General features: G+C 62.4%; 50 protein-coding genes and 1 pseudogene (2 of these 51 cut by a window edge). 29 read left to right on the top strand and 22 right to left on the bottom strand.

The features are described from left to right. From AC19YR_RS04400 to AC19YR_RS04335, 14 genes are all read left to right on the top strand, one after another. Positions 1–295 carry part of the coding region annotated (locus AC19YR_RS04400) for a hypothetical protein (RefSeq protein ID WP_500597335.1) on the top strand (this coding region is incomplete at its 5' end). Its footprint begins 43 nt before the window's first position, so 295 of the 338 annotated nt are shown. After that, entirely contained in the window at positions 292–1,401 is a 1,110-nt protein-coding gene (locus tag AC19YR_RS04395; RefSeq protein ID WP_500597333.1) for a hypothetical protein, read from the top strand. The genes AC19YR_RS04400 and AC19YR_RS04395, both read left to right, overlap by 4 nt. A gap of 367 nt (positions 1,402–1,768) precedes the next feature. Beyond that, complete coding sequence (gene hutU / locus AC19YR_RS04390) at positions 1,769–3,454, top strand: urocanate hydratase (protein WP_095108861.1); 1,686 nt, start codon at positions 1,769–1,771, stop codon at positions 3,452–3,454. A gap of 301 nt (positions 3,455–3,755) precedes the next feature. Then, positions 3,756–5,288: a histidine ammonia-lyase gene (gene hutH / locus AC19YR_RS04385; RefSeq protein ID WP_500597331.1), complete on the top strand. Its 1,533-nt coding sequence runs from the start codon at positions 3,756–3,758 to the stop codon at positions 5,286–5,288. Positions 5,289–5,460: 172 nt separating this feature from the next. After that, complete coding sequence (locus tag AC19YR_RS04380) at positions 5,461–6,870, top strand: amino acid permease (protein WP_095108863.1); 1,410 nt, start codon at positions 5,461–5,463, stop codon at positions 6,868–6,870. A 15-nt stretch (positions 6,871–6,885) separates the two neighbouring features. Continuing rightward, positions 6,886–8,091 carry an imidazolonepropionase gene (gene hutI / locus AC19YR_RS04375; RefSeq protein WP_095108864.1) on the top strand — a complete coding sequence of 402 codons (1,206 nt, stop codon included), beginning with the start codon at positions 6,886–6,888 and terminating at the stop codon, positions 8,089–8,091. Positions 8,092–8,100: 9 nt separating this feature from the next. Continuing rightward, positions 8,101–8,901 carry an N-formylglutamate deformylase gene (gene hutG, locus AC19YR_RS04370; RefSeq protein WP_500597328.1) on the top strand — a complete coding sequence of 267 codons (801 nt, stop codon included), beginning with the start codon at positions 8,101–8,103 and terminating at the stop codon, positions 8,899–8,901. 248 nt (positions 8,902–9,149) lie between these two features. Next, positions 9,150–10,121 (top strand): prolyl aminopeptidase, encoded by a 972-nt coding sequence (pip, locus tag AC19YR_RS04365; RefSeq protein WP_095108866.1) that lies wholly within the window; start codon positions 9,150–9,152, stop codon positions 10,119–10,121. Beyond that, positions 10,118–10,555 (top strand): D-aminoacyl-tRNA deacylase, encoded by a 438-nt coding sequence (gene dtd, locus AC19YR_RS04360; protein WP_500597326.1) that lies wholly within the window; start codon positions 10,118–10,120, stop codon positions 10,553–10,555. Before pip ends, dtd begins: the two co-directional genes overlap by 4 nt. 321 nt (positions 10,556–10,876) lie before the next feature. Continuing rightward, positions 10,877–12,604, top strand: a complete 1,728-nt coding sequence (locus AC19YR_RS04355; RefSeq protein ID WP_500597324.1) for a glucan biosynthesis protein G — start codon at positions 10,877–10,879, stop codon at positions 12,602–12,604. Further along, complete coding sequence (gene mdoH, locus AC19YR_RS04350; protein WP_500597322.1) at positions 12,597–15,167, top strand: glucans biosynthesis glucosyltransferase MdoH; 2,571 nt, start codon at positions 12,597–12,599, stop codon at positions 15,165–15,167. The genes AC19YR_RS04355 and mdoH overlap by 8 nt, the downstream gene beginning before the upstream one ends. 257 nt (positions 15,168–15,424) lie before the next feature. After that, positions 15,425–16,222, top strand: a complete 798-nt coding sequence (locus AC19YR_RS04345) for a transporter substrate-binding domain-containing protein (protein WP_095109003.1) — start codon at positions 15,425–15,427, stop codon at positions 16,220–16,222. Positions 16,223–16,370: 148 nt separating this feature from the next. Continuing rightward, entirely contained in the window at positions 16,371–17,330 is a 960-nt protein-coding gene (locus tag AC19YR_RS04340) for an amino acid ABC transporter permease (RefSeq protein WP_095108870.1), read from the top strand. Beyond that, positions 17,323–18,057: an amino acid ABC transporter ATP-binding protein gene (locus AC19YR_RS04335; protein ID WP_095108871.1), complete on the top strand. Its 735-nt coding sequence runs from the start codon at positions 17,323–17,325 to the stop codon at positions 18,055–18,057. Before AC19YR_RS04340 ends, AC19YR_RS04335 begins: the two co-directional genes overlap by 8 nt. Positions 18,058–18,090: 33 nt before the next feature. Here the strand turns inward: AC19YR_RS04335 and AC19YR_RS04330 are convergent, their stop codons facing one another. From AC19YR_RS04330 to ubiE, 11 genes are all read right to left on the bottom strand, one after another. Then, on the bottom strand, positions 18,091–19,998 hold the full coding sequence (locus AC19YR_RS04330) for a methyl-accepting chemotaxis protein (RefSeq protein ID WP_095108872.1): 1,908 nt from the start codon (positions 19,996–19,998) through the stop codon (positions 18,091–18,093). A gap of 340 nt (positions 19,999–20,338) precedes the next feature. Beyond that, positions 20,339–22,255 carry a methyl-accepting chemotaxis protein gene (locus AC19YR_RS04325; protein ID WP_500597320.1) on the bottom strand — a complete coding sequence of 639 codons (1,917 nt, stop codon included), beginning with the start codon at positions 22,253–22,255 and terminating at the stop codon, positions 20,339–20,341. 124 nt (positions 22,256–22,379) lie between these two features. Continuing rightward, on the bottom strand, positions 22,380–23,087 hold the full coding sequence (locus AC19YR_RS04320) for a 16S rRNA (uracil(1498)-N(3))-methyltransferase (RefSeq protein ID WP_500597318.1): 708 nt from the start codon (positions 23,085–23,087) through the stop codon (positions 22,380–22,382). After that, complete coding sequence (gene tatC, locus AC19YR_RS04315; RefSeq protein ID WP_095108875.1) at positions 23,084–23,884, bottom strand: twin-arginine translocase subunit TatC; 801 nt, start codon at positions 23,882–23,884, stop codon at positions 23,084–23,086. The genes AC19YR_RS04320 and tatC overlap by 4 nt, the downstream gene beginning before the upstream one ends. After that, positions 23,881–24,273 (bottom strand): Sec-independent protein translocase protein TatB, encoded by a 393-nt coding sequence (gene tatB / locus AC19YR_RS04310; RefSeq protein ID WP_095108876.1) that lies wholly within the window; start codon positions 24,271–24,273, stop codon positions 23,881–23,883. Before tatB ends, tatC begins: the two co-directional genes overlap by 4 nt. 11 nt (positions 24,274–24,284) lie before the next feature. Then, on the bottom strand, positions 24,285–24,560 hold the full coding sequence (locus tag AC19YR_RS04305; RefSeq protein WP_095108877.1) for a twin-arginine translocase TatA/TatE family subunit: 276 nt from the start codon (positions 24,558–24,560) through the stop codon (positions 24,285–24,287). 27 nt (positions 24,561–24,587) lie between these two features. Beyond that, entirely contained in the window at positions 24,588–24,920 is a 333-nt protein-coding gene (locus AC19YR_RS04300; protein ID WP_095108878.1) for a phosphoribosyl-ATP diphosphatase, read from the bottom strand. Then, a complete protein-coding gene (gene hisI, locus AC19YR_RS04295; RefSeq protein ID WP_095108879.1) occupies positions 24,913–25,311 on the bottom strand; it encodes a phosphoribosyl-AMP cyclohydrolase in 399 nt (132 codons plus the stop codon). Before hisI ends, AC19YR_RS04300 begins: the two co-directional genes overlap by 8 nt. 141 nt (positions 25,312–25,452) lie before the next feature. Further along, the gene (gene ubiB / locus AC19YR_RS04290; protein WP_095108880.1) at positions 25,453–27,057 is read right to left on the bottom strand and encodes a ubiquinone biosynthesis regulatory protein kinase UbiB; all 1,605 of its coding nucleotides are present in this window, start codon (positions 27,055–27,057) and stop codon (positions 25,453–25,455) included. Then, a complete protein-coding gene (locus AC19YR_RS04285) occupies positions 27,054–27,677 on the bottom strand; it encodes a ubiquinone biosynthesis accessory factor UbiJ (protein ID WP_095108881.1) in 624 nt (207 codons plus the stop codon). The genes ubiB and AC19YR_RS04285 overlap by 4 nt, the downstream gene beginning before the upstream one ends. After that, positions 27,677–28,447 (bottom strand): bifunctional demethylmenaquinone methyltransferase/2-methoxy-6-polyprenyl-1,4-benzoquinol methylase UbiE, encoded by a 771-nt coding sequence (gene ubiE / locus AC19YR_RS04280; RefSeq protein WP_095108882.1) that lies wholly within the window; start codon positions 28,445–28,447, stop codon positions 27,677–27,679. Before ubiE ends, AC19YR_RS04285 begins: the two co-directional genes overlap by 1 nt. A gap of 150 nt (positions 28,448–28,597) precedes the next feature. Here ubiE and AC19YR_RS04275 point away from each other — a divergent pair, with 150 nt between their 5' ends. From AC19YR_RS04275 to AC19YR_RS04265, 3 genes are all read left to right on the top strand, one after another. Then, positions 28,598–28,873, top strand: coding sequence for a polyhydroxyalkanoic acid system family protein (locus AC19YR_RS04275; RefSeq protein WP_095108883.1), 276 nt, complete (start codon positions 28,598–28,600; stop codon positions 28,871–28,873). A gap of 155 nt (positions 28,874–29,028) precedes the next feature. Then, the gene (locus tag AC19YR_RS04270; RefSeq protein WP_500597315.1) at positions 29,029–29,451 is read left to right on the top strand and encodes a phasin family protein; all 423 of its coding nucleotides are present in this window, start codon (positions 29,029–29,031) and stop codon (positions 29,449–29,451) included. A 10-nt stretch (positions 29,452–29,461) separates the two neighbouring features. Then, on the top strand, positions 29,462–30,253 hold the full coding sequence (locus AC19YR_RS04265; protein WP_500597314.1) for a phasin family protein: 792 nt from the start codon (positions 29,462–29,464) through the stop codon (positions 30,251–30,253). A 69-nt stretch (positions 30,254–30,322) separates the two neighbouring features. Here the strand turns inward: AC19YR_RS04265 and AC19YR_RS04260 are convergent, their stop codons facing one another. The 10 genes from AC19YR_RS04260 to AC19YR_RS04215 all read right to left on the bottom strand — a co-directional run bounded on the left by AC19YR_RS04260 (position 30,323) and on the right by AC19YR_RS04215 (position 43,073). Next, the gene (locus tag AC19YR_RS04260) at positions 30,323–30,943 is read right to left on the bottom strand and encodes a TetR/AcrR family transcriptional regulator (protein WP_095108886.1); all 621 of its coding nucleotides are present in this window, start codon (positions 30,941–30,943) and stop codon (positions 30,323–30,325) included. A 24-nt stretch (positions 30,944–30,967) separates the two neighbouring features. Next, entirely contained in the window at positions 30,968–32,650 is a 1,683-nt protein-coding gene (gene phaC / locus AC19YR_RS04255; protein WP_500597312.1) for a class II poly(R)-hydroxyalkanoic acid synthase, read from the bottom strand. A gap of 86 nt (positions 32,651–32,736) precedes the next feature. Next, positions 32,737–33,594 (bottom strand): poly(3-hydroxyalkanoate) depolymerase, encoded by an 858-nt coding sequence (phaZ, locus tag AC19YR_RS04250; RefSeq protein ID WP_095108888.1) that lies wholly within the window; start codon positions 33,592–33,594, stop codon positions 32,737–32,739. An 81-nt stretch (positions 33,595–33,675) separates the two neighbouring features. Next, a complete protein-coding gene (gene phaC, locus AC19YR_RS04245; RefSeq protein ID WP_500597311.1) occupies positions 33,676–35,355 on the bottom strand; it encodes a class II poly(R)-hydroxyalkanoic acid synthase in 1,680 nt (559 codons plus the stop codon). 258 nt (positions 35,356–35,613) lie between these two features. Then, positions 35,614–35,991: a gamma-butyrobetaine hydroxylase family protein gene (locus AC19YR_RS04240; RefSeq protein WP_095108890.1), complete on the bottom strand. Its 378-nt coding sequence runs from the start codon at positions 35,989–35,991 to the stop codon at positions 35,614–35,616. Between the two features lie 94 nt (positions 35,992–36,085). Next, positions 36,086–37,423, bottom strand: coding sequence for an ATP-dependent protease ATPase subunit HslU (gene hslU, locus AC19YR_RS04235; RefSeq protein ID WP_500597310.1), 1,338 nt, complete (start codon positions 37,421–37,423; stop codon positions 36,086–36,088). A gap of 40 nt (positions 37,424–37,463) precedes the next feature. Continuing rightward, the gene (gene hslV / locus AC19YR_RS04230; RefSeq protein WP_500597308.1) at positions 37,464–37,994 is read right to left on the bottom strand and encodes an ATP-dependent protease subunit HslV; all 531 of its coding nucleotides are present in this window, start codon (positions 37,992–37,994) and stop codon (positions 37,464–37,466) included. A 225-nt stretch (positions 37,995–38,219) separates the two neighbouring features. Beyond that, entirely contained in the window at positions 38,220–38,918 is a 699-nt protein-coding gene (locus tag AC19YR_RS04225) for an SPOR domain-containing protein (RefSeq protein ID WP_095108893.1), read from the bottom strand. Position 38,919: 1 nt separating this feature from the next. Beyond that, entirely contained in the window at positions 38,920–40,656 is a 1,737-nt protein-coding gene (argS, locus tag AC19YR_RS04220) for an arginine--tRNA ligase (RefSeq protein WP_500597306.1), read from the bottom strand. A gap of 197 nt (positions 40,657–40,853) precedes the next feature. Next, a complete protein-coding gene (locus AC19YR_RS04215; protein WP_500597304.1) occupies positions 40,854–43,073 on the bottom strand; it encodes a primosomal protein N' in 2,220 nt (739 codons plus the stop codon). A gap of 210 nt (positions 43,074–43,283) precedes the next feature. Here AC19YR_RS04215 and rpmE point away from each other — a divergent pair, with 210 nt between their 5' ends. From rpmE to AC19YR_RS04200, 3 genes are all read left to right on the top strand, one after another. Then, positions 43,284–43,502 (top strand): 50S ribosomal protein L31, encoded by a 219-nt coding sequence (gene rpmE / locus AC19YR_RS04210; RefSeq protein ID WP_010213765.1) that lies wholly within the window; start codon positions 43,284–43,286, stop codon positions 43,500–43,502. Positions 43,503–43,576: 74 nt separating this feature from the next. Beyond that, on the top strand, positions 43,577–44,326 hold the full coding sequence (locus AC19YR_RS04205; protein ID WP_500597302.1) for a thermonuclease family protein: 750 nt from the start codon (positions 43,577–43,579) through the stop codon (positions 44,324–44,326). A 182-nt stretch (positions 44,327–44,508) separates the two neighbouring features. Then, positions 44,509–45,777 (top strand): malic enzyme-like NAD(P)-binding protein, encoded by a 1,269-nt coding sequence (locus tag AC19YR_RS04200; RefSeq protein ID WP_095108897.1) that lies wholly within the window; start codon positions 44,509–44,511, stop codon positions 45,775–45,777. A gap of 144 nt (positions 45,778–45,921) precedes the next feature. On the opposite strand, the gene AC19YR_RS04195 is transcribed toward AC19YR_RS04200, so the two are convergent. After that, on the bottom strand, positions 45,922–48,351 hold the full coding sequence (locus AC19YR_RS04195) for a penicillin-binding protein 1A (protein WP_500597338.1): 2,430 nt from the start codon (positions 48,349–48,351) through the stop codon (positions 45,922–45,924). A 213-nt stretch (positions 48,352–48,564) separates the two neighbouring features. Between AC19YR_RS04195 and pilM the strand changes: the two genes are divergently transcribed. The 9 genes and pseudogenes from pilM to gltB all read left to right on the top strand — a co-directional run. Beyond that, on the top strand, positions 48,565–49,539 hold the full coding sequence (pilM, locus tag AC19YR_RS04190) for a type IV pilus assembly protein PilM (RefSeq protein WP_500597300.1): 975 nt from the start codon (positions 48,565–48,567) through the stop codon (positions 49,537–49,539). Then, on the top strand, positions 49,539–50,099 hold the full coding sequence (locus AC19YR_RS04185; RefSeq protein WP_500597298.1) for a PilN domain-containing protein: 561 nt from the start codon (positions 49,539–49,541) through the stop codon (positions 50,097–50,099). The genes pilM and AC19YR_RS04185 overlap by 1 nt, the downstream gene beginning before the upstream one ends. Further along, complete coding sequence (locus tag AC19YR_RS04180; protein WP_095108901.1) at positions 50,096–50,695, top strand: type IV pilus inner membrane component PilO; 600 nt, start codon at positions 50,096–50,098, stop codon at positions 50,693–50,695. Before AC19YR_RS04185 ends, AC19YR_RS04180 begins: the two co-directional genes overlap by 4 nt. After that, complete coding sequence (locus tag AC19YR_RS04175; RefSeq protein ID WP_500597296.1) at positions 50,692–51,207, top strand: pilus assembly protein PilP; 516 nt, start codon at positions 50,692–50,694, stop codon at positions 51,205–51,207. The genes AC19YR_RS04180 and AC19YR_RS04175 overlap by 4 nt, the downstream gene beginning before the upstream one ends. 113 nt (positions 51,208–51,320) lie before the next feature. Continuing rightward, positions 51,321–52,559: pseudogene (locus AC19YR_RS04170) on the top strand (type IV pilus secretin PilQ); the annotation flags it as partial. Between the two features lie 4 nt (positions 52,560–52,563). Next, positions 52,564–53,082: a shikimate kinase AroK gene (gene aroK, locus AC19YR_RS04165; RefSeq protein WP_095109004.1), complete on the top strand. Its 519-nt coding sequence runs from the start codon at positions 52,564–52,566 to the stop codon at positions 53,080–53,082. Between the two features lie 148 nt (positions 53,083–53,230). Beyond that, positions 53,231–54,331: a 3-dehydroquinate synthase gene (gene aroB / locus AC19YR_RS04160; protein ID WP_095108904.1), complete on the top strand. Its 1,101-nt coding sequence runs from the start codon at positions 53,231–53,233 to the stop codon at positions 54,329–54,331. Positions 54,332–54,341: 10 nt separating this feature from the next. Then, positions 54,342–55,916 carry an SPOR domain-containing protein gene (locus AC19YR_RS04155; protein WP_095108905.1) on the top strand — a complete coding sequence of 525 codons (1,575 nt, stop codon included), beginning with the start codon at positions 54,342–54,344 and terminating at the stop codon, positions 55,914–55,916. Between the two features lie 350 nt (positions 55,917–56,266). After that, positions 56,267–57,671: the 5' portion of a glutamate synthase large subunit gene (gltB, locus tag AC19YR_RS04150; protein ID WP_500597293.1), read on the top strand. Its footprint extends 3,041 nt past the window's final position; only the first 1,405 of its 4,446 coding nucleotides appear in the window; the start codon lies at positions 56,267–56,269; the stop codon falls past the right edge of the window.

The raw sequence follows: 57,671 nt of genomic DNA, 5'->3' as shown, positions 1-57,671 counted from the left end.
GCCGTGGAATGAGTGTCCAAGTCAGCGTGGAGTCGCTGTCCAAGTGTTCGTGGAATGGGTGTCCAAGTGCGCGTGGAATCCCCAACCTGCCCCGGACATGAACTACGAGCGTTACAAGAACCTTTCGGCAGAAGAGCAGGAGTTCTATGAGTGCCTGCGCGAAAAAATCAATCACCCCGCCATCAGCGGCCCCTTTGATACCGCCTGGGGCATGACCGACTTTGATGCCCAACTTAATAACGTGCGCCTCGGCCTGCCCAACTTGCCCGGCCAAGTAACGGAGTTTAAAAAATGAATCCGCTTTATCCGATGACCCCGACTTATCACCTGTCGCTTTGGCAAAAACGCCAAGCGGCGATGCTCTATTACTACTCGTCGCAAAGTTACCTGGACGCGTTGTTGCCGAAGATCGAAGAGTTGATCGTTATGGCCGAGATGCTTTTAGAACGCCGTTCGATTCTCGACCCCCTGATGGTCAGCGAACGCTGGGGCGTGCGCGATACCGCAGCCAACTGGAGCACCGGCGGTTTTCCAGCCTTGATTGCCTACAGGCAAAGCACGATGTGGCATATGGCCAAGCGCGTCGACCAGTGCTACGGCATCACGGGAACCAATCAATGCGCCCATATGCTGGGCGAGTTCTCGATGCAATGGGCCACCGCAGAACAGGAGAAAGCGTTTCGCGAGCGGGCCAACGAGGTGTTTTCCTACGGTTTTATGATTGACGGAGTTATGAAACGCAACTGGAGCGATTTAACTTTCTGGATTATTTGGCAGGAACTCAAAGAACAATTTCCTCGTTTGCCGAAATTCAAAGTGCATATGGATATTGAAGGTAAAACCGGGGAAGTTCCGCCACGTACCGGTGTTTATGTCTCTCAGGATGATCCTCTGGGTGCCCTGCAATTTGCCTGGACCGGAGGCGGCGAAGGTATGTGGAAAACGCTGGAAGAATGCAAAACATTCAATGATATAGGCCTGGACGCCTTGAAAACTTTGGGGCGCGCAGGCTTGTGGGGCGATGAAAACGGACTTGCAAGGTTCATTGAGCAATCGCCCTATAAAGGCGTCTTTAAAGAGTCGTACTTCTACGCTCGTACCCGAGTACAAGCTCACTCTTTCACCGAACGCCCCTGCAAGTGGTACTTCGTCGAACTTCTCGAAGGCGAGTTTGAAGACAGCGACCCCGACGCCATGGCCGACGCGCCGGGCAGCGAGCCGCAGCACCCGCCGCGCAAAGCCAGCGGCGAGCCGTGCCCCCACGCCGGTTGGTGGTTCAGCCCCGCCCGTGAAGGTTCGCGGCAGTATTTCCGTGATGGCGCAATTTTTCCCAAGCTGGAAGGCGACTACGGCTACACCTTCTGGCTCTGGAGCCCGGACCAGTCCAGGCCAACACTTTGATCGTTCACCGCCATTGCGTTTACCTGCTACCTCGCCCTTCTCGGTTGTTACTGAACGCCCCATTCGGGGGCGTTTCCTTGCTTCGGTAACAACGTGTTCGTCGTTGTTGATTTCTCTTGTCGTGCTCTGAATTTCTCAGACTCCCTTGATCTACGGGCTCTACAACCCTGCCCAGAACTTTTCTGAAGCTCGGATTTGCAAGTTGGCCGCATGATTGCATATGCTTGTATGTACAAGTAAAGACGTATGCGTATGAGTCGCGCCGACTCAACCATCGTCCCCTGATTCGCCGTTGTGCAGTGGTTGCGCACTGGCTTGCTCGCCCGCCGCCCGGGTTGGTTTGGATTGATTGCTGAGGAGTTTTTTCGTGTCTGACAATAGCCAAAAGCCTACGAAGTACCGTGACGTTGAAATCCGCGCCGCCCGCGGCAACACGCTGACCGCCAAGAGCTGGTTGACCGAAGCGCCGCTGCGCATGCTGATGAACAACCTCGACCCGCAAGTGGCCGAGAACCCCAAGGAACTGGTGGTGTACGGTGGCATTGGCCGCGCGGCGCGCAACTGGGAGTGCTACGACAAAATCGTCGAGAGCCTGACCAACCTTAACGACGACGAAACCCTGCTGGTGCAATCGGGTAAACCGGTCGGCGTGTTCAAAACCCACAGCAATGCCCCGCGCGTGTTGATCGCCAACTCCAACCTGGTGCCGCACTGGGCGAGCTGGGAGCACTTCAACGAACTCGACGCCAAGGGCCTGGCCATGTACGGCCAGATGACCGCCGGCAGCTGGATCTACATCGGCAGCCAGGGGATCGTCCAGGGCACCTACGAAACCTTCGTCGAGGCCGGTCGCCAGCATTACGACGCCAACCTCAAGGGCCGTTGGGTGCTGACCGCAGGCCTGGGCGGCATGGGGGGCGCGCAGCCGTTGGCCGCAACCCTGGCCGGCGCGTGCTCGCTGAACATCGAGTGCCAGCAGGTGAGCATCGATTTCCGCCTCAGCAGCCGTTACGTCGATGAGCAAGCCAGCGACCTCGACGACGCCCTGGCGCGCATCGCCAAGTACACCAAGGAAGGCAAGGCCATCTCCATCGCGCTGCTGGGCAACGCCGCCGAGATCCTGCCGGAACTGGTCAAGCGCGGCGTGCGCCCGGACATGGTCACTGACCAGACCAGCGCCCACGACCCGCTCAATGGCTACCTGCCTGCCGGTTGGACCTGGGACGAATACCGCGCCCGCGCCAAGACCGAGCCGGCTGCCGTGGTCAAGGCCGCCAAGCAGTCCATGGCCGTCCACGTCAAGGCGATGCTGGATTTCCAGAAAATGGGCGTGCCGACCTTCGACTACGGCAACAACATCCGCCAGATGGCCCAGGAAGAGGGTGTGGAGAATGCCTTCGACTTCCCCGGTTTCGTTCCGGCCTACATCCGCCCACTGTTCTGCCGTGGCATCGGCCCGTTCCGCTGGGCGGCGCTGTCGGGTGACCCGCAAGACATCTACAAAACCGACGCCAAGGTCAAGGAGCTGATCCCGGACGATGCCCACCTGCACAACTGGCTGGACATGGCCCGCGAGCGCATCGCCTTCCAGGGCCTGCCGGCGCGGATCTGCTGGGTGGGCCTGGGCCAGCGCGCCAAGTTGGGCCTGGCGTTCAACGAAATGGTGCGCAGCGGTGAGCTGTCGGCGCCGATCGTGATCGGCCGCGACCACCTGGACTCCGGCTCCGTAGCCAGCCCGAACCGCGAAACCGAATCGATGCAGGACGGTTCCGACGCCGTGTCCGACTGGCCGCTGCTCAACGCCCTGCTCAACACCGCCAGCGGCGCGACCTGGGTCTCACTGCACCACGGCGGCGGCGTCGGCATGGGCTTCTCCCAGCATTCGGGCATGGTCATCGTGTGTGATGGCACCGACGAAGCGGCCGAGCGGATCGCGCGCGTGCTGCACAACGACCCGGCCACAGGCGTGATGCGCCACGCGGATGCGGGCTATCAGATCGCCATCGATTGCGCCAAGGAACAGGGCCTGAACCTGCCGATGATTACTGGCTAAAGGCCGCGCTTTATTTGCCCGCCAGGCTGGCGTGCCGGAAACTGCACGCCATTGTTTATCGCGGGCGCTGCCTCAAGCCCCACCGCATCGTTGTCGTAGGTAGAAAACGGGTTTGCGTAGCGGCCCTAAAAAGCGAAGGAGCGCTACGCACTCCAGTGCGGGCGAGCCTGCTTCCTACACGCGAGCAGGGCCAGGCAGGCCGGGTTCCCACAGGAACCGGGCGAGATTTCAGAACAATCCACAGCCGGCGAGCCGTTGCGTGCCACGGGCTGTTAATAAAACTCTCAAAAGGAGCACGAATGTGACTGCGCTAAACCTTATCCCAGGCCAGCTGACCCTTGCCCAACTGCGTGCCGTTTACCAGAACCCGATCACCCTGAGCCTGGATGACAGCGCCTCGCAACAGATCGAAGCCAGCGTGGCCTGTGTGGAGCAGATCCTGGCCGAGAACCGCACCGCGTACGGCATCAACACCGGTTTCGGCCTGCTGGCCTCGACCCGCATCGCCAGCGAAGACCTGGAAAACCTGCAGCGCTCCCTGGTGCTATCCCACGCCGCCGGTGTGGGCGAGCCGATCAGCGACGCCCTGGTGCGCCTGATTATGGTGCTCAAGGTCAACAGCCTGAGCCGTGGTTTCTCCGGCATCCGTCGCTTGGTTATCGATGCGCTGATCGCCCTTATCAATGCCGAGGTTTACCCGCACATCCCGCTCAAAGGTTCGGTGGGCGCTTCCGGCGACCTCGCGCCTTTGGCCCATATGTCCCTGGTGCTGCTGGGCGAAGGCAAGGCCCGCTACAAAGGACAATGGCTGAGCGCGACCGAGGCGCTGAAAGTCGCCGGCCTGACGCCGCTGACCCTGGCCGCCAAAGAAGGCCTGGCGCTGCTCAACGGCACCCAGGTGTCTACGGCTTATGCCCTGCGCGGTTTGTTCGAGGGCGAAGACCTGTTCGCCGGCGCCCTGGCCCTGGGTGGCCTGACCGTTGAGGCGGTGCTGGGTTCGCGCTCGCCGTTCGACGCACGCATCCACGCCGCCCGTGGCCAGAAAGGCCAGATCGACGCCGCTGTCGCGTACCGCGACCTGCTGGGCGAGCGCAGCGAAGTGTCCGATTCGCACCACAACTGCGACAAGGTCCAGGACCCGTACTCCCTGCGTTGCCAGCCGCAAGTCATGGGCGCCTGCCTGACCCAGTTCCGCCAGGCCGCCGAGGTGCTGAGCATCGAAGCCAACGCCGTGTCGGATAACCCGCTAGTATTCGCCGCCGAAGGCGACGTGATTTCCGGTGGCAACTTCCACGCTGAACCGGTGGCCATGGCCGCTGACAACATGGCCCTGGCCATCGCCGAAATCGGCTCCCTGAGCGAGCGCCGCATCTCGTTGATGATGGACAAGCACATGTCCCAGTTGCCGCCGTTCCTGGTGGCCAACGGTGGGGTGAACTCCGGTTTCATGATCGCCCAAGTGACTGCCGCAGCCCTGGCCAGCGAAAACAAGGCCTTGGCTCACCCGCACTCGGTGGACAGCCTGCCCACTTCCGCCAACCAGGAAGACCACGTCTCCATGGCCCCGGCCGCGGGTAAGCGTTTGTGGGAAATGGCTGAGAACACCCGTGGCGTGCTCGCCGTGGAATGGCTCGCTGCCGTCCAGGGCCTGGACCTGCGCGATGGCCTGAAAACCTCCAGCAAACTGGAGCAAGCGCGCACCCTCCTGCGCAGCAAAGTCCCGTTCTATGAGAAAGACCGCTTCTTCGCCCCGGACATCAACGCCGCGAGCGAACTGCTGGCCTCCCGTTGCCTGAACGAACTGGTCCTGGCCAAGTTGCTGCCGAGCCTCTGACACCCAGGTGTAGCAAGCGGGCTTGCCCGCGCTCGGCAGCGTAGCGGCCGTCAATAGTCGCTCAAGCCACTATTTGAAGTGGCTGCTACGCACCCCAGCGCGGGCAAGCCCGCTTGCTACCGGTTCAGTCAGCCCATTGGTTTTCTCTGACAAAAACAATTAAGGACGAGAAATGCAACAGCAAGCATCCGGTTTGAAACGCGGGCTATCGGCCCGCCACATTCGCTTCATGGCACTGGGGTCGGCCATCGGCACCGGGCTGTTCTACGGCTCCGCCTCGGCCATCCAAATGGCCGGCCCGGCGGTATTGCTGGCGTACCTGATCGGTGGCGCGGCGGTGTTTATGGTCATGCGCGCCCTCGGTGAGATGGCAGTGCACAACCCGGTGGCCGGTTCGTTCGGCAAGTACGCCAGCACCTACCTGGGGCCGATGGCGGGCTTCATCCTGGGTTGGACCTACGCTTTCGAGATGATTATTGTCTGCCTCGCCGACGTCACCGCGTTCGGCATTTATATGGGCTTCTGGTTTCCCGAAGTGGCGCGCTGGGTCTGGGTGCTGGGCATCGTGTTCCTGATCGGCGGCCTGAACCTGTGCAACGTCAAGGTCTTCGGCGAGATGGAGTTCTGGCTGTCGCTGCTCAAGGTGGCGGCCATCGTTGCGATGATCCTCGGTGGTTTCGGCATCATGCTGTTTGGCATCAACTCGGCCAACGCCGAACACGCCACCGGGGTGAGCAACCTGTGGGCCCACGGCGGCTTCATGCCTAACGGCATCGGTGGCTTGATTGCGTCGTTCGCGGTGGTGATGTTCGCCTTCGGCGGCATCGAGATCATCGGCATCACCGCCGGCGAAGCCAAGGACCCGCAACGGGTGCTGCCCAAGGCGATCAACGCCGTACCGCTGCGCATCCTGCTGTTCTACGTGTTGACCCTGTTCGTGCTGATGGCCATTTACCCGTGGCCGCAAATCGGCAGCCAGGGCAGCCCCTTCGTGCAGATCTTCGATCACCTGGGCATCAGCTCGGCGGCGACCATCCTCAACATCGTGGTGATTTCGGCGGCGGTGTCGGCCATCAACAGCGACATCTTTGGCGCGGGCCGCATGATGTACGGCCTGGCGGAGCAGGGCCATGCGCCCAAGTGCTTCTCCAAGCTGTCGCGCCAGGGTGTGCCGTGGATGACCGTGGTGGTGATGGGCGCAGCGCTGCTGGGCGGCGTTGTGCTCAACTACCTGATCCCGGAAAACGTGTTCCTGGTCATAGCTTCGATCGCGACCTTCGCCACCGTGTGGGTGTGGCTGATGATCCTGCTGACCCAAGTGGCCATGCGCCGCTCCATGAGCCGCGAAGAAGTCGCGCAGCTGCAATTCCCCGTACCGTTCTGGCCTTACGCGCCGGCGGCGGCGATTGTGTTCATGCTGTTCGTCTTCGGCGTGCTGGGCTACTTCCCGGACACCCAGGCTGCCTTGCTGGTAGGCGCGGTGTGGATCGTGCTGCTGGTGATCGCCTATAAGGTGTGGGTCAAACCGGTGACCGGGCAACCGGCCCTGGTCAGCCCCGACCCGGCCCTGTCCCATCGATAAGTTATGGAGGCTGTAATGAAGACTCTTTGGCAGCATTGCCACGTCGCAACCATGGCCCAGGGTACTTACTCGATCATCGAGGATGCCGCCATCGTGACGTCCGGCGCGCACATCGAGTGGATCGGCCCGCGTGGCGCGCTGCCGGCGGGGCATTACCCCCATGTCGAAGACCTCGCGGGGGCCTGGGTTACGCCGGGCCTGATCGACTGCCACACCCACGCGGTGTTCGGCGGCAACCGCAGCGGTGAGTTCGAACAACGCCTGCAAGGTGTGAGCTACGCTGAGATCGCCGCCCAGGGCGGCGGCATCGCCAGCACCGTGCGCGCTACCCGGGCTGCCAGCGAAGACGAACTCTTCGCCAGCGCCCGCAAACGCCTGCACAGCCTGCTGCGCGACGGCGTGACCACGGTGGAAATCAAGTCCGGCTACGGCCTGGACCTGGCCAACGAGCGCAAGATTTTGCGGGTGATCCGCCGCCTCGGCGAGCAGTTGCCAGCCACGGTGCGCAGCACCTGCCTGGCGGCCCACGCCTTGGCGCCCGAATACGCCGGGCGCGCCGACGCCTACATCGAGCATATCTGCGCCGAAATGCTCCCGGCCCTGGCGGCTGAAGGCCTGGTGGATGCGGTGGATGCGTTCTGCGAGTACCTGGCGTTCTCTCCAGCCCAGGTCGAGCGGGTGTTTATCGCCGCGCAAAAACTCGGCTTGCCGGTGAAGCTGCACGCCGAGCAACTGTCGTCGCTGCACGGTTCGAGCCTGGCGGCGCGCTATCAGGCGCTGTCGGCCGATCACTTGGAGTTCATGACCGAAGCCGACGCGGCGGCCATGGCCACGTCCGGCACGGTGGCGGTGTTGCTGCCCGGGGCGTTCTACTTTCTGCGCGAAACCCAGTTGCCGCCCATGGATGCCCTGCGCAAGCACGGCGTGAAAATCGCCATTGCCAGCGACCTCAACCCCGGTACATCGCCGGCGTTGTCGTTGCGCCTGATGCTGAACATGGCCTGCACCTGTTTTCGCATGACCCCGGAAGAGGCCCTGGCCGGCGCTACCCTGCACGCGGCCAAGGCCCTGGGCCTGGAGCACAGCCACGGCTCATTGGAAGTGGGCAAGGTGGCAGATTTCGTGGCCTGGCAAATCGATCGGCCGGCCGACCTGGCGTATTGGCTGGGCGGTGACCTGGAAAAACGCGTCGTGCGCCACGGCGCCGATGTCACGTTGTAGGAGAGGGCAGTGGATAAGGTTCTGAACTTCAAACAAGGCCGGGTGCCGCTGCTAATTAGCATGCCCCACGCAGGCGTGCGCCTGACCCCGGCGGTCGAGGCCGGCCTGGTGCCGGCGGCGCAAAGCCTGCCCGATACCGACTGGCACATTCCGCAACTCTACGAGTTTGCCGCCGAACTGGGCGCCAGCACCCTGGCCGCCGAGTATTCGCGTTTTGTCATCGACCTCAACCGGCCCGACGACGACAAGCCTTTATATGTCGGCGCCACCACCGGGTTGTACCCGGCGACGCTGTTTGACGGCCAGGCGTTGTTCCGCCCGGGGCTGGAGCCCAGCGCCGAGGAGCGTGCCACCTACCTGGCGCAGATCTGGGCGCCGTACCACCGCACCCTGGCGCAGGAACTGGCCCGGCTCAAGGCTGAATTTGGCTACGCGCTGTTGTTCGATGCCCACTCGATCCGCTCGGTGATCGGCCATCTGTTCGACGGTAAGTTGCCGGATTTCAACCTCGGCACCTTCAACGGCGCCAGTTGCGACCCACAGTTGGCGGGCAGGCTGGAGGCCATCTGCGCCGGGCACCCGGCCTATAGCCATGTGCTCAACGGGCGCTTCAAGGGCGGGCACATCACCCGCCACTACGGCAACCCGGCCGAGCATATCCACGCCGTGCAACTGGAGCTGGGCCAGTGCACTTATATGGAAGAGTTCGAGCCGTTCCGCTACCGCCCAGACCTCGCCGCGCCCACCCAAGTGGTGCTCAAGGAACTGCTGCAAGGGCTGCTGGAATGGGGGCAAAGGCGCTACGCCTGAGTGGCGCGGCCATCGTGGGCAGGCTCGCTCTCACCCCCAGTGAGTGGTGCTTGAAACTTAGGTGAAAACCTGTGGGAGTACGCCTGCTTGCGATCGGTTTTTTCAACCAGTACACAGGCGCGCTGACGTGGCACACGCCCGCTGCCACAGGTCAGGGCATGCTCATTACGCGATTCGGGTTTATGATGCCCCACGGCAGATTAATGGAAGTCCCCCCCGGGCGGACCCGACCCCTCACGGAGCGCGCAATGCAGACTTTGTACCCGCAGATCAAACCCTACGCCCGGCACGATCTGGCCGTCGATGACATCCACACCCTGTACGTCGACGAAAGCGGCTCGCCACAAGGTTTGCCGGTGGTGTTCATCCACGGTGGCCCGGGTTCCGGGTGCGACGCGCAAAGCCGCTGCTATTTCGACCCCAACCTGTACCGCATCGTCACCTTCGACCAGCGCGGTTGCGGGCGCTCCACGCCCCACGCGAGCGTGGAAAACAACACCACCTGGGATCTGGTCGCCGACCTTGAGCGCATCCGCGAGCACCTGGGCATTGAAAAATGGGTGCTGTTCGGCGGTTCCTGGGGCTCGACCCTGTCCCTGGCCTACGCCCAGACCCACCCGGACCGTGTACTGGGGCTGATCGTGCGTGGGATTTTCCTGGCTCGCGAGCAGGACATCGAGTGGTTCTACCAGGTGGGCGCAAGCCGTCTGTTCCCCGACTACTGGCAGGATTACATCGCCCCTATCCCGCTGGACGAACGCGACGACCTGCTAGGCGCTTTCCACAAGCGCCTCACCGGCAACGACCAGATCGCCCAGATGCACGCCGCCAAGGCGTGGTCGCTGTGGGAGGGCCGCTGCGCCACGTTGCGCCCCAACCCGCTGGTGGTCGACCGCTTCAGCGAGGCGCAGCGTGCCTTGTCGATTGCCCGCATCGAATGCCACTACTTCACCAACAACACGTTCCTTGAGCCCAACCAACTGATCCGCGACATGCACAAGATCGCCCACTTGCCCGGGGTGATCGTGCACGGGCGCTACGACGTCATCTGCCCGCTGGACAATGCCTGGGAACTGCACCAGAACTGGCCCAATAGCGAGTTGCAGATTATTCGCGATGCCGGCCACGCCGCCTCCGAGCCGGGTATCACCGATGCCCTGGTACGGGCGGCCGATCAAATGGCCCGGCGCCTGCTCGACCTGGCGCCCGAAGAAGCATGAAGGGCCTGTTGCAGCGCGTACGCGGTGCGCGGGTGGAAGTGGCGGGGGAGGTGGTCGGCGCCATCGACCAAGGGCTGTTGGTATTGGTGGCCATCGAGCCCCAGGACACCCGCGCCAGCGCCGACAAACTGCTGCACAAGTTGCTCAATTACCGGGTGTTCAGCGATGCCGACGGCAAGATGAACTTGTCCCTGGCCCAGGTGGAGGGCGGCTTGTTGTTGGTGTCGCAGTTCACCCTGGCCGCCGACACCCACAGCGGCCTGCGCCCGAGCTTTTCCACCGCCGCGCCGCCGGCACTGGGTGAGGAACTCTTTGGTTATTTATTGAGCAAAGCGCAGCAGGTGCATGGCAATGTGGCATCAGGTAGATTTGGTGCCGATATGCAGGTGCATTTGGTCAATGACGGCCCTGTGACCTTTCTCCTACAGGCCTGAAAGCGCTTGAAACATGTTTTTACGGCTGTTTCGGCCCGAAAGCGGGGGGTTTACCCATAAATACTTTGTTACCCCTGATGCGTTGTCACGCGGCCTACTAGATAATCGCGCGCTACGGGGATCAGCGTTCGTTGGTCCATTTTGATTTAGGTAGAGACTTGTCCGGAACCGCGTGGGGAATCATTTGCCCCCCGCGGAGTCCGAACAATGCTCGCCAACTTGGCAAAAGTGGCATGCGGGGTCGGATTTTTCATACAGCCGACCGCGACGGCACTTTATCTGGCCGTTGGTTTTTTGATCTGTTTTCGGCGAGGGTTGCTCGTGATTGTTAGTCCCTGTAATGCACCAAAGTTGTCTGCCAAACGGTTTCGTAACGCACTGGCGGCGGGTTCTGCCCTGCTTTGCCTGCTCAGCGCCGGTCAAATATGGGCATTCAACCTGGATGATGTAGCGGCCAAGGCCAAAGAGTTGGCGGCACAAAAGTACGAAGCCCCGCGCAGCAATCTGCCGAACGAATTTCGTGAAATGAAGTTCGCGGACTATCAGAAAATTCGCTTCCGTACCGAAAAAGCCGAATGGGCCGATCAGAAAACCCCGTTCAAGCTGTCCTTCTATCACCAGGGCATGCACTTCGATACGCCGGTGAAAATCAACGAAGTGACGGCCAATACCGTCGAACCGATCAAATATGATCCGACTCGCTTCGACTTCGGCGACGTCAAGTTCGACCCCAAAGCCACCGAACAACTGGGTTACGCGGGTTTCCGCGTGCTGTACCCGATCAACAAGGCGGACAAGCAAGACGAGATCATGACCATGCTGGGCGCGAGCTACTTCCGCGTCGTGGGCAAGGATCAGATCTACGGCCTCTCGGCCCGTGGCCTGGCCATCGATACCGCGTTGCCGTCCGGTGAAGAATTCCCCCGTTTCACCGAGTTCTGGATCGAACGCCCGAAAACCGGCGACAAGCACCTGGTGATCTTCGCCTTGCTGGATTCGCCGCGTGCCACGGGTGCCTATCGCCTGATCCTGCGCCCGGGCAGCGACACGGTCGTTGACGTCAAGTCGCGCATGTACCTGCGTGACAAAGTCAGCAAACTGGGCATCGCCCCGCTGACCAGCATGTACCTGTTCGGCGCCAACCAGCCGTCGAAAGTACTCAACTATCGCCGCGAACTGCATGACTCCAGCGGTCTGTCGATCCATGCCGGCAACGGCGAGTGGATCTGGCGCCCACTGAACAACCCTAAACACCTGTCGGTGAGCAACTTCTCTGTGGAAAACCCGCGCGGTTTCGGCCTGTTGCAACGCGGTCGCCACTTCAGCCACTACGAAGACCTCGACGACAACTACGAAAAACGCCCAAGTGCCTGGATCGAGCCGGAAGGTGACTGGGGCAAAGGCACCGTGGACTTGGTGGAAATCCCTACCGCCGACGAGACCAACGACAACATCGTTGCGTTCTGGAGCCCGGAAAAAATGCCCGAGCCAGGCCAGCCGCTGGATGTCAGCTACCGCCTGCACTGGACCATGGACGAAGCCGCCCTGCATTCGGATGACAGCGCCTGGGTCATGCAGACCCTGCGTTCCACCGGTGACGTGAAGCAGTCCAACCTGATCCGCCAACCCGACGGCAGCGTGGCCTACCTGGTGGACTTCCAGGGCCCGTCCTTGGCCAAGTTGCTGCCGGACGCCACCGTGCGTAGCCAGGTCAGCGTCGGCGACAACGCCGAAGTCGTCGAAAACAGCGTGCGCTACAACCCTTACACCAAGGGCTGGCGCCTGACCCTGCGCCTGAAGATCAAGGACGCGGGCAAGGCTACTGAAATGCGTGCCGCCCTGGTGCGTGACATGGTGGTCGCCGAGCCGGTGCAAGACACCGCGCACGTCATCAAGGCTGACAAGGTCGCGGCCAAGCAAAGCGAAAAAACCGCGAAGAAGGACCCGCAGCCGGAAACGGCACCTGCGGCCACCGCCACCCCGGAGCCGGTCAAGACTGAACAAGTGCTGACCGAGACCTGGAGCTACCAGTTGCCAGCCGATGAGTAACCCTCAAGCCCGGCCAGAGACTCTGTTCGAGTACCTGGCGCACCTACCGCTGAGTGACGAGCAACGCGCCGAATTGGCGGGTTGCCGGTCGTTCAGCGAGCTGCACGAACGTCTCTCGTCCGCGTCTTTCGACGCCCCCGCCGAGGCCGCCCAGGCTTCGGTGGGCAGCCGTTTGCTGCTCAACAGCGCCGAAGAGCTGGAAGAGGCCGAGATGCTGGCCCTCGATTCGGCAGGCCGGGTGTGCCTCAAGGCCACGCCGCCGATCCGCCGCACCAAAGTGGTGCCGGAGCCGTGGCGCACCAATATCCTCGTGCGTGGCTGGCGGCGCCTGACCGGGCGCAGCAACCCGCCGTTGCCGCCCAAGGACGAGCGCGTCCTGCCGGCGGCGCGCTGGCGCACTGTCGGTTCGATCCGTCGCTACATTTTGTTGGTGTTGATGCTGGGCCAGACCATCGTCGCGGGCTGGTATATGAAAGGCATCATGCCTTACCAGGGCTGGTCCTTCGTTGACCTTGAAGAAGTCCTGCACCAACCGCTGATGCAAACCGCCACCCAAGTGCTGCCCTATGCCTTGCAAACCAGCATCCTGATTCTGTTCGGGATTCTGTTCTGCTGGGTGTCGGCCGGTTTCTGGACGGCGCTGATGGGCTTCCTCGAGTTGCTCACCGGCCACGACAAATACCGCATCTCCGGGGCCAGCGCCGGCAACGAGGCGATCCCGGCCAATGCGCGCACCGCGTTGGTGATGCCGATCTGCAATGAAGACGTGCCCCGGGTATTCGCTGGCCTGCGCGCCACCTTCGAGTCGGTGGCCGCCACGGGCGATCTGGACCGCTTCGACTTCTTCGTGCTCAGCGACAGTAACGACAGCGACATCTGTGTGGCCGAGCAACAGGCCTGGCTGGACGTCTGCCGCGAAGCCAAGGGCTTTGGCAAGATTTTCTACCGTCGCCGTCGCCGTCGGGTTAAGCGCAAAAGCGGTAACCTCGACGACTTCTGCCGTCGCTGGGGCGGCGACTACAAGTACATGGTGGTGCTCGACGCCGACAGCGTGATGAGCGGCGAATGCTTGACCAGCCTGGTGCGCCTGATGGAAGCCACGCCGGACGCTGGGATCATCCAGACCGCGCCCCGTGCCTCTGGCATGGACACTCTCTATGCGCGCATGCAGCAGTTCGCCACCCGCGTATATGGCCCGTTGTTCACCGCCGGCCTGCACTTCTGGCAGTTGGGCGAATCCCACTACTGGGGCCACAACGCCATTATCCGGATGAAGCCGTTCATCGAGCATTGCGCCCTGGCGCCATTGCCGGGCAAAGGCGCGTTCGCCGGGGCGATCCTGTCCCACGACTTCGTTGAAGCCGCGCTGATGCGCCGTGCCGGTTGGGGCGTGTGGATCGCCTACGACTTGCCCGGCAGTTATGAAGAACTGCCGCCCAACCTGTTGGACGAACTCAAGCGTGACCGTCGCTGGTGCCACGGTAACCTGATGAACTTCCGCCTGTTTTTGGTCAAGGGCATGCACCCGGTGCACCGCGCGGTGTTCCTGACGGGGGTGATGTCTTACCTGTCGGCGCCGTTGTGGTTCTTCTTCCTCGTGCTGTCCACCGCGCTGCTGGCGGTCAACACGCTGATGGAGCCGCAGTACTTCCTGGAGCCGCGCCAGCTCTATCCGCTGTGGCCGCAATGGCACCCGGACAAAGCCATCGCGCTGTTCTCCACCACCATCGTGCTGCTGTTCCTGCCCAAGTTGCTGAGCATCATCCTGATCTGGGCCAAGGGTGCGAAAGAGTTCGGCGGCAAGTTCAAGGTGACCCTGTCGATGCTGCTGGAGATGCTGTTCTCCATGCTGCTGGCGCCGGTGCGCATGATCTTCCACACCCGTTTCGTGCTGGCCGCGTTCCTGGGCTGGGCCGCAACCTGGAACTCGCCGCAGCGTGACGACGATTCCACGCCGTGGAGCGAAGCGGTCAAGCGCCACGGCCCGCAAACCCTGCTCGGGTTCTTCTGGGCGCTGTTGGTGATCTGGCTCAACCCAAGCTTCCTCTGGTGGCTGGTGCCGATCGTCGGTTCGCTGATGCTGTCGATCCCGGTATCGGTGATTTCCAGCCGTGTGGGCCTGGGCCTCAAGTCCCGCGACGAAAGCCTGTTCCTTATTCCCGAGGAATACGCCCCGCCCCAGGCCTTGCTCGCCACCGACCAGTACACCCATGAAAACCGCTGGCACGCCCTCAAGGACGGTTTCATCCGTGCCGTGGTCGACCCGCAGCAGAACGCCCTGGCTTGTGCCCTGGCCACGTCCCGTCACGGGCAGGCCGAGCCGATAGAGGCGCTGCGCACCGAACGGGTGAGCCATGCCCTGAAAGTCGGCCCGCAAGGGCTGGCCAACAACGAACGCCTGGCGCTGCTCAGCGACCCGGTCGCCCTGGCCCGTTTGCATGAGCAGGTCTGGAGCGAAGGGCACGAAGCCTGGCTCAGTGCCTGGCGGCAGTCGATCAAGGCTGACCCCCATGCGCCGTTGCTGCCGCTCAAACCGGCCATCACCCAGGCGTTGCCCGCCTGACCTGAACCCCGCGACCTGAACCTCGCGGGGTTTTTGTTTGTGGGGCGACGGGTTTCACGGCTCTATGTTGGGATACGTCCTACGGCTATTTGTGCTTCAAGCAACAACAATTGCCGCCCAGACCTTTGTGCCGTCGGGGGAGTGGGTTAGCATCGCTCCCCGTATGGGTGTCACAAAACTATGTATCTGCCGGTTTCCCACAAGGAAACCCAAGGCGCACTCGCCTCAAACAATAAAATGGCTTAGGGGACTTGATGATGAAGAAGTATCTTTCGATGCTGCTGCTCGGCGTCACGGCACTGGTTTCGGTCAACGCGGCGCAGGCTGGCGCCATCGACGACGCGGTCAAGCGCGGCACGCTGAAGGTGGGCATGGACCCGACCTACATGCCGTTCCAGATGACCAACAAACGCGGCGAGATCATCGGCTTTGAAGTGGACCTGCTCAAGGCCATGACCAAGGCCATGGGCGTCAAGCTGGAAACCGTTTCCACCGGCTACGACGGCATCATCCCGGCCCTTCTGACCGACAAGTTCGACATGATCGGCAGCGGCATGACCCTGACCCAGGAACGCAACCTGCGCCTGAACTTCAGCGAACCCTTCATCGTGGTCGGCCAGACGTTGCTGATCCGCAAGGAGCTGGAAGGCACCATCAAGTCCTACAAAGACCTGAACAGCGCTGACTACCGCATCACCTCCAAGCTCGGTACCACTGGCGAAATGGTCGCCAAGAAGCTGATCTCCAAAGCCAAATACCACGGCTACGACAACGAGCAGGAAGCTGTGCTCGACGTGGTCAACGGCAAGGCTGATGCCTTCATCTACGACGCGCCGTACAACGTGGTCGCGGTGAACAAGGTCGGCAACGGCAAACTGGTGTTCCTCGACAAGCCGTTCACCTTCGAGCCCCTGGCCTTCGGCCTGAAGAAAGGTGACTACGACAGCCTGAACTTCATCAACAACTTCCTGCACCAGATCCGTGAAGACGGCACTTACGATCGCATCCATGACAAGTGGTTCAAAGACACCGCTTGGCTCAAAGACATGGAGTAAGGCTATGCAGGGCGGTGGGGTGTCAACGGCAACCCGCTGCCCTTGTCGCGAGCAGGCTCGCTCCCACAATTGACCTACTCGGTCCGGTGTGGGAGCGAGCCTGCTCGCGATAGAGGCCTCCCAGGCGACATACATTTCGGATCCTGCAATGAAACAAAAAAAAGCCCAATGGCCCTGGCACGTTTTGACCGTGCTGGTGCTGATCGGCCTGGCTGGCGCGTTGTATTACGCCACCTCGCTGATGTCATACGAATGGCGATGGAACCGCGTTCCCCAGTATTTCGCCTACCACGCTGAAGAATCCCAACGAGCGGCAGAGATTTCCACCGTCAGCGAAGTGGTGCGCAACGGCGGCAAGGCGCAAGTGACCCTGCGCAACGACGCGGGGGCCGAGCAGCACGTGACGGTCGACGACAACAGCCTGCAAGTGGCCCGCGGCGATGACGTGGCCGAAGGCGACGTGATCGGCGTAACCCGGCACTGGGCGGCCGGCCCGCTGCTGTGGGGCTTGTGGACCACGCTCTGGCTGTCGGTGGTGTCCGGCGTGCTGGGCCTGGTGATCGGCCTGGCCACGGGCCTGTGCCGGTTGTCGAAAAACCCGACCCTGCGCGACCTGTCCATCGTCTACATCGAGTTGGTGCGCGGCACGCCGCTGCTGGTGCAGATCTTCATCTTCTACTTCTTCATCGGCACGGTGCTCAACCTGTCCCGGGAGATTGCGGGCATCGCTGCGCTGTCGCTGTTTACCGGCGCCTATGTGGCGGAAATCATCCGCGCCGGGGTGCAGTCCATCACCCGTGGCCAGGACGAGGCGGCCCGTTCTCTGGGCCTGAGTGCTGGCCAGTCGATGCGCCATGTGGTGCTGCCGCAAGCCTTCAAGCGAGTGCTGCCACCGCTGGCCGGGCAGTTCATCAGCCTGGTCAAGGACACCTCGCTGGTGTCGGTCATCGCCATCACCGAACTGCTCAAGAGCGGGCGCGAGGTCATCACCACGTCCTTCTCGCCGTTCGAGATCCTGTTCTGCGTGGCGGGCCTGTACCTGTTGATTAACCTGCCGCTGTCGAAAATCGCCAGCCGGCTTGAGCGGAGGCTCGCGCAAAGTGATTGAAGTCCGCGATCTGGTAAAAGTCTTCGACACCCGCGGCCAAGTCGTGCGCGCCGTAGACCACGTCACCACCCAAGTGGCGAAGGGCGAAGTGCTGGTGGTGATCGGCCCGTCGGGTTCGGGCAAGTCCACCTTCCTGCGCTGCCTCAATGGCCTGGAAGAGTTCGACGCCGGCTCGGTCAGCATCGATGGCCTGCAACTGGCCGACCCCAAGACCGACGTCAACGCCTACCGCCGCGAAGTCGGCATGGTGTTCCAGCATTTCAACCTGTTCCCCCACATGACCGTGCTGGAAAACCTGTGCCTGGCACAGAAAGTCGTGCGCAAGCGCGGCAAGGCCGAGCGTGAGGCCAAGGCGCGGGCGCTGCTGGAGAAGGTCGGTATCGGGCAAAAGGCCAACGAGTTTCCCTCGCGCCTGTCCGGCGGCCAGCAGCAGCGGGTGGCCATCGCCCGGGCGTTGGCCATGGACCCTAAGGTCATGCTGTTCGACGAACCCACCTCGGCGCTCGACCCGGAAATGGTCGGCGAAGTACTTGATGTAATGAAAACCCTGGCCCTGGAAGGCATGACCATGGTCTGCGTCACCCACGAAATGGGCTTTGCCCGGGAAGTGGCAGACCGGGTGCTGTTTTTCGACCACGGCAAGTTGCTCGAAGATGCCCCTCCGGCGGAGTTCTTCGCCGCCCCCAAAGACCCTCGCGCCCAAGCGTTTTTGCGTCAGGTCCTGTAAAGGCGGGCCGGGGCCTTTGGCCCCGGTTCGGCTTCATACCTTGAACTTCTCCACCAATCGCTGCAAATGCGTACCCAAACGCGCCAGTTCGATACTGGACGCTGCGGTCTCTTCGCTGGCCGCCGAAGTTTGCTCGCACACTTCGCGCACATTCATCACATTACGGTTGATCTCTTCGGCCACGCTGCTTTGTTCTTCGGCGGCGGCGGCGATCTGTGGGTTCATTTCCTGGATGCTGGCCACGGTGCGGGTAATGTGGTTCAGCGCTTCCCCTGCACGGCGGGCCAGTTCGACACTGCTGTGGGTCAGGCTCTGGCTGTTGGCCATGATGCTGGCGACCTGTTGGGTGCCGTTTTGCAGGCTTAGGATCAGTTGTTCGATTTCTTCGGCCGATTGCTGGGTGCGCTGCGCGAGGCTGCGCACTTCGTCGGCGACCACCGCGAAACCGCGCCCGGCCTCCCCCGCGCGGGCTGCCTCGATGGCTGCATTGAGGGCCAGCAGGTTGGTTTGCTGCGAGACCGACTTGATGACGTCCAGCACGCTGCCGATGCGGCCGCTTTCCTGCTGTAACTGCTCCATGGCCTGCCCGGAATGGCTGACCTCGCTGGCCAGGTGCTCGATCTGGGCGATGGCTTCGCCGACCACGCGATCGCCCTGGCCAGCATGCTGGTCGGCTTCCACAGCGGCCCGGGAGGCTTGCTCGGCATGTAGAGCCACCTCGCGAGCCGTGGCGACCATCTGAGTCATGGCCGTGGCCACTAATTCGGTTTCTTCCTTCTGGCTGTTGACCCCCGCACTGGTTTGTTCGGTGACCGCCGACAGTTGCTCGGCGGCGCTGGCAATCTGGATCGCGCCTTCGCCGATATCGCCAATCAGGCTGCGCAGGTTCAGCGTCATGTTGTGCATGCTGCGCTGCAGGCGCCCCAATTCGTCGCGGCGCCGGGTGTCGAGGTCCTGGCGCAGATCGCCCTGGGCGATGCGGTTGGCCGCTTGCAGGGTTTGGTGCAGGGCCACGGTGATCCGCGCGGAGATCAGCCACGCGGCGAACATGCCGATCAGGATCGCGACGGCGGTGACCGCGGCCAGCAAGGTGTTGGCGTAATCAGCCTGGTTAGCGGCCTTGCGCAATTGATCCCGGCTCAGATCGCCACTCTCGCTGAGCAGGGCGTCGAGTTGCTGGGCCATTTTTTCATGGGTCGTTTCAGTGCCCAGTTGCGCATCCTTCATGAGGCTGATCTGGGTGCGGTAATCGAGCAGCGCAGCTTTGAGGGGGGCCATGTGGGCGGGCAACGCCTGCAACTGCGCTTCGGCGCGTTCCACGGCAGCGAGGCCGTTGATAACGGTATCGGCGTAGCTTTGCAGGGACGTGGCGATCCAGGCTGGGCTCAGCACATGGTCTTCGACTTGGGCCATAGCCTGGCGCAGTTGCTCTACGGGTTTGAGGGCTTGCTGGTCGTCCTGGTTGGGCAGGTCGCTGGCGAACCGGGCGACGGCTTCGCTGGTGCGCTTGGCGCTAAGTTTGAGTTGGTTGCGGGCTGTTTCGCGTTGCTCGATGGCCGGCGCCAGTTCTCCCAGGCGATTCCTGAAGTTGCCGACATACCCGGCGCTGACTTGGATTTGCCTGAGGTTGACCGGGTCTTTGAGGCGCAGCGCGATACTGTCCAGTTGCTGGTCGATCTTCGCTAGATGGCGGCTGATGGCCTCCAGGTTCTTGGGGGAACTGGAGTCCTGGTAAATGATGTGGGCGTTGCGCAGGTCTTTGCTGCTCAGGCCTAACTGGGCCAGCTCGGTCAGGGTCTGCGAACGAAAGAGCACCGTGCCCAGGGCGCTCCAACCCGTGAGGGCGATGGCCAGGGTCAGGAGCAGGATCAGGCCGAAGCCCAGGGCAAGTTTGAGGGGGACATTGATGTTGTCCACGGCGCGGGTCAGCCAACGAAACATGATGAACCTCCGACGATTCAAGAAGGGCATGGCGCTGCGGCTGACGGGTGTCAGGAGAGGAGCGCATGTCCTTGTTGATCGGCGTCAGCCCTGTAAGCCTCGACCTGAAAATTGCGTAAGAAATTTCAGAAAAAAGCCCTCCGGGCAGAGGGCTTTGGGGGAGGTTTTTTGTGGGTGGCAACGGTCTTACCCCTACCACTCGGTACCGCCACTCAGGGCCGCCATCGGGAGCAGGAAAATGAAAATCCCACCCACACCACAGTTCACCTGTGGGAGCGGGCCTGCCCGCGATGACGGCAGCCCATGCAGAGCCAACCCTGGCTGATGTACCTACGGGGTATCAGACCTTAAACCGCCCCACCAGGCTTTGCAGGTGCACGCCCAGGCGCGCCAGTTCGGCGCTGGAGGCGGCGGTTTCTTCGCTGGCGGCCGAGGTTTGTTCGGACACATCGCGCACGTTGAGCACGCTGCGGTTGATCTCTTCGGCCACGGCGCTTTGCTGCTCGGCAGCGGCGGCGATCTGCTGGTTCATCGCCTGGATCGCCGAGACGGTGCGCGTGATGTTGTCCAGCGAGCCCCCGGCGCGGCGGGTCAGTTCCACGCTGCTGTCGGTGAGGGTGCGGCTGTTGTCCATGATGGTCGCCACCTGCTGGGTGCCGCTTTGCAGGCCGACGATCAGCTCTTCGATTTCCTCGGTGGATTTTTGCGTGCGCTGGGCCAGGCTGCGCACTTCATCGGCGACCACCGCAAAACCACGGCCCGCCTCGCCGGCGCGCGCCGCTTCGATGGCCGCGTTGAGGGCCAGCAGGTTGGTCTGTTGCGCCACCGATTTGATGACGTCCAGCACGCTGCCGATCTTGTCACTCTCGCGTTGCAGATGGCTCATGGCCTCGGTGGAGTTGCCCACCTCGGTGGCCAGGCGTTCGATCTGGGCGATGGCCTCGCCAACGACCTTGTCGCCTTCGCGGGCCTGCTGGTCGGCGGCCACGGCGGCTTCGGAGGCTTCCTCGGCGTTGCGCGCCACTTCCTGCACGGTGGCGGCCATTTCGTGCATGGCGGTGGCCACTTGGTCGGTTTCGACTTTCTGGCTGTTGACCCCGGCGCTGGTCTGCTCGGTCACGGCCGACAGTTCTTCGGCGGCGCTGGCGATTTGCGTCACGCCGTCGCTGATGCCACCGATCAACTCACGCAGGCTCACGGTCATGCGCTGCATGGCCTGTTGCAGTTGGCCGAGTTCGTCGCGGCGCTGCACATCCAGGTCGTGGCTGAGATCGCCAGAGGCCACGCGCTCGACCACTTTGAGGGTCTGCTGCAGGGGCGTGACGATCTGCCGGGTGATGCTCCACGCGGCGAACAGGCCGAAGGCCAGCGCCAGCACGGTGGCTAGCATCAGGGTGCTTTTCGCGCTGGCCGCTTCGCTGTCGCGCTTGGCGGTTTGCGAGACGGTCAGTTGGTTGCTCAGGTCCATCAGGCGCGTGCCCTGGTCGGCCATGTGCTTGAGGGCCGCGACGTTGGCTTCCTGGGCCTGGGCGAACTGGGTGACGGCCACCCGGTAGCCCTTGAGTGCCTCGCTGGCCTGTTGCAGGTGGGCGATGTGCTGCTCGGGCAGCGCGGCGGGCAGGCCGGTGAGGTAGGCCAGGGCGTTGTCGACGGCCTCGAGTGCCGGTTGCAGGGCCTCGGCCTTGGTGCTGAAGGTGTAGCCGCGCACTTGGAAGCGCGCTTGCTGGATCAGCTTGCTCAACTCGATGACGCTGTTGAACTGCGCCACGCTTTCGCCTTGCAGCAGGGATTTTTCCACCTGCGCCACGCTGGCCATCGCCGCATTAGCGGTGGCGATGAGCTGGGCGCGGTTGGCTTCCCGGTTCTGGTTGGCCTCGGCCAAATTGACGAAACCGCGCTTGTACTCGGCCACGGCGGCCTGTTGCTGGCCGATCAGCGTGACGTCTTCGGGGTGGGTGATGTAGGTGCGGGCCTGTTGCAGGCTGGCATCGAGTTTATTCAACAGGTCGCTGACCGCCTCGGTGCCTTGTTCGCCGTGGTGCAGTTCGTAGGTCAGGCGCGCGGCACGCAGGTCTTTGGTCAGTTCATTGAGGCTGGAAATAAAGCCCAGTTTGTCGCCGCGTTCGATCACATGGCCCAGGCCGATCCAACCGGTCAGGGTAATCAGCAGGGTGAGGAGCAGCACCAGGCCGAAGCCGATGCTGAGTTTCAGATTGACACTCACATTTCCCAAGCTATGGGCTAACCACCGGTACATGCTGTAACTCCCTGAAAAGACAACTGGTTCTATAAGGGATTTATCGGCCGTCGCTGTGGGTTCTGTAGGATTTGGATGTAAGACCTTTGTCTGTAACTGGAGCGGCCGCTTGCTACAGGAGCGTTTAGAACAACCGTGAGAGCAGCGCCGTGACGGCGGTTTCGACCCGCAGGATACGCTCGCCCAGTTGCACCGGTTGCAGGCCGGCCTTGGCCAGCAGGTCGATTTCGTAGGGGATCCAGCCACCCTCGGGGCCGATGGCCAGGGTCACCGGTTCGTCGAGGCCGCGCGGGCACGGCGGGTAAGGGCCGGGGTGGCCGACCAGGCCCAGGGTATCGGCGGCCAGGGCGGGCAAGCGGTCTTCGACGAAGGGCTTGAAGCGCTTCTCGATGATGATCTCGGGCAGCACTGTGTCTCGCGCTTGTTCCAGGCCCAGGATCAATTGCTCGCGCACGGCGGCAGGTTCCAGGAACGGGGTTTGCCAGAAGCTTTTTTCCACCCGGTAGCTGTTGACCAGCACCACCCGCGGCACGCCCATGGCGGCGACGGTTTGCAGCACGCGGCGGAGCATTTTCGGCCGGGGCAGGGCCAGCAGCAGGGTCAGCGGCAGCTTGGCCGGCGGCGGTTGGTCGAGGCTGATCTGCAACTCGGCTTCATGGCTGTCCAGGCGCAGCAATTGCGCCGAACCCATCAAGCCGCCAATGCGCCCGACCCGCAAGCTGTCGCCGACGGCGGCGCGGTGTACTTCCTGCATATGGGTCAGGCGCCGCCCGCCCAGCACGGCGCGGTCCGGCGCGATGAAGTCGGCCTCTTCGAGCAGCAGCAGGTTCACGCTTGGGTCGCTGGCGGCTGGTCTTGGGGTTCACTGTCCGAAGGCGGGTCGTCGGGGTGCTCGCCGCGCTTGCTGACCAGGCTGCCAAAGAGGATGCCGATCTCGAACAGCAACCACATGGGGATCGCCAGCAGGGTCTGGGAGAAGATGTCCGGCGGGGTGAGGATCATGCCCACCACGAAGCAGCCGATGATGACGTAGGGGCGGATCTTCTTCAGGTACTTGACGTCCACCACGCCAATCCACACCAGCAGCACCACGGCGACGGGGATCTCGAACGCCACGCCAAAGGCGAAGAACAGCGTCATCACGAAATCGAGGTAGCTGGTGATGTCGGTCATCATCTCGACGCCCGCCGGGGTGGCGGCGGCGAAGAATTTGAAGATCAGCGGGAACACCAGGAAGTAGGCGAACGCCATGCCGGTGTAGAACAGCAGGATGCTCGACACCAGCAGCGGCACGGCAATGCGTTTTTCGTGCTTGTACAGGCCCGGCGCGATGAAGCCCCAGATCTGGTGCAGGATCACCGGGATCGCGAGGAACAGCGACACCATCATCGTCAGCTTCAGCGGCGTGAGGAACGGCGACGAGACGTCCGTGGCGATCATCGTCGCGCCGACAGGCAGGTAATCGCGCAGCGGCGTGGAGACGAAGGTGTAGATCTGCTGGGTGAAGGCAAACAGCCCGGCGAAGATCACGAAAATCGCCGCGACACAGCGCAGCAGGCGGGTTCGCAGCTCGGTGAGGTGCGAGACCAGCGGCATGTGCTGGTCGTGTTCCGGTTTATCAGCGCTCATGGGGCTCGCGGCGGCAAAGTGGGCTCGGAAGCGGCGGTGGTAGCCGCCACGGATTCTGTCGGGGTAACAACCGCAGCAGGCTCGACGCTAGGCGCGGCGGGCGGTTCCTGTACCGGCGGGGTGAACGTGCCGGGGTTTTTCTGCTGCGGGTTGAGGATATTGCGGGCCTCTTGCTCCAACGACAGGATGTGCTCGTTGTGCAATTGCCGGCGAATCTCGTCGGCGCCGATTTCCCGTTCAACTTCATTCTTGATTGCGTTGAAGCTGCGTTTCAGGCGCCCGACCCACAGGCCTGCGGTGCGCGCAGCACCCGGCAGGCGCTCGGGGCCCAGCACCAGCAGGGCGACGAGGCCGACGAGCAGCAGTTCAGAGAAGCTGATACCGAACATTTATTGGGTGCTCACAAGTCTTTGCGGATCGGCTCTTCGACTTTTTGCGCCTGCACGTCGATCGTGTGCGGCTGGCTCAGTGGCGAAGCCTGGGGCTGCACCGGCGGCACGGGTTGCGCCGTGGATGCGTTGGGTTCGGCCGGTTTTTCGTCGTCGTTCATGGCTTTGCGAAAGCCCTTGATCGATTCGCCGACATCGGTGCCCAGGTTTTTCAGTTTCTTGGTACCGAACACCAGCACCACGACAACCAGAATGACGACCCAGTGTTTCCAGTCAAAAATGCCCATGTTGCGTTTCCTCTCTAGAAGTTGAATTCAGGTGGACGGGCGCGAGGCTTTCTCGGTATGCCCGCTGGTGCCAATGCGTCGTTCCAGTTCATCGAGCACGGCCTGCGGGTGCTGCCCCAGTTGGGCGAGCATGACCAGGCTGTGGAACCAGAGGTCAGCAGTTTCGTAGATGACATCGCTGCAGTCACCGCTGATGGCGGCATCCTTGGCGGCGATGATCGTCTCGACCGATTCTTCGCCGACTTTTTCCAAAATCTTGTTCAGGCCCTTGTGGTACAGGCTGGCGACGTAGGAACTGTCGGCGCTGGCGCCTTTGCGCTCTTCGAGCACCTGGGCCAGGCGGGTCAGGGTGTCAGTCATGTTTGTGGTCCGAATAAATGGCGTGCGGGTCTTTGAGTACTGGGTCGACGGTTGCCCAGGCACCGTTTTCAAAGACACGATAGAAGCAGCTCTGGCGGCCGGTGTGGCAGGCGATACCGCCAACCTGCTCGACTTTCAGGATGATGACGTCGGCGTCGCAGTCCAGGCGCAGTTCATGCAAATGCTGCACGTGGCCGGACTCTTCGCCCTTGCGCCACAGCTTGCCACGCGAACGTGACCAATAAATGGCGCGGTTCTCGGCGGCGGTCAATTGCAGCGCTTGGCGGTTCATCCACGCCATCATCAGCACGCGCCCGGTCTTGTGATCCTGGGCGATTGCTGGCACCAGGCCATCGGCGTCCCATTTGATCTCGTCCAGCCAGTTATTCATTTTCAGTTCCTGAAAAAGAGGCGAGCTTGAAGCTTCAAGCTGCAAGTAAAAGCTTACTAACCTAGGTCACGCCGCCGATTCGCTTGCAGCTTGCAACTTGTAACTAATTCGCTTCAGTGTGCCAGCCGATACCCCGGCTGGCTATCGGCGCACGACCAGATACAAGCCCACGGCCACCATCACGCCGGCCGGCCAGTGGCCTGCTTCACCGAGCGGGCCGCCCGCCGCCAGCACCGCGCCACCTGCCAGGTGCGCGGCGCCCAGCAGGCGCAGGAACCAGTCGTCCTTGCGCCGGTGCCAGGGCGGCGCGGGGTCCGCGGCGTGGGGTTGGGACATGCGTTCCAGCAGGTCGCGGGTCATGTTGGCCAGGTGCGGCAATTGCTCGACCTGGCTTTGCAGGTTGCCCAGTAGGGTCTTGGGGCTGACGCGTTCTCGCATCCAGCGTTCCAGGAACGGCTGGGCGGTGTTCCACAGGTCCAGGTCCGGGTAGAGCTGGCGGCCCAGGCCTTCGATGTTGAGCAGGGTCTTTTGCAGCAGCACCAATTGTGGCTGCACTTCCATATTGAAGCGCCGAGCGGTCTGGAACAGGCGCATCAGCACTTGGCCGAAGGAGATGTCCTTGAGCGGCTTTTCGAAGATCGGCTCGCACACGGTGCGGATCGCCGCCTCGAACTCATTGAGCTTGGTCTCGGCCGGCACCCAGCCCGAATCGATGTGCAGTTGCGCCACGCGGCGGTAGTCGCGCTTGAAGAAAGCGAACAGGTTGCGGGCCAGGTAGTCCTGGTCCTGGGGCGTCAGGCTGCCGACGATGCCGCAGTCGATGGCGATGTACTGCGGGCTCCAGGGGTTCACGGTGCTGACGAAAATATTGCCCGGGTGCATGTCGGCGTGGAAGAAACTGTCGCGGAACACTTGGGTGAAGAAAATCTCTACGCCGCGTTCGGCCAGGGCCTTCATGTCGGTGCGCTGGTCGGCCAGGGTCGCCAGGTCGGTGACCTGAATGCCATAGATGCGCTCCATCACCAGCACTTTGGGGCGGCACCAGTCCCAATAAACCTGCGGCACGTACAGCAGCGGCGAGCCCTCGAAGTTGCGCTTGAGCTGGCTGGCGTTGGCCGCCTCGCGCAGCAGGTCGAGTTCGTCGTAGATGGTTTTTTCGTAGTCCTGCACCACGTCCACCGGGTGCAGCAGGCGGGCGTCGGCGGAGAGTTTTTCGGCGGCGCGGGCGAGGATGAACAGCCACGCCAGGTCCTGGGCGATGATCGGCTTGAGGCCCGGGCGAATGACCTTGACCACTACTTCTTCACCGCTTTTGAGCTGCGCGGCGTGGACTTGCGCCACCGACGCGGAGGCCAGTGGTTCGATGTCGAAACGGCTGAAGACGTCGCTGATCTTCTGCCCCAGTTGCGCTTCGATCAGATCGACCGCCACTTGCGAGTCGAACGGCGGCACGCGGTCTTGCAGGCGCATCAGTTCGTCGGCGATGTCTTCGGGCAGCAAGTCGCGGCGTGTGGAGAGGATCTGCCCGAACTTGATGAAGATCGGCCCCAGATCCTGCAACGCCAGGCGCAGGCGCGCGCCACGGCTCAGGTCCAGGGGCTTGCGCGGGAACCAGCGCCACGGCAAGGCATAGCGCAGGGCCAGCAGGAACCAGGGCAATGGGAGGTCGAACAGCAGGTCATCGAGACGGTAGCGGATCACGACGCGCTGGATGCGCAACAAACGGCGGACGGCAAGCAGCTTCATGCGTTATCGCTTGAATCAAGGGATCGGGAAAGGCGCTCGACACGCGCCTCAAGGCGTTCCAGATCGAGTTTGATCCGGTCCAGTTCGCTAAATCGGGCTTCGGCTTCGCGCAGGCCTACAAGGGCACGCGCTTCTTCACTCAGGTACTCGCCCAGGTTCTGGTTCAGGCTGGCGAACCCCTGGCTGTACCAACGGCTGCGGCTGCGCAAATGGCCGCCGATCAACTGCGTGGCGACGGGGCCAAGCCAGCGCGAGAGCTCGTACTCCCAGTCCAGCTCCAGGTCTTGCAGCACGGCGGCCAGGTCCAGCAGCACCGCGCTGTCGCCGTCGAGTTCGACGTCGGGGCCGTGCAGGATCGCGGTCTTGTCCTTGCTCAGGGCCAGGCTCAGCAGGCTCGACGCGGGGGCGCGCAAGGTGCAATCGGCGTCGGCGGCCCAGTTCGCGGCCAGCATCAGGCCTTCATCACTGGGCAGGATGAACAACTGCAAGGCCGGGCTGCGGCAGTCGACGGCGATCACCTTGCCGTTCAAATGACCCAGGCGCGGCAGAGCCGTGCTGTCGAGGCGCAGGACGCGGTTGAGGCCGTGTTCGACCCCCGCCAGCAGGCCGCTGAGCAACATCAGGGCTTGATGCCGCGGTGTAGGGCGACGATGCCCGAGGTCATGTTGTGGTAAGTCACGCGGTCGAAACCGGCCTCGACCATCATCGACTTCAGGGTTTCTTGGTTGGGGTGCATGCGGATCGATTCGGCCAGGTAGCGATAACTTTCCGGGTCGTTGAGGATCAGCTTGCCCACCATCGGCATGAACGCGAAGGAGTAAGCGTCATAGACCTTGGACATCAGCGCGTTGGTGGGCTTGGAGAATTCGAGCACCAGCAGGCGACCGCCCGGCTTGAGCACCCGCAGCATGGAGCGCAGGGCGTCTTCCTTGCGGGTCACGTTGCGCAGGCCGAAGGCGATGGTCACGCAATCGAAGTGGTTGTCGGGGAACGGCAGCTTTTCAGCGTCGGCCTGGACGAACTCGATATTGCCCGCCACACCGCGATCGAGCAGGCGATCACGGCCGACCTTGAGCATGGATTCGTTGATGTCGGCCAGCACCACTTGGCCGGTCGGGCCGACCAGGTGCGAGAACTTCAGGGCCAGGTCGCCCGTGCCGCCGGCGATGTCCAGCACGCGGTTGCCGCTGCGCACGCCGGACAGCTCGATGGTGAAACGCTTCCACAGGCGATGCATGCCGCCGGAAAGCACATCGTTCATCAGGTCATATTTACTGGCGACCGAGTGGAATACTTCGGCGACTTTTTCCGCTTTCTGGCTTTGCGGGACGTTTTTGAAGCCGAAGTGAGTGGTAGGTTCGGCATCACTGCCTTTGTGCGAATCAGTCATATCGCTGTCACCAAAAGAGAATGCCGGCCATTCTAATCCCGGTGGCGGGCTTTGTCTTGGCAAGGCTGAAGGTAAGATAGGCAATCGCCGGGACGTTTTGACGCAGGTCAGGATCGATCCGGCAAACCCCGATAAAACAGGAGTCAGCCAATGGCCCGTATAAATGTTGAGCGTGCCCACGACCTGGGTTTGCAAGCCGCCCGCGAGAAAGCCCAGGTACTGGTGCAGAAACTGGCCGACCAGTATGGGCTGCAGCCCCAGTGGGCGGGGGACACGGTAAAACTCAAGCGCTCCGGGGTCGCCGGCGCGGTGGAAGTAGGCGAGAAGTCGATCCGGGTGAATGTGGAGCTGGGGCTGTTGATGTCGGCGATGAGCGGCACCATCAAGGCCGAAATCGAAAAGGCGTTGGACAAGGCGCTGGCCTGAGTGGGGTTTTGTGTGGGCGCCGGCTCGCGCCCGCAAAGACTGTTTGTGATGTACGTCAGTTGTTAGGGTGCCGTTTCTAATTAATCTCACTACTTTGTGCCCTAGCCCCAATTTCGTGGGCGGTTCCTCAAACCTTTTTGCGCGTGAGGTGCACCATGGCCAAAGTAAGTCTGAAGAAAAAAGTCGATGCTCAGCCAACCACTCTGAGCGAAGTTAAATCTTATGCCCGCAAGATCTGGTTGGCCGGCCTGGGTGCCTACGCCAAAGTCGGCCAGGAAGGCACCGAGTATTTTCATGAGTTGGTCAAGACTGGCCAAACAGTTGAAAAGAAAGGCAAAAAAGTTGTGGCTGAACAACTGGAAGCCGCTAATAGCCAAATCGATAACGTCAAAGATGATGTTGGCAGTTTCAAAGGCCGGGTCGAAGTTCAACTCGATAAAGTCGAAAAAGCTTTTGACGCCCGTGTCGCCAGTGCCTTGAATCGCTTCGGCATTGCGTCTAAACATGATGTTGAGACACTCTCTGCTAAGCTCGTTGGGCTGACGGCATTGCTCGAACGTGTCGCGCGTAAACATTAAGGAGAACGGGATGGCTGTTAAAAAGAAGTCTGAGAAAGAAGGCAACTCGTGGATCGGGAAAGTCGAAGACTACTCCCGCAAAATCTGGCTTGCTGGTTTAGGCGTGTATTCCAAGATCGATGCTGACGGTTCCAAGGTATTTGAAAGCCTGGTCAAGGACGGCGAAAAAGCCGAGAAACTGACCAAGAGCGTTCTGGGCAAGAAAGTGGATGCCGCCAAGGACTCCGCCAGTTCGGCCAAGTCCCGCGTCGGTGATGTCAAAGACCGCGCCCTGGGCAAATGGGGCGAGTTGGAAGAAGCCTTCGACAAACGCCTGAACAGCGCCATTTCCCGTTTGGGTGTCCCGAGCCGCAATGAAGTGAAGGCGCTGCACAGCAAGGTCGATACCCTGACCAAGCAGATCGAGCGCCTGACCGGTGCCTCGGTCAAACCCGTCGCGGCGAAAACCGCAGCGGCCAAGCCTGCGGCAAAAACCGCGGCCAAGCCTCTGGCCAAGGCTGCTGCCAAACCAGCCGCTAAAGCAGTAGCCAAACCGGCGGCGAAAACCGCAGCCGCCAAGGCTGCTGCAAAACCGGTGGCCAAGCCTGTCGCGGCCAAGGCTGCGGTAAAACCTGCTGCCAAGGCCCCGGCCAAACCGGCAGCGGCGAAAAAACCAGTCGCCAAGAAGCCTGCCGCGCCTAAACCCGCGGCCGCCAAGCCAGCCGCAGCAGCCAAGCCTGCTGTGGCCAGCCCGGCGCCGGCAGCAGCGCCAACGCCCGCCCCGACTGTGGCGCCAACCCCGGTGCCAACCAGTCAGTCCTGATTTTTCAGGGCATGCCAAAACGCCCGGCCTGTGAAGGTCGGGCGTTTTTGTTTGGGCGCCGGGCAGGATTCAGGCAGGTTCCTCCAGATAACGCAGGGCCATGTTCTCCGTGGCGACCTTGACCGGCGCCAGCAAGTGCGGGGCCACCAGCATCATGATCTGGTAGACCACCACCCGTACCTGGCCTTCGCGGTCGAGAATGCGCTGGTAGTCCAGGGAAAACAGCAGGGTCATGGTGACTTGTTCTACCAACTGCCCCAAGGCTTGGGTATCGCTGACCAGTTGCCCCTGGGCCTTGAGCCGCGCCAGTAGGGAGGCCAGGGCACGTTTGAGGGCGTTGAGCAGGTTGCGGATGCCCTTGGCCAGTTTTGGCAGGCGGCCGGCCAGGTTGGACAGGTCCTGGAACAGAAAGCGGTAGTGGGCCAGGCGTTCGACGATCAAATGCAGGAACAGCCAGTAATCCTCGGCGGCCAGTTGCGCGTCGGCGGGCGGGTCGAGCAGGGGCATGAGTTCTGCCTGGAAACGCTCGAACAAGCCCAGAATCAGCGGTTCCTTGCCGTGGAAGTGGTAGTAGAGGTTGCCGGGGCTGATCCCCATTTCATTGGCCACTTCCATGGTCGAGACGTTCGGTTCGCCCTTGTCGTTGAACAACTGCAGGGCGCATTCCAGGATCCGGTCGCGGGTTTTCATCCAGTCTTCTTAGTGGTTGGGCGTTCAGCGCACATGAATATAAGTGCCGGGGGCGGCTTCCATCGGTGGGTAATGCTGATTGCCCAAGGCCATCAGCGTTTCGCGCTGGGTGCCCGAGCGTTCCTGGACCCATTCGAGCCAGCGCGGCCACCAGCTACCGTCAACGTGGTTGGCGTCGTAGTACCAGGCGCGTGGGTCGCTGCTCAGCTTGGGGTTTTCGATGTAGTTGGCCTTGGGGTGGCCGGGTGGGTTGAGGATGCTTTGCACGTGGCCGCTGTTGGAGAGCACGAAGCGCCGCTCGCCACCGAGCAGCAGGGTCGAGCGGTACACCGCGTCCCAGGGCGTGATGTGATCGTTGATCCCGGCCACGCTGAAGCTATCGACGTTGACCTTGGACAGGTCGATCGGCGTGCCGCACACCTCCAGCCCGCCGGCGTGGCTCAAGGGGTTGTGCTTGAAGAAATCCAGCAGGTCGCCGTGCAGCGCGGCGGGCAGGCGCGTGTTGTCGTTGTTCCAGTAAAGGATGTCGAAGGGCGGCGGCGCCTTGCCCAGCAGGTAGTTGTTGACCCAGTAGTTCCAGATCAGGTCGTTGGGCCGCATCCAGGCGAACACCCGCGCCATGTCCCGACCGTCGAGTACACCCTGCTGGTAGGAGCGGCGCTTGGCGGCTTCCAGGGTTTGTTCGTCGACGAACAGGGTGGCGGGGCTGTCCATCTGGCTGTCGAGTAGGCTGACCAGGTAGCTGGCGCTGGCGACGCGCCGCAACTGGCGTTTGGCTTGCAGGTGGCCTTGCAGGGCGGCGATGGTCAGGCCCCCCGCGCACGCGCCCATCAGGTTGACCTCGCGGCTGCCGGTGATCGCACGGCAGACGTTCATCGCCTCTTCGGCGGCCTGCACGTAGCTGGACAAGCCCCACTCGCGGTGGCGCACGTCGGGGTTGCGCCAGCTAATCATGAACACCTGCAGGTTATTTTTCAGCGCGTACTGGACGAAGCTGTTGGCCGGGCTCAAGTCGAAAATGTAGTACTTGTTGATCTGCGGCGGCACCACCAGCAGGGGCGTGGCGTACTGTTTTTCGCTCATGGGCTTGTACTGGATCAGCTCCAACAGCTCGTTGCGAAACACCACCGAACCGGGCGTGGTGGCGACGGTCTTGCCGACCTCGAAGGCGTGCTTGGTGATTTGGCTGGGCAGGCCGTTGTTGTGCAGCAGGTCGTCGAACAGATGGCCGATGCCACGCACTACGCTGTGGCCGCCGGAGTTGAGCAGCTCCTTGACCGCCAACGGGTTGAGCAGGGTGTTGGAGGGCGACACGGCGTCGTTGAGCAGGGCAAAGGCGAAGTGGGCGCGGGCGCGGTCGTCGTCGCTCATGCCGCTGTCGTCGATCCAGCTCTGGCTCTGCTTTTGCCAGCTCAGGTAGGCCTGCAGGCTGCGCCGGTAAAACGGGTTGAGTTGCCAGGTAGGGTCACTGAAGCGGTTGTCCTGGGGGGCGGGTGTGTGCAGGGTTTCGCCCAGCAATACGCGGCCCAGTTGCCCGCCCAAGGCCAGGGCATGACGGGCGCTGTGCAACGGGTGGCGCAAACCATGGGAAGCGACGCTGCGCAGTGTGGAAAACAGGTCACGGCCACGCAGGCCGCTGATCGCACTGTGGGCGTTGAACAGCGTAGCGGGGGTCGGCAGCACGCCCGGCGCGGGTTTTTCTCGCATGAGTCAACACTCCTTCGTCAGCCATCAACAAGCCCAAGACAGACAACATAGTTGTTGCGCGCCATTTGCGCCGGGCAGCCAGCCTCCTAGGCCTTGCCCGCGGGCGCCGGGTGCGGGTGCATGACGGCCCGCTGCCGCTCCTGTTGGAGAAATTTCATGATGATCGGTGCGACGGCTTCGGCCCGGGTAATCAGGAACAAATGGCCATCGTCGATTATGTGTAGCTGGGCGTTGGGAATTCGCCAGGCCAGCATGCGCATATTGACCAGCGGGATCAGCGGGTCGTCGTCGCCGGCCAGCACCAGGGTGGGCTGATGGATCTTGTGCAGCCAGTGGATGCTGGTCCAACCGAACCCGGCGAACAGTTGCCAGTAGTAGCCCAGCTTGCCGGCCGAGCGCACTTTGCTGGCATGGTCGGCGGCGAGGTTGGGGTCGCGGCGGAACGAGCCGCCGTAAATCATCGGTGCGATGCGGATCACATGGGACGGTTGGATATAGCGCCGCGGGCTGGCCATCATCCACAGTACTTTCGGCTTGCCGGGCACCATGAATGCCCCGGCCGCCGTGGCCGCCAGCACCAGTTTCTTGCAGCGCTCGGGGTAGTCGTGGGCGAACTGTTGGGCCAGCGCGCCGCCCCAGGACACGCCAATCACATTGACCTGGCCGTAATCCAGGTAGTCGAGCATGCGCGCCGTGAGCTTGGCCAACCCGGGAAAGCGGTAGGGCCGGCTGGGCGTCGAGGAGCCGCCGACACCGGGGACATCGAAGGCGATCACCTCCAGGTCCGGGTCCAGGGCCTGGACGAACGGGAACACCAGCTCCAGGTTGGCGCCGATGCCGTTGAAAATCAGCAAGGGCGTCAAGTGAGGCTTGCCGGGACGTACGGCGGTGCGGATGGTTTGGCCATCCAGGTCGACCGTACGGAAGATGAACGGTTGCGGCATGCTTGAAGCCCTATGGGTCAGTTTTTCATCGTTGCTTGTGGGGGCGAGCAGGCTCGCTCCCACAGACTGCCGGTGTTTCGCTTATCGCTCGTGAACGTAGGTGCCCGGCGCCGCTTCGGCGGCCGGATAAGTTTTGCTGCCCAGGCTGGTGGGGGCCTTTTTCAGTTTGCCCGAGCGCTCGGCCTGCCAGGCTTGCCAGTGCAGCCACCAGGAATCGGTGTGCTTGGACGAATTCTCCTGCCAGGCGTTGGCGTCGGCGGGCATATCGGTGCTGGTCATGTAGCGCGATTTCGGGTTGCCCGGCGGGTTCAGGATGCTCTGGATATGGCCGCTGCTGGACAACACGAACTCCACCTTGCCGCCAAACAACTGGGCGGACTTGTAGCAGGACTTCCACGGCGTGATGTGGTCATTGGTGCCCGCCAGGGAATACACGTCGGCGGTGACCTGCTTGAGGTCGATGGGCGTGCCGCACACCTCCAGGGCATTGGCGCGCACCAAGGGGTTGTTCTTGAACATCTCGATCAGGTCGCCGTGGAAGGCAGCCGGCAAGCGCGTGGTGTCGTTGTTCCAGAAGAGGATGTCGAACACCGGTGGCTCATTGCCCAGCAGGTAGTTATTGACCCAGTAGTTCCAGATCAGGTCGTTGGGCCGCATCCAGGCAAATACCTTGGCCATGTCGCTGCCTTCGAGCACGCCGGCCTGGTAGGAGTGGCGCTTGGCCGCTTCCAGGGTCTGCTCGTCGACGAACAGCGCCACCTGGGTGTCCAGGGTAGTGTCCAGCACGCTCACCAGCATGGTCAGGGCGTTGACCTTCTTCTCGCCCAGCGCCGCGTAGTGGCCCAGCAGCGCAGTGCAGGTAATGCCGCCGGAGCAGGCACCAAGCATGTTGACGTCTTTGCTGCCGGTGATCGCGGTGACCACGTCCACCGCCTCCTTGAGCGCGTCGATATAGGTCGAGAGGCCCCATTCGCGCTGGGCCTTGGTGGGGTTGCGCCAACTGACGATAAAGGTCTGCACGTTACTGCGCAGGCAGAAGCGCGCCAGGCTCTTATCGGGGCTCAGGTCAAATACATAGAACTTGTTGATCTGCGGCGGCACCACCAGCAGCGGGCGTTCGTGCACTTGCTCGGTAATGGGGCGGTACTGGATCAGCTCCAGTACGTCGTTGCGAAACACCACCGAGCCTTCGGTGGTGCCCAGGCTTTTGCCCACTTCAAAGGCGCCCATGTTCACCTGGCTGGGCATGCCGCCGTTGTGCACCAGATCCTTGGCCAAGTGGGAGAGGCCATCGAGCAGGCTCTTGCCACCGGTTTCGAAGAAGCGTTTGACCGCCGCCGGGTTGGCGGCGCTGTTGGTGGGCGCCATGGCTTCGGTCATCAGGTTGATGACGAAGTGGGCACGGCTGATGTCTTGTTCCGAGAGGCTGCTGTCGCCGATCCAGTCGTGCAGTTCCTTGCGCCACGCCAGGTAGGTTTGCATATAGCGTTTGTACAGCGGGTTCTGGCTCCACGCCGGGTCGTTGAAGCGGCGGTCGTCGCTTTCCGGCGCCAGGGTGGATTTGCCGAACATCACGTTCTTGAGTTCTACCCCAAAGTGCGCGACGTGTTTGACGCTGTGCAACGGTTGTTTGATAGCTTGGGTCAGCACCATGCGAGCAGAAGTAAGCAGGTCTTTTTTACGCAAGCCGATAACAGGATTAAGCCCCAGTGTGTTTTCCGAGGCCTGGCGTTTCAGGTCATCATTATTCTTGTTACTCATCTACGACGCTCCATTGTCCGACAGACGAGTACCGGGACCTGCTGTGCAGTAACACAGCCAATGCCAGGTACTACTGCTCGGGTGACCGTGAATTCTGCTTCAGCTGTTTTTAAGACAGAGAACACTGCAGGGAACTTGCCAGCTCCATTGGTTACCCGAGTTTAATTTTTTTCGCAAGCAGGCCAATCATTGACCATGCAGCCGAACATTCAAGCAGATGAAATTAGAAAATGCCCTCTAAAGAGTAAGACCGTTGAGTTAGAGCATTAGCCGTACAACAGATTCACTCGGGTCGCGGGACTTTCCGGCAACTTTCAAGGCTTCAAGATAATCGGCCCACAGTGCGTCTTGGCGCTGCGCCAATTGGTAGAGGTAGTCCCAGGTGAACAGGCCGCTGTCGTGGCCGTCGTCGAAGGTCAGTTTCAGTGCGTACTGGCCGGCCGGTTCGACCTTGCTCAGGCCAACGCCGATTTTGCCAAATTGCAGGACAGGATTGCCGTGGCCCTGGACCTCGGCGGAGGGGGAATGCACCCGCAGGAACTCGGCGGGGAGGGTGTACTCCTCGCCCGAGGCATATTTGAGGGTCAGGGTTTTCGAGGCTTTGTGCAGCTTTATATCGGTGGGAAGCGGGGTCATGGCAGGGGTCCGAAGCGACAAACGTCAAGCTGCAAGCTACAAGCTGTAAGGCGCTGATGTCCACCTTGCAGCTTGTAGCTCAAAGCTGGCCGCTCTAAAGAATGTAGCGGGACAGATCTTCGTTCTGCGCCAATTCGCCCAAGTGGCTGTTGACGTAGTCGGCATCGATCTTGATCGGTTGGGCATCCTGGGCACTGGCCAGGTCGCCGGCGCTGAACGACACCTCTTCGAGGAGGCGCTCGAGCAGGGTGTGCAGGCGCCGGGCACCGATGTTCTCGGTTTTCTCGTTAACCTGCCAGGCAATCTGCGCCAGGCGCTTGATGCCATCAGGCTGGAACTCGATGACCAGGCCTTCGGTTTTGAGCAGTTCGCGGTATTGCTCGGTCAGGGAGGCATGGGGCTCGCTGAGGATGCGCTCGAAATCTTCCGGCGACAGGGCCTTGAGCTCGACGCGGATCGGCAGGCGACCTTGCAGTTCCGGCACCAGGTCGCTGGGTTTGCTCAGGTGGAACGCGCCGGAGGCGATGAACAGGATGTGGTCGGTCTTGACCATGCCCAGCTTGGTATTGACCGTGCAGCCTTCGATCAGCGGCAGCAGGTCGCGTTGCACGCCCTCGCGGGATACATCGACGCCACCGGAGTTACCGCGTTTGGCGACCTTGTCGATTTCATCGATGAACACGATGCCGTGCTGTTCGACGGCTTCCAGGGCCTTGGCCTTCAATTCTTCTTCGTTGACCAGGCGACCGGCCTCTTCGTCGCGCACCAGTTTCAGCGCTTCCTTGACCTTGAGCTTGCGGTTTTTGCGCTTACCCTTGCCCATGTTGGCGAACAGGTTCTGCAACTGGTTGGTCATTTCTTCCATGCCCGGCGGCGCGGAAATGTCGACACCGGCCACCTCGGCCACTTCGATCTCGATTTCCTTGTCGTCCAACTGGCCTTCGCGCAGGCGCTTGCGGAACAGTTGGCGGGTGTTGGAATCCTGCGAAGGCGCGGCGTCTTCGTTGAAACCCATGCGCGCCGGGGGCAGCAGGGCGTCGAGGATGCGCTCTTCGGCAGCGTCTTCGGCGCGGTGGCGGACCTTGGTCATTTCCTGCTCGCGCAGCAACTTGATGGCGGCGTCGGCCAGGTCACGGATGATCGACTCGACGTCGCGGCCCACATAGCCGACTTCGGTGAACTTGGTCGCTTCGACCTTGATGAATGGGGCGTTGGCCAGTTTCGCCAGGCGTCGGGCGATTTCGGTCTTGCCCACGCCGGTGGGGCCGATCATCAGGATGTTCTTGGGAGTCACTTCAACGCGCAGCTCTTCAGGGAGCTGCATGCGCCGCCAGCGGTTGCGCAGGGCAATGGCGACGGCGCGCTTGGCGTCATCCTGGCCGATGATATGGCGGTTGAGTTCGTGGACGATTTCGCGGGGAGTCATGGACATAGTAGTTGGGTCCTCAAGCAGGAAGGGCGCCGGTAACGGCTTATTCCGCGAGGTCCTGCTCCTCAATGGTGAAGTTGTGGTTGGTGAATACACAAATGTCGCCGGCGATGCCGAGGGCGGTTTCGACGATTTCCCGGGCCGACAGGTCGGTTTTCTTCAGCAGCGCGCTGGCCGCGGCCTGGGCGTAACCGCCGCCGGAACCCATGGCGATCAGGCCATCCTCGGGTTCAACCACGTCGCCGTTGCCGGTGATGATGAGGGACGCGTCCTTGTTGGCGACCGCGAGCATGGCTTCGAGGCGGCTCAGGTAGCGGTCGGTGCGCCATTCCTTGGCCAGTTCGACGGCGGCACGGACCAAGTGGCCCTGATGCTTCTCAAGCTGGCCTTCAAAGCGTTCGAACAGGGTGAAGGCGTCGGCGGTGGCACCGGCAAAACCGGCAATCACCTGGCCGTGGTACAGGCGGCGAACTTTCTTCGCGTTGCCTTTCATCACGGTATTGCCGAGGGAAACCTGGCCGTCGCCGCCCATGACGACTTTGCCGTGGCGGCGAACTGAAACGATGGTGGTCAAGGGAGAGTCTCCACGCAGCGGGGCGAAAATGCCCTGGTGGGAACTCATATGGGGGTGGCGGCGGGTTTTTCAACCGTGGCGGACAAGTGGCGGCGGGTTGCCTGGCGCGAGTGTGGGAGCGGGCCTGCCCGCGATAGCGCCGTGTCAGTCGCTCTATTGGGCGAGTGATTCAGTGCCATCGCGGGCAAGCCCGCTTCTACAGGGTGTGTCTTGGCAGATGCCCGGTCAGCGGCTCTGGCGCTGTTGCAGCAGTAGGTTGCTGAAGCCGCTGCCGGCCAGTTGCTTCTGGGCCACGGTCAGTTGCTCACGGTTGCTGAACGGCCCCACCAGCACCCGGTACCAGGTTTCATCCTTCACCGTGCCGGACTCCACCGAAACCGCTTGGCCCAGCAGGATGATCTGCGCGCGCACTTTGTCGGCGTCTGCCTCTTTGCGGAACGAACCGGCCTGGAGGAAGAACTTGGTCACTGGCGCCGCTTTCGCCACCGGTGGCGCGGGCGGCGGGGTGATACCGGCGAGGGCAGCCTGGGCGCGGGCGGTATCGATCTTCGCCGCTTCTTCCGGGGTCACGGGGGTGGTTGGCACCGGTTGTGGCGTCGGCAGGGTTTTCTCCGGCACGGCTTCGGGCGGCACGATCACTTCGGACTCGGGCAGCAAGGTATAGAAGTCGTACTTAGGCTTGACCGGTTGCTGTGGGCTGGGCGGTGTTTTGTTGGCTTCGGCGGCACGGGTGGCTTTCTGCTGCTCTTGCTTGACCCGTTTGACGTCGTCGCCCTGGCCCGGCTCAAGTTTCATCAGGAACACGATGAATGCGCCCACGGTCAGGCCGATGGCCAGCCACAGCCAGCCCGGGATCGGCTGCTTGGCCGGGGCCTGGTAACGGCTGGCGCCACGCTTGGGTGCAGGTTTTTTCTTGGCGGCCAACTTACATGCGCTCCAGGGTTTCCAGGCCCAAGAGTTCCAGGCCTTGCTTGAGGGTGCGGCCGGTCAGGGCGGCCAGGCGCAAGCGGCTCTGCGTCTGGGCCGGGGTGTCGGCGGCGAGGATCGGGCAGTTCTCGTAGAAACTGGAGAACAGGCCGGCCACGTCGTACAGGTAGGCGCACAGGGTGTGCGGCGTGCCCTTGTCGCAGACATTGTTGAGTACTTCGCCGAACTGGGCGAGTTTGGCGGCCAATTCCTGCTCGTGGGTAGCTTGCAGCACGATCTGCCCGTCCACTTCGCTGAAATCCTTGCCCAGTTTGCGGAACACCCCGGCGACGCGGGTGTAGGCGTACAGCAGGTAAGGCGCGGTATTGCCTTCAAAGTTGAGCATTTGCTCGAAGTTGAAGCTGTAGTCGCTGGTGCGGTGCTTGGACAGGTCGGCGTATTTCACCGCGCCAATGCCCACCACGCGGGCGATGTGGCGCAGTTCGTCCTCGGCCAGCTCTGGGTTCTTTTCCTTGACCAGGGTGTAAGCGCGGTCCTGGGCTTCGGTGAGCAGGTCGATCAGTTTGACGGTGCCGCCGTCGCGGGTCTTGAAGGGGCGGCCATCGGCACCGTTCATGGTGCCGAAGCCCATGTGTTCCATTTCCATCGGGTGGGTCACGAAACCGGCCAGGCGCGCCACTTCAAACACCTGCTGGAAGTGCAGGGCCTGGCGTTGGTCGACGAAGTACAGCGCGCGGTCGGCCTTGAGCACACCGCTGCGGTAGCGCACGGCGGCGAGGTCGGTGGTGGCGTACAGATAGCCGCCATCGGCCTTGACGATGATGACCGGCAGCGGTTCGCCGTCAGCGGTCTTGAACTGGTCGAGGAACACGCACTGCGCGCCGTTGCTTTCCACCAGCAGGCCCTTGACCTTGAGGTCGTTGACCACGTTGATGAGGTCGTCGTTGTAGGCGCTTTCGCCCATCACGTCGGCCATGGTCAGTTTGACGTTGAGCAGTTCGTAGATTTTCTGGCAGTGGGCCAGGGAGATGTCCCGGAACCGCGACCACAGCGCCAGGCACTCAGCGTCGCCGGCCTGCAACTTGACCACCAGGGCGCGAGCGCGGTTGGCGAACGCTTCGGATTCGTCGAAGCGTTTTTTCGCGGCGCGGTAGAAGTTTTCCAGGTCCGACAGCTCATCGCTGGTGATCGGGTTTTCTTCCAGGTAGGCCATCAGCATGCCGAACTGGGTGCCCCAGTCGCCCACGTGGTTCTGGCGGATCACGGTGTCGCCGAGGAACTCCAGGACGCGCGCCACGCCGTCGCCGATGATGGTCGAGCGCAGGTGGCCGACGTGCATTTCCTTGGCCAGGTTCGGCGCCGACAGGTCGATGGCCACGCGTTGCAGCGGGCCGGCCTTGCGCACGCCGATTTTTTCATCGGCCAGGGCCGCGTCCAGGCGTGCGGCCAGGGCTTGGGTGTTCTGGAAGAAATTGAGGAAGCCTGGGCCCGCGATTTCGGTCTTGCTGACGTTCTCGTCGGCGGGCAGCGCGGCGATGATTTTTTCCGCCAGGTCGCGCGGCTTCATGCCCGCGGGCTTGGCCAGCATCATGGCGATGTTGCTAGCGAAATCGCCGTGGGTCTTGTCTCGGGAGTTTTCCACCTGGATCGCCGGCGTCAGGCCTTCTGGCAACACACCTTCATTGACGAGTTGGGTGAGGGCTTGTTGGATCAACTGACGAATGGTGTCTTTCATGGTCTTCTCTTTCGACCGCAAGCGGCGGCGCGTCGGTGCGCAGGTGGAAAAACTGGGCATTATCCGTTGCCGGGGCGGGCTTGCCAACCGTGCAAAGGGGTTTGAGTGGCAAGTGGCTAGCTGCAAGCGGTCAGTAAGCGCGGATGTGCTGCTAACTTCAAGCGTGTGGCTGGCCACTGGGCCCGGCCCCGCTGAAGTTAGTACAAGTCGACGGGGTCCACATCCAGCGACCAGCGTACCGCCCGGCCGCTGGGCATCTGCTCCAGGGCCAGCAGCCAACTGCCCAGCAAGCGATGCAGCGGCGCGCGGGCGCTGGCTTGCAGCAGCAATTGGGCGCGGTAGCGCCCGGCGCGGCGCTCCATGGGCGCGGGCACCGGGCCGAGCAGTTCGATGCCGCCCAATTGCAATTGGGCCAACAGTTCTTCTGCCACGCTGCACGCTTCGTCCAGGAACGCCTCGGCCTGCCCAGGCTTGTGTGCCTCGGCGCGCAACAGGGCGAGGTGGGCGAAGGGCGGCAGGCCGGCGGCGCGGCGTTCGCTCAGGGCTTGTTCGGCAAAGGCGAAATAGCCTTGTTCGGTCAGTTGGATCAGCAGCGGGTGGTCGGCCAGGTGGGTCTGGATGATGACTTTGCCCGGCTCTTCGGCCCGCCCGGCACGGCCCGCAACCTGGACGATCAACTGGGCCATGCGCTCGCTGGCGCGGAAGTCGCCGGAGAACAGGCCGCCATCGGCGTCGAGGATGGACACCAGGGTCACCCGGGGGAAGTGATGGCCTTTGGCGAGCATTTGCGTGCCCACCAGGATGCACGGTTGGCCCTTCTGGATGGTGGCGAACAACTGGTTCATCGCGTCCTTGCGCGACGTACTGTCGCGGTCCACCCGCAGTACTGGGTAGTCGGGGAAGAGTATCCCCAGGCGTTCCTCGGCGCGCTCAGTGCCTGCGCCAACGGGACGCAGGTCGACTTTGCCGCATTGCGGGCAGTGGCGCGGCACGCGCTCGACGTGGCCGCAGTGATGGCAACGCAGTTCGCCGGAGCGTTGGTGCACGGTCATGCGGGCGTCGCAGCGATCGCATTCCGACATCCAGCCGCAGTCGTGGCACAGCAGCGTTGGCGCAAAGCCGCGGCGGTTGAGGAACACCAGCACCTGCTGGCCGGCGGCCAGGGTCTGGCCGATGGCTTGCTGCATGGGGCCGGAAATGCCGCTGTCCAGTGGGCGGCTTTTTACGTCAAGGCGTAGGAAACGCGGCTGTTTCGCCCCGCCAGCGCGCTCGTTGAGGTGCAGTAAGCCGTAGCGGCCGATGTAGGCGTTGTGCAGGCTTTCCAGTGAGGGCGTGGCGGAGCCGAGCACGATGGGGATGTTTTCCTGGCGCGCGCGCACCAGGGCCAGGTCGCGGGCGTGGTAGCGCAGGCCTTCCTGCTGTTTATAGGAACCGTCGTGTTCTTCGTCGACGATAATCAGCCCCGGGTTTTTCATCGGCGTGAACAGTGCCGAACGGGTGCCGATAATAATGTCGGCATCGCCGTCGCGGGCGGCGAGCCAGGCCTCCAGGCGTTCGCGGTCGTTGACCGCCGAGTGCACCAGGGCAATGCGCGCATTGAAGCGCTGCTCGAAGCGCGCCAGGGTCTGCGGGCCCAGGTTGATTTCCGGGATCAGCACCAGCGCTTGCTTGCCGGCCTCCAAGGTTTCGCGGATCAACTGCAAATAGACTTCGGTCTTGCCACTGCCGGTGACCCCGGCCAGGAGAAAGGCGTGGAAGCTGTCCGCCCCGGCGCTGATGGCCTCGAACGCGGCGCGTTGCTCGGGGTTGAGGGGTAATTCCGGTTGCGCCAGCCAATGTTCGTGGCGCGCTTCGGGGGCGTGCTTGCGGATTTCTACCTGCACCAGTTCCTTGGCCAGCAGCAGGTCGAGGCTGTCTTTGCTGAGCATTAACTTGCTCAGCAGTTGATGGGCCACGCCGTGGGGGTGCTGGGCCAGGGTCGCCAAGGCCTCGCGCTGGCGCGGCGCGCGGGCGATACGCGGGTCGTCGGCGCGGGCACCGGGGGCCACTGACCAGAAGCGCTCCTGGCGGGCCTCGGCCAGTTCGCCCTGGCGCAGCAGTACCGGCAGCGCCCAGCTCAGGGTGTCGCCCAGGCTGTGCTGGTAATACTGGGCGGTCCACAGGCACAACTTGAACAGCGCCGGCGGTAGCGGCGCCGTGGCGTCGAGGATGGCCAGCGCCGGTTTGAGCTTCTCGGCGGGCACTTCGCTGTGCTCGGCGATTTCGACCAGGATGCCGATCATCTCCCGGCGCCCGAAGGGTACGCGCACGCGCATGCCCGGCTGCAATTGGGCCCGCAGCACCCCCGCAGGGGCACGGTAGTCAAACAGGCGGCGCAGCGGCGAAGGCAGGGCGAGGCGCAAAATGGCGTCGGGCACGCGGGGGTTTCTCGGTAAGCAGATGTTTAGAAGGCCCGGAGCCTAGCAGACGGGCGGTGCAGTGTCCCCTGTCTGGGGGGGGGGATTTTCTGATGAGGAGCACTTCGCACCGCTTGCGCGATCAGGCTCGTCTGGTAGAATCCGCGGCCTAATTACGTGCGGTGTTCAACAATAGTGTTGTGCGGCGGCACGCTAGCCCGAGGAAACACCATGAAAGCCGATATCCATCCAGCGTACGAAACCATCGAAGTAACTTGCAGCTGCGGCAACAAGTTCGAAACCCGTTCGAACCTGTGCAAGCCACTGGGTACTGACGTATGCAACGAGTGCCACCCGTTCTACACCGGTAAGCAGAAGACTCTGGATACTGGCGGCCGTGTACAGCGCTTCGCCGATCGTTTCGGTGCTTTTGGCGCGAAAAAGGCCTAAGGCCGATCAACTTGGGAAGCCCTCGCGGCTTTTCCTCGCTGATGAAAAAGGCGTCCCTCGCGGGCGCCTTTTTTATGTCTGCGATTTGGCTCCCCGGCGCCCAGGCCTTCTGCCCTGCGCCCGAGGGGCTGACCCAGGTCGAGGTGCAGCGGGTGGTCGATGGCGACACCCTGCGCCTCAAGGATGGCCGCAGCGTACGCCTGATCGGCCTTAATGCCCCGGAACTGGGCAAGCAAGGTCGCACCGACGAGCCCCTGGCGGTTGCCGCCCGCCAACGCCTGCAAACCCTGGTGCGCGAGAGCCGCAACCGGGTGGCGCTGCGCCCCGGGCGCGAGGGTAAGGATCGTTATGGCCGCACCTTGGCCCATGTCTATGGCGCCAGCGGCGCCAACCTTGAAGCGCAATTGCTCGCCGAAGGCCTGGGGTTCCAAGTGGCGGTGGCGCCCAACATCGATTTAGTCACCTGCCAGCAAGCGGCAGAACGCCACGCCCGGCAAGCGGGCCTGGGGGTGTGGCGCCCGTCACCGGTACTCAACGCGCAGCAGATCACACGGGCCGGGTTCGCTGTGCTCAGCGGTCGGGTGAGTGCGGTGGAGCGTAATCGCGGTGGAATTTGGATTCAGTTGCAGGATTCGGTTGTGCTGCGCGTTGCACCCAATCTGCTCAAGCAGTTCGACGTCGCCGCCCTCGAGCGCCTCAAAGGCCAGTCAATAGAGGCTCGGGGCTGGGTGCTCGACCGCACGCGGCGCGGCGGTTTGCAGCCGGGTCAGGCGCGTTGGCTGCTGCCATTGACGCACCCAAGCATGTTGGATGCAGGTAAATAACGGAAAGTTGTAGACATTTTTGGTGTCGATTGTGAACAGTGTAGCCCTTGTGTTCCGTGGCTCTTGGCCGAAAGTCGTAGCCTAGGGCTCTTGACACCGGTGACCGGGCAGTCTTGTAGGGACTTTCGCAGGCGAGTATCCTCGGCGATCCGTCGTCCAACAGTAAAAGCGGAATGCCGATTATGTCTGACTTGAAAACTGCCGCTCTCGAATATCACGCCCATCCTCGTCCAGGAAAGCTGAGTGTCGAGCTCACCAAAGCCACTGCTACCGCCCGCGACCTGTCGCTGGCCTACAGCCCCGGTGTGGCGGAGCCTGTGCGTGAAATCGCGCGTGATCCCGAGCTGGCCTACAAGTACACGGGCAAGGGCAATCTGGTTGCAGTCATTTCCGATGGCACCGCGATTCTCGGCCTGGGTAACCTTGGCCCGCTGGCGTCCAAGCCTGTTATGGAAGGCAAGGGCGTACTGTTCAAGCGTTTTGCCGGTATCGATGTCTTCGACATCGAAGTCGACTCCGAAAGCCCACAGGCCTTCATCGATACCGTCAAGCGCATCTCCATTACCTTCGGCGGTATCAACCTGGAAGACATCAAGGCACCGGAGTGCTTTGAGATCGAACGTGCTCTGATCGAGCAGTGCGACATTCCAGTGTTTCACGATGACCAGCACGGCACCGCGATCGTCACCGCGGCCGGCATGATAAATGCCCTGGAAATCGCAGGCAAAACCCTGCCTGAAGCCAAGATCGTCTGCCTGGGCGCCGGCGCCGCCGCCATCTCCTGCATGAAGTTGCTGGTGAGCATGGGTGCCCAGATCGAAAACATCTTCATGGTCGACCGTACCGGCGTGATCCACTCCGGCCGCGATGACCTGAACCAGTACAAAGCGGTATTCGCCCACGCGACCGAAAAACGCACCTTGTCCGACGCGCTGGAAGGCGCGGACGTGTTCGTTGGCCTGTCGGGTCCGAACCTGCTGAGCGCTGAAAACCTGCTGCGCATGGCGCCCAACCCGATCGTGTTCGCATGCTCCAACCCGGACCCTGAAATCGCTCCGGAACTGGCTCACGCCACCCGTAACGACGTCATCATGGCCACCGGCCGTTCGGACTACCCGAACCAGGTCAACAACGTACTGGGCTTCCCGTTCATCTTCCGCGGTGCCCTGGACGTTCGCGCCAAGCGCATCAACGAAGAAATGAAAGTAGCTGCCGCCAACGCCCTGCGCGAACTGGCCAAGCTGCCGGTGCCACAGGAAGTGTGCGACGCCTACGGCGGCATCAAGTTGGAATTCGGGCGTGAGTACATCATTCCCAAACCAATGGATGCCCGCCTGATTACCGTGATCTCCGATGCCGTGGCCAAGGCCGCGATCGAGACCGGTGTAGCTACCCTGCCGTACCCGAAGAACTACCCGCTCAAAAGCGTCGATGACGTTTTTAACGGTTAACAGCAGCACCATAAAAAAACCCGGCCTCTGAGCCGGGTTTTTTTATGGGGGAGCAGTTGCAAGTTATTAGCGGCAAGCGGCAAGTAAGAGCGGGTTGCGTCGCTGTTGCTTGCAGCTAAAAGCTTGCCGCTGCTCCTTGCTGTTTTAAAACAGATCGATGGGCGCCGCCTCGTCCGCCGGCAGCGGGCTGCCCGGGGCGCTGCCGCCTAGCTCGTTGACCGAGGGCGGGGTGTCTTCGCTCTTGAACAGCTCGAAGTAGGCGTTGGGGGTGCCGGGTGAGGCGGCACGGCCGCTGACTGGGTCTACCCGCAGGCTGAGGATGCCTTCCGGTTCGCTTTGGGTGTGGGCTGGCTTGCCCTTGAGGGCGGCGCCCATGTAGTTGATCCAGATCGGCAGCGCAACGGTGCCGCCGTACTCACGGCGCCCGAGGCTTTCGGGCTGGTCGAAACCGGTCCACACCGTCGTCACGTAATCGGCGTTGTAGCCGGAGAACCAGGCGTCCTTGGACTCGTTGGTGGTGCCGGTCTTGCCCGCCAGGTCGGTGCGGCCCAGGGACAGGGCGCGGCGGCCGGTGCCGAGTTTGATGACGTCTTGCAGCATGCTGGTGAGGATGTAGGTGGTGCGGCCATCGACAATGCGCTCGGCCACCAATGGGGTCTGCACTGCAGGCGCCGGGGCTTCGCCGGGGGTGGCATCGATGGTGAAGCTGTCGGAGGCTGGCGCGGCGATGCCATCGCTGGCGGCGGTGTTGCCGGGGACGCTGGCCGGGTTGGCGGTGAACAGGTTCTCGCCGTTGCGGCTTTCGATCTTGTCGATGATGAACGGGGTGATCTTGTAGCCGCCATTGGCGAAGGTGCTCCAGCCCGTGGCGATTTCCATCGGCGTTAGGGTCGCGGTGCCCAGGGCCAGGGACAGGTTGGGCGGCAGGTCCTGCTTGTTGAAGCCGAACTTGCTGATGTAGTCGATGGTGCGGCCCACGCCCATGCTTTGCAGCAGGCGGATCGACACCAGGTTGCGCGACTTGTACAGCGCCTCGCGCATGCGGATCGGGCCGAGGAAGGTGTTGGTGTCGTTTTTCGGGCGCCAGACTTTGTCCAGGTACTCATCGACAAACACGATCGGTGCATCGTTGACCAGGCTGGCGGCGGTGTAACCGCTGTCCAGGGCCGCGCTGTAGACGAAGGGCTTGAAGCTCGAGCCGGGTTGGCGCTTGGCCTGGATGGCGCGATTGTAGTTGCTTTGCTCGAAGGCGAAACCGCCGACCAGCGAGCGGATCGCGCCGTTTTGCGGGTCCAGGGACACCAGCGCGCCTTGAGCGACCGGGATCTGGCTGAACTTCAGCGACCCGTCGGCCTGGCGTTGCACGCGGATCAAGTCGCCGACCTGGGCCACGTCCGCCGGTTGTTTCGGGTTGGCGCCCATGCTGTTGGTGTTCAGGAAGGGCCGCGCCCACTTCATGCTGTCCCAGGCCACATGCGCCTGGCCGGTGCGGGTCAGCACTTGCAGGCCGGTTTTTTCGACCTCGATGACAATCGCCGGCTCAAGCCCGCTGAAGGTGCGCTGCTTGGTCAACTCCAGGGTCCAGGCTTCGCGGGTCTTGCCTGGCAGGCGCGATTCCGGGCCACGGTAGCCGTGGCGCTGGTCGTAGGTCATCAAGCCTTCGTGCAGGGCGGTGTTGGCCATTTCCTGCAGGTTGCTCGGCACCGTGGTGGTTACGCGAAAACCTTCGGTGTAGGCGTCGCTGCCGTAGCGCCCGACCATCTCGGCGCGGGCCATTTCGGCGATGTACGGCGCGTTCACTTCAGGCGTGGGCACGTGATAGCTGGCGTTGAGTGGCTCGTTCAGGGCGATCTGGTACGACGCCTCATCGATCTTGCCCAGTTTGTACATGCGCCCCAGGATCCAGTCGCGGCGCTCCTTGCTGCGCGCCGGGTTGGCCAGCGGGTTGAACCGCGAAGGGGCCTTGGGCAGGCCGGCGATCATCGCCATCTGCGCCAGGGTGACGTCGCGGATCGATTTGCCGTAATACACCTGCGCCGCCGCCTCGATCCCGTAGGCGCGGTTGCCCAGGTAGATCTTGTTGACGTACAGCTCCAGGATCTCGTCTTTGGTCAGCTGCCGCTCGATCTGCAGTGCCAGGAGGATTTCCGTGGCTTTGCGCGAGAAGCTGCGTTCGCTGGTCAGGAAGAAGTTTTTCGCCACCTGCATGGTGATGGTGCTACCGCCGGACTGAATGTGCCCGCTCTTGACCAGTTGGGTGGCGGCGCGCATCAGGCTGCTGGGGTCGACGCCATGGTGGTTGGCGAAGTTGTCGTCTTCAGCACTTAGTAACGCATTGATGAAATTGGGGGGAATGTCGGCGAACAGGATCGGAGTACGGCGCATTTCGCCAAATTCTGCGATCAACTTGTTGTCGCTGCTGTACACCCGCAGGGGAATCTGCAACTGGATACTTCGCAGCGCCTCTACCGACGGCAACCCGGGACTAAGATAGAGAAACGCGCCGCTCAGGCCCAGCACCAGAGCGCAGACGACGGCGACGAACGACCATCCGAAAAACTTCAGCAGACGAATCAAGGCTTTTGGATTTCCAGAGAAAAGAATGAATTGAGCGTCGAGTGATTAGCGCCAAACTGTGGCGACTCACGCTTGAGATAAAAACCGGAAAAAACGCTGGGCATTATAAGCATTTTTCGACAGGCGCAGTCATTTGCGCTTGTCAGCCCGCGCGGCCATGGAACGGCGCGCCTTTAACCGACTTCTCCAACTCCACAACGTCATAAGGAAATGATCGTGCCAGGACTCTTCGGCAATAAAAACGGCAGGCTGCTGGGTATTGATATCGGCGCCACTTCTATACGGCTGGTGGAACTGAGCCGTTGCGGCACCGGTTTACGGCTCGATGCCTACGCCATCGAGCCACTGCCCCCCGGCGTGGTGGTCGAACGTAATCTGCTCGATACCCAGGGCGCAGCCCAGGTGCTCTCGCGGCTGTTGCTCAAGGCTGGCACCGCTTTGAAGGAGGGCGCCAGCGCCGTGGGCGGCGCGGCGGTCATCAGCAAAACCCTGGAGCTGGAAAGTGGCCTCGGCGAGGCGGACATGCAGGCCGCGATCATGCTCGAAGCCGAGCAGTACATTCCCTATCCCCTTGAAGACGTCGCCATCGACTTTGAAGTCCTGACCTGCCCCGCGCTTGAGCCCGGGCGGGTGTCGGTGTTGCTGGCCGCTTGCCGCAAGGCGGATGTCCAGGCCCGCGAAGCGCTGCTGGCCCTGGCCGGCCTGCGGGCCCGGGTGGTGGAAAGCGAAACCGATGCCCTGGAACGTGCGTTGGCGCGGCTCGATGGGGTTAATGACCCGGGTGTCGTCGCCGTGGTCGATGCAGGCATCAGCACCACGACCTTGAGCCTGGTCCGCGAGGGGCGCATCGTCCAGGTTCGCGAGCTGCTGTTGGGGGCCTTCCCACAGGGTGGCGCGGCTGTGGAGGACTTCCAGCTTGAACTGAGCCAGCAAGTCTCCCGGGCGTTGCAGGCGTTTATGGCGCTCGATCAGGCCACGGCGGTCGAGCATTTGGTGTTAACCGGCGAAATGGCAGCGTATCCGGGGCTGGTGCAAGGCGTTGGGCAGACGTTGGGGCTGCCGGCGCTCGTCGCCAACCCGTTTCACGACATGGCCCTGGGCGATCAGGTCGATGCCTGCGCGCTAGCCACTGATGCTCCGGCGCTGATGGTGGCCTGTGGGTTGGCCATGCGGAGTTTCGACTGATGGCCAGGATTAACTTTCTGCCCTGGCGCGAGGCCCGTCGCCAGGCGCGGCGCAAGGAGTTCATCGTCATTGCGCTGGGCGCGATGCTGGGGGCTATGGCAGTGGTGCTGCTGGTTGGCCAGTACCTCGACAGCGCGAGCCGACATCAGTCGGTACGCAACCTGGCGCTGGGCCGGCAAATCGCAACGCTGGACGAACAGGTTGCACGGTTCGATGAACTCAAAGCTCAGCGCCAGGTATCGATGGAGCGCCTGAGAGTGATTCAGGGTTTACAGGGCGACCGCCATCGTGGCGGGCGGATACTTGAGCAGTTGGTTCACGTCTTGGTTGACGGTGTGTACTTCACCGAAGTGGCCATGGGCGGCCAGACCCTGTCGATTGTCGGGGTCAGTCAGTCGAACCCGCAACTGGCCGAGTTGATGCGCAAACTTGCGGCCTCTGGTTTGTTCGAGGCGCCGACCCTCGAACAAATCCGGGCAACCGGCGGGCAAGCGCATTTAGGGGCTTTCCAGCTGACCGTAGCCCAGGCTCGGCCGAGCGTGGCGGGGGGAGTGCAATGAACGCGATGCAATGGTCGGGCGACCTGACGTTGAGCAACCTGGGGGACTGGCCGCCCATCGCCAAGGTTGCGGCGGTCGCCCTGTTGCTGTGCCTGGTGCTGGCATTGGGCTACGGCATCTACCTTAAGCCCATGAGCCAACACCTTGAGCGGCTGCGCATGGATGAACGACGCCAGCAGGAGCGGCTCGCCGCCAAGACGCGGCTGGCCGCGGACCTGGAGCAGTACCAGGCGAAGATGCAGCTTATGCAGCACAGTTTCGAGGGGTTGCTGCGCCAGCTCCCGGCGGGCAGCGAAGTGCCGGATTTACTGGACGATATCACCCGGACGGCGACTGGCAGCGGCTTGGTGTTTGAGGAAATCAAGCTGCTGGCGCCGGTGGAGCAAGCGTTTTACCGCGAGTTGCCGATGCAGGTTGTCGTCATCGGCGCCTATCACGACCTCGCCACCTTCGTTAGCCGTTTGGGCGCGTTGCCGCGAATCGTCACCTTGCATGACTTCCAGATCGGCCCTGTGGTGGTCGGCAGCGAGTCGCCGCTGCGCATGGCGTTGCAGGCCCGGACTTACAGCTACGACCCGGCGGAGCAGCAGCCATGAACCGCGGCCTATGGATGGCCAGTGTGCTGGCGGCAATCTCCGGTTGCAGCAGCGACAGCGCCGAGCAGGTTGCCAGCTCGGCTACCAGCACACTTAGCCTGCCATCGACCATTGAGCCTGCTGCGTTGCCGGACGTTGGGCCAGCCTTCATCTATAAGGCCGCGGGGTTGCGCGACCCCTTCCGCTCTTCGGCTGTGGAGCTGGTGCCGCGCCCAGCGGTGGCGCGCGCGCAGGTACAGCCTGATCCGACGCGGGGAAAGCACTTTTTGGAAGGCTTTGCTCTGGAGCAGTTCGAAATGGTCGGCACGCTCTCCAACGCGGGTGCGTCTTTTGTGCTGCTACGTGGGCCGGGCGGTGTACACCGATTGAAGGTGGGCGACTACCTGGGCCGCAACGACGGGCGGGTGGTGGCCGTGGGTGAGCGGCATGTGGAGGTCATCGAACTCGTTCCCGAGGGCGAGGAGGGCTGGCTGGAACGCTCTCGAATCCTCGCTTTGAAAGCACACTCCTGAAGGGAATCGGAACCATGAAAAGGACTCTTTCATCCTGTGTGATGGCGCTATGGATGGCGTCGGTGCAGGCAAACGTAACCGATCTCCCTGCCTTGGGTGGGTGGGGTGGCCAGTACAGTGGCGAAAAGCTGTCGCTGAACTTCCAGGACATTGAAGTACGTTCGGTGCTGCAAGTGATCGCCGACTTCACCCGGCTCAATCTGGTGGCCAGCGATGCGGTGCAGGGCAGTATCACCCTGCGCTTGCACGAGGTGCCTTGGGATCAGGCACTGGACATCGTCCTCAAGACCAAGGGCCTGGATCAGCGCAAAGTCGGCAACGTGCTGTTGGTAGCGCCCGCGGATGAAATCGCCGCCCGCGAGCGGCTGGAACTGGAGTCGCAACGCCAGGTGGCGGACCTGGCGCCGCTGCGTCGGGAACTGCTGCAAGTCAACTACGCCAAGGCCAGCGACATTGCCAAGCTGTTCCAGTCGGTGACCGGCGCCGAGGTCAGTGCTGAAGGGCGGGGCTCGATCACAGTGGACGAGCGCACCAACAACATCATTGCCTACCAGACCCAAAACCGCCTCGACGAACTCAAGCGCATCGTCGCGCAGCTGGATATCCCGGTGCGTCAGGTGATGATCGAGGCGCGCATCGTCGAGGCGGATGTGGGCTACGACAAAAGCCTGGGGGTGCGCTGGGGCGGCTCGATCCGCGGTGGCGGGCGCTGGAGCGCGTCGGGTACCGGCGCGTCTTCGGACGAGGGCGAAGCCAGTTCGCCTTTTGTTGACCTGGGTGTGGCCAATCGCACATCCGGCATCGGGGTGGCCTACATCAAGGACAACCTGCTGTTGGACCTTGAACTGACCGCCATGGAGAAGACCGGCAACGGGGAGATCATCTCCCAGCCCAAAGTGGTGACCTCCGACAAGGAGACCGCCAAGATTCTCAAGGGCACGGAAATCCCCTACCAACAATCGGCCAAGGACGGCGCGACCTCGGTGTCGTTCAAAGAGGCGTCGCTGTCCCTGGAGGTCACGCCGCAAATCACCCCGGACAACCAGATCATCATGGCGGTCAAGGTCACCAAGGATGAGCCCGATTACCTGAACCGCCTCAATGACGTCCCGCCGATCAGAAAAAACGAAGTCAACGCCAAGGTGTTGGTGGCCGATGGCGAGACCACCGTGATTGGTGGCGTGTTCTCAAATACTCAAAGCAAGGTCATAGATAAGGTGCCATTTCTTGGCGATGTGCCGTATCTTGGCCGCCTTTTCCGAAGGGATGTTGTTTCGGATAAAAAATCCGAGCTGCTGGTGTTCCTGACTCCCCGTATCATGGACAACCAGGCGATTGCTGCGAGTCATTGATTCTGTGCGAAATTTGATTCTTGTTGGGCCAATGGGTGCTGGTAAAAGCACCATTGGCCGCTTGCTGGCCAAAGAGCTGCGCCTGCCGTTCAAAGATTCCGACAAGGAAATTGAATTGCGCACGGGCGCCAATATCCCGTGGATCTTCGATAAAGAAGGCGAACCGGGTTTCCGTGACCGTGAAGAGGCGATGATCGCCGAACTCTGCGCCCTTGATGGTGTGGTGCTGGCGACCGGCGGTGGCGCGGTCATGCGCGAAGCCAATCGCCGCGCCCTGCATGCCGGCGGGCGCGTGGTTTACCTGCATGCCTCGGTGGAGCAGCAGGTGGGGCGCACCGCACGGGACCGCAATCGGCCATTGCTGCGTACCGCCGATCCGGAAAAGACCCTGCGCGACTTGCTGGCGCTGCGCGACCCGCTCTACCGGGAGATCGCCGACCTGGTGGTGCAAACCGATGAGCGGCCGCCGCGAATGGTGGTCCTGGACATCCTCGCCCGTCTGCAACAGCTGCCTCCCCGTTAAAGCGCGCGGCGAAATGCGCTATCCTCGGCGTCCGGCCGTGGGCGCCCAGGCTCGTGGCTTATGGCTATCAAGTGACGTCACAACACCGCGTGTTGCCGGCCTCTAGGCTGGGGCAAAACGCCAGCTTTCATTTTCACTGTGGGGATACATGCAGACACTTAAGGTCGATTTAGGCGAGCGCAGCTACCCGATTCACATTGGCGAAGGTTTGCTGGGGCGAACCGAGCTGCTGGCGCCGCACATTGCCGGGCGGCAAGTGGCGATTATCTCCAATGAGACGGTTGCGCCACTGTACCTGGAGCGCCTGGCCCGCAGCCTTGAGCAGTTCTCGGTGATCTCCGTGGTGCTGCCCGATGGCGAAGCCTTCAAGACCTGGGAAACCCTGCAACTGATTTTCGACGGCTTGCTCACCGCGCGGCACGACCGCCGCACCACGGTGATTGCCCTGGGCGGCGGTGTGATTGGCGATATGGCCGGTTTTGCGGCGGCGTGCTACCAGCGTGGCGTGGATTTCATCCAGGTGCCGACCACCTTGCTGTCCCAGGTCGATTCGTCGGTGGGCGGCAAGACCGGCATCAACCACCCGCTGGGCAAAAACATGGTGGGCGCCTTTTACCAGCCCAATGTGGTGCTGATCGATACGTCCACCCTCACTACCTTGCCGCCGCGCGAACTGTCGGCGGGCCTGGCGGAAGTCATCAAGTACGGCCTGATTTGCGATGAGCCGTTCCTGACCTGGCTGGAAGAAAACGTCGAGCGCCTGCGGGCCCTGGACCAGCAGGCGCTGACCGTCGCCATCGAGCGCTCCTGCGCGGCCAAGGCCGCCGTGGTGGGCGCCGATGAGCGTGAGTCCGGCGTGCGCGCCACCCTCAACCTGGGCCATACCTTCGGCCACGCCATCGAAACCCACATGGGCTATGGTGTTTGGCTGCACGGTGAGGCGGTGGCGGCGGGTACGGTCATGGCCCTGGAAATGTCCAGCCGCCTGGGCTGGATTACCGAGCAGGAGCGTGATCGCGGCATTCGCCTGTTCCAGCGCGCCGGTTTACCGGTGATGCCGCCGCAGGAGATGAGCGAAGCCGATTTCCTCGAACATATGGCAATTGACAAGAAAGTGATCGACGGTCGTTTGCGTCTGGTGCTGTTGCGCCGCATGGGCGAAGCCGTAGTGACCGACGATTATCCGAAAGAGATTTTACAGGCCACGCTGGGAGCGGATTACCGCGCCCTGGCTCAGCTCAAAGGTTAACAAGATCCCGATGACTAGTTTGCACGCCGACGAGGCTTTCCTCGGCCATTACCAGTTGAGCCACGACCCTTTCGCTCCACGGGTGCCTGGCTTCAAGTTTTTCCCTGCCCAGCGCAAACCGGTGCTGGGGCAGTTGCATCACCTGGCCCGCTACAGCCAGCTGCTGCTGGTGGTCACCGGCCCCCAGGGCAGCGGCAAGACCCTGCTGCGCCAGGCGTTGGTCGCCAGCACCAACAAGCAATCGGTGCAAAGCGTGGTGGTGTCGGCCCGTGGCGCTGGCGATGCGGCCGGCGTGCTGCGTCAGGTGGCCCAGGCGCTGAACGTGGCCCAGGCGCAAATCGGGGCGATTTTGGCGCAGGTGGTGCAACTGGCGCTGACAGGGCAGGAAGTCTACCTGCTGGTGGATGACGCCGAGCAGCTTGACGAGTCCGCCCTTGAGGCGCTACTGGCGCTGGCCGCAGGTGCCCCGGAAGGCCGGCCGCACGTGTTCCTGTTTGGCGAGTCGTCGCTGATTGCGGGCCTGGAGCAATTGAACACCGAGGAAGAGCGTTTCCACGTCATCGAATTGCAGCCCTATACCGAGGAAGAAACCCGCGAATACCTGGCCCAGCGCCTGGAAGGGGCCGGCCGGGGTATCGAACTTTTCACCGCGGATCAGATCTCTGATATTCACGAAGGCTCCGACGGCTGGCCTGGCATCATCAACCAGGTGGCCCGGGATGCAATGATCGAAGCCATGATTGCCAGCCGCTCAGCGGTCAAGCGTCCAAGTATGGGGTTCAACATGCCGAAGAAACATGTATTGGCGATATCCGCCGTTGTGGTGGTGGCCGTCGCGGCGGCCTGGTTGCTGCCAGGTCGCAGCAAGGCCCCGACCACCGGCGCGCCCGCGACCGAGCAGGCGCAACTGCCTCTGGGCCAGGGCACGCCGCAACCCAACGCCAGTGGCGGCCCAGCGGTGGAATTCGCCGGTTCGTCGCAGCCGATGCCGTTGCCGCTGGTCGGGCAGTCGCAACCGGTGATGCGTGGTCCGTTGGCCGAAGCAGCTGGCGGGATCAGCGAAGGTGACGATGGCGTGCCGGTGGAAGGCTCCAGCGCTACGCCGCCGACCGTCACCACCATCGCGCCACCTGCCGGCGAAACGCCGAGCCCGGCCCCCGTGCCGGCGACCCGTCCGGTGCCAACCCCTGAGCCCACTCAAGTCGCCGTCGCCAAACCTGCGCCTGTGGCCAAACCGGTTCCCGCTCCAGCCGCCAAACCTGCGGACAAACCTGTGACCGTGGCCAAGGCGTCTGCCGGCGGTAGCTGGTACGCCGGCCAGGCCCCGGGCAACTACGTGGTGCAGATCCTCGGCACCAGCTCCGAAGCCACGGCGCAGAAGTTCGTCAAGGAGCAGGGCGGCGAATACCGCTATTTCAAGAAAGTCCTCAACGGCAAGCCGCTTTTTGTCATTACCTACGGCAACTTCGCCAATCGTGATGCCGCCGTTACTGCTATCAAGGCCTTGCCAGCGAAGGTTCAGGCTGGTAAACCTTGGCCTCGCACTGTCGCCAGCGTTCAACAGGAACTGGCCACAACTCGCTGAAGATCCGGCGGCCTTACCCAGGCCGCCCTCCCGGCACCTCAAAAAAAAACCGCATGTGCGTGCTGCCCCTCCAGGCCGCGCGCTTTGTGGTGTCTGCGTCACAGTGGCTTTTGAGTCGTAGCGGTTGAAACCAAAAAAGTTTTGACTAGCACAGCGTATAGCTTTAAACCTTTCATAAATGCGACACGGATTTACGATAAGTCGTCGGAATTTGTGAGCGTTCGTGTCGGTGTGTACAATGACCTCCCTTTTGCCCCCGCAAAGCTGGCGTACGTTCGGCGCGGATGGCAAGTGGTTGAATTAAAAAGAAATTTGCCTCTATAAAGGGGCAGCCTGGTGAGAAAGTGTCTATGAAAGCAGGTCTGTACCAACCCGATGAATTCAAGGATAACTGCGGTTTCGGCCTGATAGCCCATATGCAGGGCGAACCCAGTCATACCCTATTGCAAACGGCCATCGAGGCCCTGACCTGCATGACCCACCGCGGTGGGATTAATGCGGACGGCAAGACCGGCGACGGTTGCGGTCTGCTGATTCAAAAACCCGACCTGTTCCTGCGCGCAGTCGCCCAGGAACACTTCGGCGTCGATTTGCCGCGCCAGTACGCGGTGGGCATGGTTTTTTTCAACCAGGACCCGGTCAAAGCCGAGGCGGCTCGCGAGCACATGAACCGCGAAATCCTCGCCGCAGGCCTGCAATTGGTGGGTTGGCGCAAAGTGCCGATCGACACCAGCGTCCTCGGGCGCCTGGCCCTGGAGCGCTTGCCGCAGATCGAGCAGGTGTTCATCGGTGGCCAAGACCTGAGCGATCAGGAAATGGCCATCAAGCTGTTCACTTCCCGTCGCCGGTCGTCGGTGAGCAACGCCGCCGACACCGACCACTACATCTGCAGCTTTTCCCACAAGACCATCATTTATAAAGGCCTGATGATGCCGGCGGACCTCACCGCCTTCTATCCAGACCTCAATGACGAGCGCCTGCAAACCGCGATCTGCGTGTTCCACCAGCGCTTTTCTACCAACACCCTGCCGAAATGGCCGCTGGCCCAGCCATTCCGCTTCCTCGCCCACAACGGCGAGATCAACACCATCACCGGCAACCGCAACTGGGCCCTGGCCCGGCGCACCAAGTTCGCCAACGACTTGATGGACCTCGAAGAGCTCGGCCCGCTGGTTAACCGCGTGGGTTCCGACTCCTCCAGCATGGACAACATGCTGGAACTGATGGTCACCGGCGGCATCGACCTGTTCCGTGGCGTGCGCATGATTATTCCGCCTGCGTGGCAGAACGTCGAAACCATGGACCCGGACCTGCGGGCGTTCTACGAATACAACTCCATGCACATGGAGCCCTGGGACGGCCCGGCCGGCGTGGTCATGACCGATGGTCGCTACGCCGTGTGCCTGCTCGACCGCAACGGCCTGCGCCCGGCGCGCTGGGTCACCACCACCAATGGCTTCATCACCCTGGCCTCGGAAATCGGCGTGTGGAACTACCAGCCCCAGGACGTGATCGCCAAGGGCCGCGTAGGGCCTGGGCAGATCTTTGCCGTGGACACCGAGACCGGGCAGATCCTCGACACTGACGCCATCGACAATCGCCTCAAGTCCCGTCATCCGTACAAGCAATGGCTGCGCAAGAATGCCCTGCGTATCCAGGCCACCATGGAAGACAACGACCACGGCTCGGCTTTCTACGATGTCGATCAGCTCAAGCAGTACATGAAGATGTACCAGGTCACCTTCGAGGAGCGTG

The sequence above is a fragment of the Pseudomonas sp. MF08817 genome (assembly GCF_059862705.1).
This window is presented reverse-complemented; position numbering and strand designations above follow the sequence as displayed.

Bases quoted from the DNA above. Each gene is read 5' to 3' on its own strand.
- AC19YR_RS04395 (WP_500597333.1), top strand. From the start codon at position 292: ATGAATCCGCTTTATCCGATGACCCCGACTTATCACCTGTCGCTTTGG.
- AC19YR_RS04380 (WP_095108863.1), top strand. From the start codon at position 5,461: ATGCAACAGCAAGCATCCGGTTTGAAACGCGGGCTATCGGCCCGCCAC.
- hutI (WP_095108864.1), top strand. From the start codon at position 6,886: ATGAAGACTCTTTGGCAGCATTGCCACGTCGCAACCATGGCCCAGGGT.
- pip (WP_095108866.1), top strand. From the start codon at position 9,150: ATGCAGACTTTGTACCCGCAGATCAAACCCTACGCCCGGCACGATCTG.
- dtd (WP_500597326.1), top strand. From the start codon at position 10,118: ATGAAGGGCCTGTTGCAGCGCGTACGCGGTGCGCGGGTGGAAGTGGCG.
- mdoH (WP_500597322.1), top strand. From the start codon at position 12,597: ATGAGTAACCCTCAAGCCCGGCCAGAGACTCTGTTCGAGTACCTGGCG.
- AC19YR_RS04345 (WP_095109003.1), top strand. From the start codon at position 15,425: ATGAAGAAGTATCTTTCGATGCTGCTGCTCGGCGTCACGGCACTGGTT.
- AC19YR_RS04340 (WP_095108870.1), top strand. From the start codon at position 16,371: ATGAAACAAAAAAAAGCCCAATGGCCCTGGCACGTTTTGACCGTGCTG.
- AC19YR_RS04330 (WP_095108872.1), bottom strand. From the start codon at position 19,998: ATGTTTCGTTGGCTGACCCGCGCCGTGGACAACATCAATGTCCCCCTC.
- AC19YR_RS04325 (WP_500597320.1), bottom strand. From the start codon at position 22,255: ATGTACCGGTGGTTAGCCCATAGCTTGGGAAATGTGAGTGTCAATCTG.
- tatC (WP_095108875.1), bottom strand. From the start codon at position 23,884: ATGAGCGCTGATAAACCGGAACACGACCAGCACATGCCGCTGGTCTCG.
- tatB (WP_095108876.1), bottom strand. From the start codon at position 24,273: ATGTTCGGTATCAGCTTCTCTGAACTGCTGCTCGTCGGCCTCGTCGCC.
- AC19YR_RS04305 (WP_095108877.1), bottom strand. From the start codon at position 24,560: ATGGGCATTTTTGACTGGAAACACTGGGTCGTCATTCTGGTTGTCGTG.
- AC19YR_RS04300 (WP_095108878.1), bottom strand. From the start codon at position 24,920: ATGACTGACACCCTGACCCGCCTGGCCCAGGTGCTCGAAGAGCGCAAA.
- hisI (WP_095108879.1), bottom strand. From the start codon at position 25,311: ATGAATAACTGGCTGGACGAGATCAAATGGGACGCCGATGGCCTGGTG.
- ubiB (WP_095108880.1), bottom strand. From the start codon at position 27,057: ATGAAGCTGCTTGCCGTCCGCCGTTTGTTGCGCATCCAGCGCGTCGTG.
- AC19YR_RS04285 (WP_095108881.1), bottom strand. From the start codon at position 27,677: ATGTTGCTCAGCGGCCTGCTGGCGGGGGTCGAACACGGCCTCAACCGC.
- ubiE (WP_095108882.1), bottom strand. From the start codon at position 28,447: ATGACTGATTCGCACAAAGGCAGTGATGCCGAACCTACCACTCACTTC.
- AC19YR_RS04275 (WP_095108883.1), top strand. From the start codon at position 28,598: ATGGCCCGTATAAATGTTGAGCGTGCCCACGACCTGGGTTTGCAAGCC.
- AC19YR_RS04270 (WP_500597315.1), top strand. From the start codon at position 29,029: ATGGCCAAAGTAAGTCTGAAGAAAAAAGTCGATGCTCAGCCAACCACT.
- AC19YR_RS04265 (WP_500597314.1), top strand. From the start codon at position 29,462: ATGGCTGTTAAAAAGAAGTCTGAGAAAGAAGGCAACTCGTGGATCGGG.
- AC19YR_RS04260 (WP_095108886.1), bottom strand. From the start codon at position 30,943: ATGAAAACCCGCGACCGGATCCTGGAATGCGCCCTGCAGTTGTTCAAC.
- phaC (WP_500597312.1), bottom strand. From the start codon at position 32,650: ATGCGAGAAAAACCCGCGCCGGGCGTGCTGCCGACCCCCGCTACGCTG.
- phaZ (WP_095108888.1), bottom strand. From the start codon at position 33,594: ATGCCGCAACCGTTCATCTTCCGTACGGTCGACCTGGATGGCCAAACC.
- phaC (WP_500597311.1), bottom strand. From the start codon at position 35,355: ATGAGTAACAAGAATAATGATGACCTGAAACGCCAGGCCTCGGAAAAC.
- AC19YR_RS04240 (WP_095108890.1), bottom strand. From the start codon at position 35,991: ATGACCCCGCTTCCCACCGATATAAAGCTGCACAAAGCCTCGAAAACC.
- hslU (WP_500597310.1), bottom strand. From the start codon at position 37,423: ATGTCCATGACTCCCCGCGAAATCGTCCACGAACTCAACCGCCATATC.
- argS (WP_500597306.1), bottom strand. From the start codon at position 40,656: ATGAAAGACACCATTCGTCAGTTGATCCAACAAGCCCTCACCCAACTC.
- rpmE (WP_010213765.1), top strand. From the start codon at position 43,284: ATGAAAGCCGATATCCATCCAGCGTACGAAACCATCGAAGTAACTTGC.
- AC19YR_RS04205 (WP_500597302.1), top strand. From the start codon at position 43,577: ATGTCTGCGATTTGGCTCCCCGGCGCCCAGGCCTTCTGCCCTGCGCCC.
- AC19YR_RS04200 (WP_095108897.1), top strand. From the start codon at position 44,509: ATGTCTGACTTGAAAACTGCCGCTCTCGAATATCACGCCCATCCTCGT.
- pilM (WP_500597300.1), top strand. From the start codon at position 48,565: ATGATCGTGCCAGGACTCTTCGGCAATAAAAACGGCAGGCTGCTGGGT.
- AC19YR_RS04185 (WP_500597298.1), top strand. From the start codon at position 49,539: ATGGCCAGGATTAACTTTCTGCCCTGGCGCGAGGCCCGTCGCCAGGCG.
- AC19YR_RS04180 (WP_095108901.1), top strand. From the start codon at position 50,096: ATGAACGCGATGCAATGGTCGGGCGACCTGACGTTGAGCAACCTGGGG.
- AC19YR_RS04175 (WP_500597296.1), top strand. From the start codon at position 50,692: ATGAACCGCGGCCTATGGATGGCCAGTGTGCTGGCGGCAATCTCCGGT.
- aroB (WP_095108904.1), top strand. From the start codon at position 53,231: ATGCAGACACTTAAGGTCGATTTAGGCGAGCGCAGCTACCCGATTCAC.
- AC19YR_RS04155 (WP_095108905.1), top strand. From the start codon at position 54,342: ATGACTAGTTTGCACGCCGACGAGGCTTTCCTCGGCCATTACCAGTTG.